This is a genomic window from Kribbella sp. NPDC026611, assembly GCF_040638345.1.
Lineage (GTDB): Bacteria > Actinomycetota > Actinomycetes > Propionibacteriales > Kribbellaceae > Kribbella.
Genome location: NZ_JBEZYC010000001.1, coordinates 948,900 through 1,005,522, shown reverse-complemented (window position 1 = coordinate 1,005,522; position 56,623 = coordinate 948,900). Strand labels below are relative to the sequence as shown.

The 56,623-nt window shown below is 68.9% G+C and carries 54 protein-coding genes; 22 read left to right on the top strand and 32 right to left on the bottom strand.

Going from position 1 to position 56,623, the window contains the following annotated elements:
* The first annotated feature begins 69 nt into the window (after positions 1-69).
* Positions 70-792 carry a hypothetical protein gene (locus AB0E69_RS05030; RefSeq protein ID WP_360139680.1) on the top strand — a complete coding sequence of 241 codons (723 nt, stop codon included), beginning with the start codon at positions 70-72 and terminating at the stop codon, positions 790-792.
* On the opposite strand, the gene AB0E69_RS05025 is transcribed toward AB0E69_RS05030, so the two are convergent.
* The 4 genes from AB0E69_RS05025 to AB0E69_RS05010 form a co-directional block, all read right to left on the bottom strand.
* On the bottom strand, positions 789-1,403 hold the full coding sequence (locus AB0E69_RS05025) for a CGNR zinc finger domain-containing protein (protein ID WP_360139677.1): 615 nt from the start codon (positions 1,401-1,403) through the stop codon (positions 789-791). The genes AB0E69_RS05030 and AB0E69_RS05025 overlap by 4 nt on opposite strands.
* Positions 1,404-1,407: 4 nt before the next feature.
* Entirely contained in the window at positions 1,408-2,379 is a 972-nt protein-coding gene (locus AB0E69_RS05020) for an SPFH domain-containing protein (protein WP_360139674.1), read from the bottom strand.
* Entirely contained in the window at positions 2,379-2,672 is a 294-nt protein-coding gene (locus AB0E69_RS05015; protein WP_360139671.1) for a hypothetical protein, read from the bottom strand. The genes AB0E69_RS05020 and AB0E69_RS05015 overlap by 1 nt, the downstream gene beginning before the upstream one ends.
* Before the next feature lie 1,186 nt (positions 2,673-3,858).
* On the bottom strand, positions 3,859-4,572 hold the full coding sequence (locus tag AB0E69_RS05010; RefSeq protein WP_360139668.1) for a TetR/AcrR family transcriptional regulator: 714 nt from the start codon (positions 4,570-4,572) through the stop codon (positions 3,859-3,861).
* A gap of 108 nt (positions 4,573-4,680) precedes the next feature.
* On the opposite strand from AB0E69_RS05010, the gene AB0E69_RS05005 reads away from it, so the two are divergent.
* Positions 4,681-6,855 carry an MMPL family transporter gene (locus AB0E69_RS05005; RefSeq protein ID WP_360139665.1) on the top strand — a complete coding sequence of 725 codons (2,175 nt, stop codon included), beginning with the start codon at positions 4,681-4,683 and terminating at the stop codon, positions 6,853-6,855.
* Here the strand turns inward: AB0E69_RS05005 and pdxH are convergent.
* The 3 genes from pdxH to AB0E69_RS04990 are packed head-to-tail and all read right to left on the bottom strand — an operon-like array spanning position 6,801 to position 9,958.
* Positions 6,801-7,445 (bottom strand): pyridoxamine 5'-phosphate oxidase, encoded by a 645-nt coding sequence (gene pdxH, locus AB0E69_RS05000; RefSeq protein WP_360139662.1) that lies wholly within the window; start codon positions 7,443-7,445, stop codon positions 6,801-6,803. The genes AB0E69_RS05005 and pdxH overlap by 55 nt on opposite strands.
* Before the next feature lie 10 nt (positions 7,446-7,455).
* Complete coding sequence (locus tag AB0E69_RS04995; protein ID WP_360139659.1) at positions 7,456-9,327, bottom strand: hypothetical protein; 1,872 nt, start codon at positions 9,325-9,327, stop codon at positions 7,456-7,458.
* A 31-nt stretch (positions 9,328-9,358) separates the two neighbouring features.
* Entirely contained in the window at positions 9,359-9,958 is a 600-nt protein-coding gene (locus AB0E69_RS04990; protein WP_360139656.1) for a hypothetical protein, read from the bottom strand.
* Positions 9,959-10,085: 127 nt separating this feature from the next.
* Here AB0E69_RS04990 and AB0E69_RS04985 point away from each other — a divergent pair, with 127 nt between their 5' ends.
* On the top strand, positions 10,086-11,198 hold the full coding sequence (locus AB0E69_RS04985; protein ID WP_360139653.1) for a citrate synthase 2: 1,113 nt from the start codon (positions 10,086-10,088) through the stop codon (positions 11,196-11,198).
* A 4-nt stretch (positions 11,199-11,202) separates the two neighbouring features.
* Here the strand turns inward: AB0E69_RS04985 and AB0E69_RS04980 are convergent, their stop codons facing one another.
* A complete protein-coding gene (locus AB0E69_RS04980; protein WP_360139650.1) occupies positions 11,203-11,943 on the bottom strand; it encodes an AraC family transcriptional regulator in 741 nt (246 codons plus the stop codon).
* Positions 11,944-12,060: 117 nt separating this feature from the next.
* On the opposite strand from AB0E69_RS04980, the gene AB0E69_RS04975 reads away from it, so the two are divergent.
* Both AB0E69_RS04975 and serC read left to right on the top strand, forming a co-directional pair.
* Positions 12,061-12,894, top strand: a complete 834-nt coding sequence (locus AB0E69_RS04975) for a phytanoyl-CoA dioxygenase family protein (RefSeq protein ID WP_360139647.1) — start codon at positions 12,061-12,063, stop codon at positions 12,892-12,894.
* An 87-nt stretch (positions 12,895-12,981) separates the two neighbouring features.
* Positions 12,982-14,109 carry a phosphoserine transaminase gene (serC, locus tag AB0E69_RS04970; RefSeq protein WP_360139644.1) on the top strand — a complete coding sequence of 376 codons (1,128 nt, stop codon included), beginning with the start codon at positions 12,982-12,984 and terminating at the stop codon, positions 14,107-14,109.
* Between the two features lie 53 nt (positions 14,110-14,162).
* Here serC and AB0E69_RS04965 read toward each other — a convergent pair whose 3' ends face one another.
* The gene (locus tag AB0E69_RS04965; RefSeq protein WP_360139641.1) at positions 14,163-15,257 is read right to left on the bottom strand and encodes a hypothetical protein; all 1,095 of its coding nucleotides are present in this window, start codon (positions 15,255-15,257) and stop codon (positions 14,163-14,165) included.
* On the bottom strand, positions 15,254-16,492 hold the full coding sequence (locus AB0E69_RS04960) for an SAM-dependent methyltransferase (RefSeq protein WP_360139639.1): 1,239 nt from the start codon (positions 16,490-16,492) through the stop codon (positions 15,254-15,256). Before AB0E69_RS04960 ends, AB0E69_RS04965 begins: the two co-directional genes overlap by 4 nt.
* Positions 16,493-16,634: 142 nt before the next feature.
* Between AB0E69_RS04960 and AB0E69_RS04955 the strand changes: the two genes are divergently transcribed.
* Positions 16,635-17,171: a GNAT family N-acetyltransferase gene (locus tag AB0E69_RS04955; protein ID WP_360139636.1), complete on the top strand. Its 537-nt coding sequence runs from the start codon at positions 16,635-16,637 to the stop codon at positions 17,169-17,171.
* 37 nt (positions 17,172-17,208) lie between these two features.
* Here AB0E69_RS04955 and AB0E69_RS04950 read toward each other — a convergent pair whose 3' ends face one another.
* Positions 17,209-17,622, bottom strand: coding sequence for a MerR family transcriptional regulator (locus AB0E69_RS04950; RefSeq protein WP_360139633.1), 414 nt, complete (start codon positions 17,620-17,622; stop codon positions 17,209-17,211).
* Between the two features lie 106 nt (positions 17,623-17,728).
* On the opposite strand from AB0E69_RS04950, the gene AB0E69_RS04945 reads away from it, so the two are divergent.
* Positions 17,729-18,922 carry an MFS transporter gene (locus AB0E69_RS04945; protein ID WP_360139630.1) on the top strand — a complete coding sequence of 398 codons (1,194 nt, stop codon included), beginning with the start codon at positions 17,729-17,731 and terminating at the stop codon, positions 18,920-18,922.
* 69 nt (positions 18,923-18,991) lie between these two features.
* Here AB0E69_RS04945 and AB0E69_RS04940 read toward each other — a convergent pair whose 3' ends face one another.
* The 3 genes from AB0E69_RS04940 to AB0E69_RS04930 all read right to left on the bottom strand — a co-directional run bounded on the left by AB0E69_RS04940 (position 18,992) and on the right by AB0E69_RS04930 (position 22,679).
* Positions 18,992-20,461, bottom strand: a complete 1,470-nt coding sequence (locus AB0E69_RS04940) for a serine hydrolase (RefSeq protein WP_360139627.1) — start codon at positions 20,459-20,461, stop codon at positions 18,992-18,994.
* Between the two features lie 297 nt (positions 20,462-20,758).
* Positions 20,759-21,493, bottom strand: coding sequence for a type IV toxin-antitoxin system AbiEi family antitoxin domain-containing protein (locus tag AB0E69_RS04935; protein ID WP_360140411.1), 735 nt, complete (start codon positions 21,491-21,493; stop codon positions 20,759-20,761).
* A gap of 820 nt (positions 21,494-22,313) precedes the next feature.
* Entirely contained in the window at positions 22,314-22,679 is a 366-nt protein-coding gene (locus AB0E69_RS04930) for a hypothetical protein (protein WP_360139624.1), read from the bottom strand.
* Positions 22,680-22,878: 199 nt separating this feature from the next.
* Here AB0E69_RS04930 and AB0E69_RS04925 point away from each other — a divergent pair, with 199 nt between their 5' ends.
* Together AB0E69_RS04925 and AB0E69_RS04920 are read left to right on the top strand one after the other, a co-directional pair.
* On the top strand, positions 22,879-23,547 hold the full coding sequence (locus tag AB0E69_RS04925; RefSeq protein WP_360139621.1) for a helix-turn-helix domain-containing protein: 669 nt from the start codon (positions 22,879-22,881) through the stop codon (positions 23,545-23,547).
* 24 nt (positions 23,548-23,571) lie between these two features.
* Complete coding sequence (locus AB0E69_RS04920; RefSeq protein WP_360139618.1) at positions 23,572-24,855, top strand: MFS transporter; 1,284 nt, start codon at positions 23,572-23,574, stop codon at positions 24,853-24,855.
* Here the strand turns inward: AB0E69_RS04920 and AB0E69_RS04915 are convergent.
* The 3 genes from AB0E69_RS04915 to AB0E69_RS04905 form a co-directional block, all read right to left on the bottom strand.
* Positions 24,785-25,882, bottom strand: a complete 1,098-nt coding sequence (locus tag AB0E69_RS04915; RefSeq protein ID WP_360139615.1) for a hypothetical protein — start codon at positions 25,880-25,882, stop codon at positions 24,785-24,787. The genes AB0E69_RS04920 and AB0E69_RS04915 overlap by 71 nt on opposite strands.
* An 85-nt stretch (positions 25,883-25,967) precedes the next feature.
* On the bottom strand, positions 25,968-26,267 hold the full coding sequence (locus AB0E69_RS04910) for a hypothetical protein (RefSeq protein ID WP_360139612.1): 300 nt from the start codon (positions 26,265-26,267) through the stop codon (positions 25,968-25,970).
* Positions 26,268-26,473: 206 nt separating this feature from the next.
* Positions 26,474-28,102, bottom strand: coding sequence for an acyltransferase (locus tag AB0E69_RS04905; protein WP_360139609.1), 1,629 nt, complete (start codon positions 28,100-28,102; stop codon positions 26,474-26,476).
* A gap of 107 nt (positions 28,103-28,209) precedes the next feature.
* Between AB0E69_RS04905 and AB0E69_RS04900 the strand changes: the two genes are divergently transcribed.
* From AB0E69_RS04900 to AB0E69_RS04885, 4 genes are all read left to right on the top strand, one after another.
* Complete coding sequence (locus AB0E69_RS04900) at positions 28,210-29,292, top strand: LacI family DNA-binding transcriptional regulator (protein ID WP_360139606.1); 1,083 nt, start codon at positions 28,210-28,212, stop codon at positions 29,290-29,292.
* A gap of 203 nt (positions 29,293-29,495) precedes the next feature.
* Positions 29,496-30,815 carry a sugar ABC transporter substrate-binding protein gene (locus tag AB0E69_RS04895; protein WP_360139603.1) on the top strand — a complete coding sequence of 440 codons (1,320 nt, stop codon included), beginning with the start codon at positions 29,496-29,498 and terminating at the stop codon, positions 30,813-30,815.
* 91 nt (positions 30,816-30,906) lie between these two features.
* Positions 30,907-31,887, top strand: coding sequence for a sugar ABC transporter permease (locus tag AB0E69_RS04890; protein ID WP_360139600.1), 981 nt, complete (start codon positions 30,907-30,909; stop codon positions 31,885-31,887).
* On the top strand, positions 31,880-32,719 hold the full coding sequence (locus AB0E69_RS04885) for a carbohydrate ABC transporter permease (RefSeq protein ID WP_360139597.1): 840 nt from the start codon (positions 31,880-31,882) through the stop codon (positions 32,717-32,719). The genes AB0E69_RS04890 and AB0E69_RS04885 overlap by 8 nt, the downstream gene beginning before the upstream one ends.
* 1 nt (position 32,720) lies before the next feature.
* Here the strand turns inward: AB0E69_RS04885 and AB0E69_RS04880 are convergent, their stop codons facing one another.
* From AB0E69_RS04880 to thpR, 6 genes are all read right to left on the bottom strand, one after another.
* Complete coding sequence (locus AB0E69_RS04880; RefSeq protein WP_360139595.1) at positions 32,721-33,161, bottom strand: hypothetical protein; 441 nt, start codon at positions 33,159-33,161, stop codon at positions 32,721-32,723.
* Positions 33,162-33,460: 299 nt separating this feature from the next.
* Positions 33,461-34,183 (bottom strand): hypothetical protein, encoded by a 723-nt coding sequence (locus tag AB0E69_RS04875; protein WP_360139592.1) that lies wholly within the window; start codon positions 34,181-34,183, stop codon positions 33,461-33,463.
* 25 nt (positions 34,184-34,208) lie between these two features.
* Positions 34,209-35,459, bottom strand: a complete 1,251-nt coding sequence (gene efeB, locus AB0E69_RS04870) for an iron uptake transporter deferrochelatase/peroxidase subunit (protein WP_360139589.1) — start codon at positions 35,457-35,459, stop codon at positions 34,209-34,211.
* A complete protein-coding gene (gene efeO, locus AB0E69_RS04865) occupies positions 35,456-36,616 on the bottom strand; it encodes an iron uptake system protein EfeO (RefSeq protein WP_360139586.1) in 1,161 nt (386 codons plus the stop codon). The genes efeB and efeO overlap by 4 nt, the downstream gene beginning before the upstream one ends.
* Before the next feature lie 32 nt (positions 36,617-36,648).
* Entirely contained in the window at positions 36,649-37,500 is an 852-nt protein-coding gene (gene efeU / locus AB0E69_RS04860) for an iron uptake transporter permease EfeU (RefSeq protein WP_360139583.1), read from the bottom strand.
* A 46-nt stretch (positions 37,501-37,546) separates the two neighbouring features.
* On the bottom strand, positions 37,547-38,110 hold the full coding sequence (thpR, locus tag AB0E69_RS04855) for an RNA 2',3'-cyclic phosphodiesterase (RefSeq protein ID WP_360139580.1): 564 nt from the start codon (positions 38,108-38,110) through the stop codon (positions 37,547-37,549).
* A gap of 205 nt (positions 38,111-38,315) precedes the next feature.
* On the opposite strand from thpR, the gene AB0E69_RS04850 reads away from it, so the two are divergent.
* Positions 38,316-39,500: an MFS transporter gene (locus tag AB0E69_RS04850; RefSeq protein ID WP_360139577.1), complete on the top strand. Its 1,185-nt coding sequence runs from the start codon at positions 38,316-38,318 to the stop codon at positions 39,498-39,500.
* A gap of 20 nt (positions 39,501-39,520) precedes the next feature.
* Positions 39,521-40,963 carry an LLM class flavin-dependent oxidoreductase gene (locus AB0E69_RS04845; RefSeq protein WP_360139574.1) on the top strand — a complete coding sequence of 481 codons (1,443 nt, stop codon included), beginning with the start codon at positions 39,521-39,523 and terminating at the stop codon, positions 40,961-40,963.
* Here the strand turns inward: AB0E69_RS04845 and AB0E69_RS04840 are convergent.
* Entirely contained in the window at positions 40,946-42,349 is a 1,404-nt protein-coding gene (locus AB0E69_RS04840) for a mycothione reductase (RefSeq protein ID WP_360139571.1), read from the bottom strand. The genes AB0E69_RS04845 and AB0E69_RS04840 overlap by 18 nt on opposite strands.
* 55 nt (positions 42,350-42,404) lie before the next feature.
* Here AB0E69_RS04840 and AB0E69_RS04835 point away from each other — a divergent pair, with 55 nt between their 5' ends.
* Together AB0E69_RS04835 and AB0E69_RS04830 are read left to right on the top strand one after the other, a co-directional pair.
* Entirely contained in the window at positions 42,405-43,154 is a 750-nt protein-coding gene (locus tag AB0E69_RS04835) for a DUF4429 domain-containing protein (protein ID WP_360139568.1), read from the top strand.
* 2 nt (positions 43,155-43,156) lie between these two features.
* Positions 43,157-43,837: a DUF4429 domain-containing protein gene (locus AB0E69_RS04830; RefSeq protein WP_360140408.1), complete on the top strand. Its 681-nt coding sequence runs from the start codon at positions 43,157-43,159 to the stop codon at positions 43,835-43,837.
* On the opposite strand, the gene AB0E69_RS04825 is transcribed toward AB0E69_RS04830, so the two are convergent.
* Positions 43,834-45,159, bottom strand: a complete 1,326-nt coding sequence (locus AB0E69_RS04825) for an MFS transporter (protein WP_360139565.1) — start codon at positions 45,157-45,159, stop codon at positions 43,834-43,836. The two genes, AB0E69_RS04830 and AB0E69_RS04825, sit on opposite strands and share 4 nt — an antisense overlap.
* A complete protein-coding gene (locus AB0E69_RS04820) occupies positions 45,156-45,608 on the bottom strand; it encodes a MarR family transcriptional regulator (RefSeq protein ID WP_360139562.1) in 453 nt (150 codons plus the stop codon). The genes AB0E69_RS04825 and AB0E69_RS04820 overlap by 4 nt, the downstream gene beginning before the upstream one ends.
* An 81-nt stretch (positions 45,609-45,689) precedes the next feature.
* Between AB0E69_RS04820 and AB0E69_RS04815 the strand changes: the two genes are divergently transcribed.
* Together AB0E69_RS04815 and AB0E69_RS04810 are read left to right on the top strand one after the other, a co-directional pair.
* Positions 45,690-45,980 (top strand): hypothetical protein, encoded by a 291-nt coding sequence (locus AB0E69_RS04815; protein ID WP_360139559.1) that lies wholly within the window; start codon positions 45,690-45,692, stop codon positions 45,978-45,980.
* 57 nt (positions 45,981-46,037) lie between these two features.
* A complete protein-coding gene (locus tag AB0E69_RS04810) occupies positions 46,038-46,388 on the top strand; it encodes a hypothetical protein (RefSeq protein ID WP_360139556.1) in 351 nt (116 codons plus the stop codon).
* A gap of 42 nt (positions 46,389-46,430) precedes the next feature.
* Here AB0E69_RS04810 and AB0E69_RS04805 read toward each other — a convergent pair whose 3' ends face one another.
* A complete protein-coding gene (locus AB0E69_RS04805) occupies positions 46,431-47,903 on the bottom strand; it encodes an NCS2 family permease (RefSeq protein ID WP_360139553.1) in 1,473 nt (490 codons plus the stop codon).
* Between the two features lie 69 nt (positions 47,904-47,972).
* Here AB0E69_RS04805 and AB0E69_RS04800 point away from each other — a divergent pair, with 69 nt between their 5' ends.
* Positions 47,973-48,278 (top strand): DUF2530 domain-containing protein, encoded by a 306-nt coding sequence (locus AB0E69_RS04800; protein WP_360139550.1) that lies wholly within the window; start codon positions 47,973-47,975, stop codon positions 48,276-48,278.
* Here AB0E69_RS04800 and AB0E69_RS04795 read toward each other — a convergent pair.
* Positions 48,275-48,856, bottom strand: coding sequence for a putative glycolipid-binding domain-containing protein (locus AB0E69_RS04795; protein WP_360139547.1), 582 nt, complete (start codon positions 48,854-48,856; stop codon positions 48,275-48,277). The two genes, AB0E69_RS04800 and AB0E69_RS04795, sit on opposite strands and share 4 nt — an antisense overlap.
* Positions 48,857-48,872: 16 nt before the next feature.
* Positions 48,873-49,706 carry a DUF3027 domain-containing protein gene (locus AB0E69_RS04790; RefSeq protein WP_360139544.1) on the bottom strand — a complete coding sequence of 278 codons (834 nt, stop codon included), beginning with the start codon at positions 49,704-49,706 and terminating at the stop codon, positions 48,873-48,875.
* Between the two features lie 117 nt (positions 49,707-49,823).
* Between AB0E69_RS04790 and AB0E69_RS04785 the strand changes: the two genes are divergently transcribed.
* Positions 49,824-51,614 (top strand): MFS transporter, encoded by a 1,791-nt coding sequence (locus tag AB0E69_RS04785; RefSeq protein WP_360139541.1) that lies wholly within the window; start codon positions 49,824-49,826, stop codon positions 51,612-51,614.
* A 499-nt stretch (positions 51,615-52,113) separates the two neighbouring features.
* Here the strand turns inward: AB0E69_RS04785 and AB0E69_RS04780 are convergent, their stop codons facing one another.
* On the bottom strand, positions 52,114-53,640 hold the full coding sequence (locus tag AB0E69_RS04780) for an MFS transporter (RefSeq protein ID WP_360139539.1): 1,527 nt from the start codon (positions 53,638-53,640) through the stop codon (positions 52,114-52,116).
* 102 nt (positions 53,641-53,742) lie between these two features.
* Between AB0E69_RS04780 and AB0E69_RS04775 the strand changes: the two genes are divergently transcribed.
* Entirely contained in the window at positions 53,743-54,471 is a 729-nt protein-coding gene (locus AB0E69_RS04775; RefSeq protein ID WP_360139536.1) for a TetR/AcrR family transcriptional regulator, read from the top strand.
* Between the two features lie 4 nt (positions 54,472-54,475).
* Here AB0E69_RS04775 and AB0E69_RS04770 read toward each other — a convergent pair whose 3' ends face one another.
* Together AB0E69_RS04770 and larE are read right to left on the bottom strand one after the other, a co-directional pair.
* Entirely contained in the window at positions 54,476-54,859 is a 384-nt protein-coding gene (locus tag AB0E69_RS04770; RefSeq protein ID WP_134107541.1) for a cold-shock protein, read from the bottom strand.
* Between the two features lie 143 nt (positions 54,860-55,002).
* A complete protein-coding gene (larE, locus tag AB0E69_RS04765; RefSeq protein WP_360139533.1) occupies positions 55,003-56,478 on the bottom strand; it encodes an ATP-dependent sacrificial sulfur transferase LarE in 1,476 nt (491 codons plus the stop codon).
* Positions 56,479-56,623 lie beyond the last annotated feature (145 nt).

Below are 56,623 nucleotides of genomic sequence, written 5' to 3'. Positions count from 1 at the left end.
GGGCCCTCAACCTCGTCACTTTCCGTGTCCAAACAACTGTTTAGGGTGACTGCATTAGGCTCAGGCGCCATGAGTTTCGTGCAGGTGGCACGCCGGTTCCAGGGTCCGGACCGGTCCGGTAACGGTGGGTACGTCGCAGGGCTCGTCGGCACCGCGCTGGCAGCACAGCTGCCGGACGCACAGGTCCCGAAAGTGACCTTGCGGGTGCCGCCGCCGATGGACCGGGACCTGTCGCTGACTGCCGAGGCCGCCGGCGCTCGCCTCACAGACGGTGACGCGCTGGTCGCGGACGGCGTACCGGTCGACGGCGGCTTCCTGGCCGACGCGACGATCGACCCGGTGTCAGCGGAGGAGGCGCGAGCGGCGGAGGCGGCGTACCGCGGGCTGCGGAACCACCCGTTCCCGAACTGCTTCGTCTGCGGACCGTCCAACGCCGGTGGGCTGCAGCTCCGGCCGGGACCGATAGACGAGGGCCGTACGGCGTGCACGTGGACGCCGGGCGCCGACCTCGCCACCGAGGGCCTGGTCGACGAGCTCTTCCTCTGGGCCGCGCTCGACTGCCCCGGCGGCTGGACGATCGACCTGGACGGCCGTCCGTCCGTGCTCGGCCAGCTGACCGCATGCATCGACGCCCGCCCACAGGTCGGCGAGGAGTGCGTCGCGCTCGGCCGCTACCTCGGCGAGGACGGCCGAAAGACGTTCACCGCAAGCACGCTGTACGACGCCGACGGCCGCGTCCTCGCCCGCGCCAAGCACACCTGGATCCTCGTGGACCCCGCGCTCTTTAACTAACGGCCGCGGGCTGCGTGGGCTCGGACCTTCGCGCGGTTGCCGCAGGTGGCCATCGAGCACCAGCGACGGCGGCCGCGGGGGTCGAGGAACAGCCAGCCGCAGGACGGGCAGATCCGCACGTGCTCGCGGGATGGACTGGTCAGCAGCTCCCCCGCGAGCGACGCCAGGTTGTCGAGCGGGAGCGCCAGGTCCTCTGGCAGCTCCCACTCGGCGGCTGAACCTTGCGGGCCGGCCGGCACCAGGCGGCGCCGGCCGGACGCCTTCTCGATCACCCGCGCGACTGCCTCGAACGACCCATCGGTCGCCGCGCCGGTCAGCACGTCGTACAGGTCGACCCGGAAGTCCAGGGTCGCGTTCAGCCGCCGCGTCGCCTCGGTCGGTTTGCTGCCCGCCTGCTCGATCAACCGGAACACCGTGGCCGGCGGCAGCAGACCGGCGTACGAGTTCCAGATCAGGAACGCCTCGTACGACGTCAGCCACTCGGTCCGGGGCGGTCCGCCAGTGGTCCACTCGGACCGGGTGTCGACGAAGTCGAGCACGGGGTGCGCGCCGACCGGTTTGGGCAGCACGACCCCCTGCACGAGCTCGAGGTGCGACGGCAGACCGTTCATCAGGTCAGCGTGACGGTTGCTGGGCCGGAGTCTGCTGGGTGGTGGTCGGCACCGGGATGCTGACGTTGCCGTTCTGCGGGATGACCATGAACTGGATCTTGCCCGACTCGATCGCAGACTTCAGCAGGTAACCCTGCGCCCCGAGCAGCTTGACCTGCTGCTGGACCGACTGCAGCTCGACGTTGACCTGCTGGTTCTTCTGCTCCTGCGTGGCCTTCGCCAGCTCGGCGCGCTGCTTCGCCTCCAGCCCGTCGATGATGCCCTTGTCCAGCGGCATCGGCTTCTGGATCGTGAACGACAGCTCGCCGCAGTCGTTGTTGCCGTTGTAGCCCGGCCCGCAGAAGTAGTCGCCGCCGACGGCAGCCGGCAGCAGCCGGGTGAACTCCTTGGCCGCCGCGGTCTGGAAGGCCGACTTCTTCGACTCGTTGTTGTACAGCTCGGCCCAGTTGTAGTCGGTCGCGACCGCGGACAACGCCCGGTCGATCTGCGGCCGGAAGTAGCTCTTCAGCATCTCGTCCCAGCCGGAGTCGGTGTAGGCCTCGGTCTTCAGCCCGATCCGCTCGTGGAACGATTTCAGCACGTCCTTGTCGCGGTTCAGCGTGAAGTACACCTGCACCCGGACCCCGAGCCGGACGTTGTCCTTGCTGACCACGGTGACCTCGTCGGCCGCGTCCGTGTCGGCACCGTCGCCGCCGATGATGTACGAGCGCTGGTCGATCGGGTACGTGTACAGGGTGTCGCCCGGGCCGATCATCTTGTTCGTCGAGCCCGGCGGGATGATCGACTTGAACTTCTTCGCCTCGACGATGCCGCCGCCGTAGTGCAGCCCGATCCGGTTCGTGTCGGTACTCGCGAAGTTGAAGATGTTGAACAGGATGATGATCACGATCACCGCCGCGATCAGCCCGCCGACCACCTTCGCCTTGGTGCCGCCCCGTGGCTTGATCGCCGCCGTGGCGTTCCCCAGTTTCACCATCAGTTGTCGAGCTCCTTGCTGTTCTCCACCAGTCGCCGGACGTCGGCGAGGGTCAGGTCGGCCGTCACCGCGACATCCCGCGGCACCGACGGATGCGAGCTGAGCGTACGCAGCCCCTGCTCCGCCGCCGCGACCGCCCGCTCGAGCGCCCGCACCTCGTTCATCAACGCCCGATGCTCAGCGTTGACTGCGGCCAACGCCTGCTCCGCCTGAACGGCCCGCCGGTACGACGCCCACGCAAACCACCCGGTTCCAACAATCAACAACAGCGGGATGAGCCCAAATCGGATCATGCCCCGATTCTCGTCCATCCCAGGCGAGCCGACCCCGAACGCCGTGCGCCACGGCCGGATGACCTTCGCCGCAGGTGGTCACTCCCAGCCCGCCAGCGGCGGGATGCCCTGGCGGGCTGTGAGCACGACGGCAACTACTTCCGGCTGCCGCCCGTGACTACAGGCGGCACCGCCGCCCGGGCACCGCCGGCCGTTGGCAGGACCTGCAGGCCAGACATCCCACCGCTGGACACGGCCCCCGGCCCGTCCGGTAGCCCAGTGGCGAAACGTCCTGGAGCTGCGTCCCTTACCGCCCCGCTCGTAGCCCGCCTAGGACATCAACGCGACGAACTCGGCGGCACGTGCGGATTCCCCCGGCATGTGGTGCGCGGCTTTCCCCGACATGTGCGCGTGGCTTTCCCCGGGCAGGTGGAGACAGCTGGATAGGGCAGTGGCGGCGTGGCGCTAAGCCCGCTGTCACACGCGGGCGCCAGCCCGCAACACCGGCGCCAAGCCGGGCGCGGGGATCCCCGAGCAGGTGGAGACGGTTCGGTAAGGCGGTGGCGTGTCGCGCTAAGCCCGCTGTCACACGCGGGCGGCAGCCCGCCACTCCGGCGCTAAGCCGGGGGTGGGTGGGAGCCCCACGGAGCACCCGCGGTGAGGAGCGCAGCGACGAACGTAGCGGGTGCGCAGCGGGCGTGGGGCTTTCCCGGGCCGGTGGGGACCGGTCGGTAGTGCGGTGGCGCGGCAGCGCTAAGCCCGCTGTCACACGCGGGCGCCAGCCCGCAACTCCGGCGCCAAGCCGGGGGCGGGTGGGAGCCCACGGAGCACCCGCGGTGAAGAGCGCAGCGACGAACGTAGCGGGTGCGTAGGGGGCGTGGGCGTACTTCCGTTCTCCCTCGGCGAAAACTGGTTGAACGGGGGTCGGGGCGGAGATAGGTTCGCAGTACACGCGAAGGGAGGTGGTCCAAAGCATGTATAGCTATCGGACTCGTGAGGTGGCGGCGGGCTGACCGCCAACCACTAACAGTGGGCATGTGGTCGGCTAGTTCAACGCCGCCACCGGGCCCGCGGGCAGTCAGGGTAGTCCGCCTGACCCTGAGCGTCGACCACCCGGTCGTGTCTCTGGAAGCGCCCGCGGGCTTCTTTCTGTCTCCCCCGACCGGCTACTCAGGAGCAGGGTCCGCGGCCGGCTACTCAGGGCCGGCTACTCAGGGGCAGGGCAGTCCAGCCCGAGCGCCAGCCCGATCTCGTACAGCTGGGCCTCGAAGTACGCCGTTGCGTCGGGCAGGACCCAGTGCAGCTGGCCGAAGACCTCCATGCAGATCAGGCCGTACAGCCTGGTCCAGAAGGTGAGCGACAGGTAGATCGCCCCCGCCGGCATCCCGCCGAAGTGCTCCGACTCCTGCGTCAGGTGCTCGACGAGCTCCACCCCTAGCTGCTCGTCCGGTGGGTACGGGAACGGCTGCCAGTGCCAGATCTGCGCCACCAGCTCCTTGAACAGACTCCCGAAGCGCATCGCGGCCTGGTGCCCGACCGTCTCCTCGTGGTCCGGCGCGTCCGGGCTCGGCACCGCCGTCCCGAACAGCAGCGCGAACTCGGCCGGGTTCGCCAGCCCCCAGTCCCGCAAGCCGTTCGCGAGCAGGTAAAGCCGAGCGCCGAGGTCGGCCGCCTCGTCCGTGTTCTGCAGGTCCATCAGCGCTGCCGTCAGCTCGTCGTACAGGTCGGCGATCAGCGCACCGACCAGTGCCTCGTGGCTCGGGTAGTACCGGTACAACGCCGGCGGGGTCAGCCCGAGCTCGCGCGCGACCGCGCGGAGACCGATCGCGGCCGTGCCACCGCTGATCAGCAGCCGTCGGGCGGCCGCCTTGATCTCGGCGACCGTCGCCGCCCGCCGCTGCTCGCGTCCGGACTCAGCCAATGTACGAACACTCCTTGACATGACCTCTAGGGACCCGTTTACAGTGTTAACTGTTAACGCTGTTCACTCTACTTCCGCTGCTCCAATCTAACGCCCTGGGAGAGTTTCGTGTTCGAGACGCTCGGCCACTTCGCCTACCGGCGCCGCCGGCTCGTCCTCGCACTGACCGGCGTCTTCGTCGCCCTCGGCCTGGCCTGGGGCACCGGCGTGTTCGGCTCGCTGGCCAACGGCGGCTTCGACGCGCCGAACACCGAGGCCGCGCGTTCGGTCAAGACCATCGAGCAGAACGTCGGCCGCACCGGCACCGACGTGATCGTGCTCTACCACAGCGACTCCCGGACGGTCGCCGATCCCGCCTTCCGGCAGTCGGTCGAGCAGCACCTCTCCGGGCTCCCGTCCACCGCCGTCCTCGGCACCACGACGTACTGGAGCAGCAAGTCGCCGGTCTTCGTCTCGAAGGACCAGCACAGCACGTACGCCGTACTCACACTGGCCGGCGCGACGCCCGAGGACCGGCTGGACACGTTCCACGACATCGCGGACCAGGTCCGCACCGCTCCCCCGGGACTCGACGCCAAGGTCGGCGGCGAGGTCGCGGTCTTCGACGAGGTGAACACCCAGACCGAGCACGACATCGTGAAGGCCGAGTCGATCTCGACGCCGATCGTGCTGATCCTGCTGGTGATCGTCTTCGGCGGCCTGGTGGCCGCGTCGTTGCCGCTGTTCGTCGGCGCGCTGGCGATCCTCGGCTCGTTCGTCCTGCTCCGCGGCCTGTCGGCGGTCACCGACGTGTCGATCTTCTCGATCAACATCGTCACGATGATCGGGCTCGGGCTGGCCATCGACTACGCGCTGTTCATCGTCACCCGCTTCCGCGAAGAACTTGCCCGCAGCAACGATGTGGAGACCGCGCTGACCGCGACGATGGCGACGGCCGGGCGGACGGTCGCGTTCTCCGGCGTGACCGTCGGCGTGGCGATCAGCAGCCTGGTGCTGTTCCCGGTGATGTTCCTGAAGTCGATGGCGTACGGCGGAGTCGCGGCCGTCGCGGTGGCGATGATCGCGGCCCTGACCGCGCTGCCGGCGCTGCTCGCCGTCCTCGGGCACCGGGTGAACAAGCTCCGGATCTTCAAGCCGCGCAAGGCCCGCGCCGAGCACGGCGCCTGGTACCGCCTCGCCCACAGCGTGATGCGCCGCCCGATCCGGTACGTCGTGGTCCTCGTGCCGATCCTGCTCGTGCTGGGGATCCCGTTCCTCAGCGCACAACTAGGCGGTGTCGACCACCGCTCGCTGCCGGCCGGCGCAACCTCGCGAACCGTCACCGAGACCCTGCAGCGCGACTTCCCCGGCGCGGGCGGGTCGGACATCTACGCGGCCGTCCAGCTCAGGGGCGATCCGACCACGACGCTGGCGCCGTACGTCGCTCGCCTCCAGCAGATCCCGGACGTCGAGAACGTCCGGATCGCGGGGTACAAGAACGGGGTCGCGTCGGTCGTCGTGCACACGCACTTCACCGGTCAGGAGCTGGCCGCGCGGGACGTCGTACACGCGGTCCGAGCAGTGTCTCCGCCCAGCGGGACCGAGGTCGAGGTCGGCGGTGACACAGCCGCGACGATCGACCTGTTGCACGTCCTCAAACAGCGCGCGCCGTACATGGCCGGCTTCATCGTCATCGTCACCTTCGTGTTGCTGTTCCTCGCGTTCGGATCGTTCGTGCTACCGGCCAAGGCGCTGGTGATGAACGTGCTGTCGCTGTCGGCGGCGTTCGGGGCGATGGTGTGGATCTTCCAGGACGGACACCTGTCCGGGCTGCTCGACTTCACGCCGGCAGGGTTCCTCGATGCGACCAACCCGGTGCTGCTCTTCGCGGTGCTGTTCGGGCTGTCGATGGACTACGAGGTCTTCCTGCTCAGCCGGATCCGGGAGGAGTACGACCGCAGCGGCGACAACACCCTGTCCGTGGCGCTCGGGCTGCAGCGGACCGGCGGGATCATCACCAGCGCGGCGCTGCTGCTGATCATCGTGGTGGCGGCGTTCTCCACCTCGGGCATCGTGTTCGTGAAGATGATCGGGGTCGGGCTGGTGATCGCGATCGCGCTGGACGCGACCATCGTCCGGGCGTTGCTGGTGCCGGCGACGATGCGGTTGCTCGGCCGCGCGAACTGGTGGGCTCCACAAGCACTCGTCCGCTGGTGGAAGCGCTACGGCATCCGCGAGTCCGGGGAACCTCAGGGCTGGAGCCTGACCAACTCCCAGGACTCGGACGAGCTGGTCCGGCGATAGGCCAGGCGGTCGTGCAGACGGCCGGTGCGGCCCTGCCAGAACTCGAACGCCCGCGGCTCGACCAGGTAGCCGCCCCAGAAGTACGGCGTCGAGATCTCGGTGCCCTCCGGCCACTGCCGCTCGTACGACGCGTACTGCAGGTCGAGCTCCTCACGGGAGGCGACCGGCTGACTCTGCTGGGACGCCCACGCGCCGAGCTGGGAGCCCCGCGGTCGACTGGCGAAGTACTCGTCGACCTCCTCGGTCGGGAGCTTGCTCACGGTGCCTTCGACGCGGACCTGACGCTCCATGGCGTGCCACGGGAAGACCAGCGCGCACTGCGGGTTGGCAGCCAGGTCCTCGGCCTTGCGTGACTGCTGGTTGGTGTAGAACACCAGCCCACGCTCGTCGACCCGCTTCAGCAACACGGTCCGCGCGGACGGACGGCCGTCAGCGTCTGCGGTCGCAACCACCATCGCGTTGGGTTCGGCCAGTCCAGCCTCTCGCGCCTGCTCCAGCCAGACCTGGAACTGGACGACCGGGTCCCGGTCCACCTGGCTCTCGAGCAGCTCACCTAGGCCGTACGTCTCCCGCATCTCCGCAAGGTCCACGGGATCGAGCCTACTTACGTCCGAACCGGCTCCGGCGGTAGGCCTTCCACAGGCTGGTCCGGGCCAGCCGCCGAACCAGCGGGCTACGCGGTCGACCCGGTGCTGCCGGCGTCGCACTGGGCGCCTTTGGTCGTTGTACGACGGGCGCGTCGGCCACGTGGTGGTTCACCTCGACCAGGTGCTCGTCGAACGCGGCCCGCCACAGCGCCTGGCGGAGAGTCGCTTCGGCTGCCGCCGAGCTCGCCCCGGCTACAGAAGCGGCCCAGAGCGTGCGCAAGGCCGGTCCGTCGAAGCCGTCGACGTTGGTGACCAGCTGCTCGATCAGCTCCCGATCAGCCGCGTCCGCCAGGCGGCGTACCAGCGGCTGGGTACGGCGGGTGCTCACGGACGGGTCGGGCTTGAAGAACGGGACGTCGGCCCACTCGGGGACGAGCCGCCGGACCAGGTCGCGGTGGAGCGCGTTCTCGACGCGCTGGGCCGGGTCTAGGGCGAACGCGGCCCGGACGAAGGACGGGACGAGCAGCGGCGAGAGCACGCCGCTGCGTTCGCCGGTGGTGCCCCAGCGGCGGAGGCGTTCGACGACGTAGAAGTAGTCGAGCATGGTGGCGTTCTCGATGCCGCCGTGCACCGCGGTCCGCAGGACGTGGTCGATCTGGTCGGCCAGCGCGGTCCGCGAGGTCTGCGCCGGGCCGGCGGCCGGCGCCAGGCGGCGTTGCAGATGGTTGCTGAAGGCATTCAGTTTGCGGTTCAGCGGCAAGGTGTCGAGCTGGAGGACGTCGGCCGGGTAGAAGTGGCCGTGGGCAACTTCTCCACCAGCACCGCCGATCGCGAGATGGGTGACCGCGCCCTTCGGTGGAGCGTGGAACAGGTAGCTGGCCGGGCGCAGCCCTTCGGCGTACCGATGCCATCTACGGGCGCGATCGACCAGCTCGATCGGCTGCGGCAGCACGACCTTGCCAGGTGCTTTGCGCGTCACCACGTGCTCGACCGGTGCCTTCACCAGCTGGACCAGGGACTCGGCCACCGCCAGCTCGCCCGGCACCGCGTCGTAGCTGTTGAGCTTCAGATCCACGCCGGCCTTGAGGAAGGCTGCCGCGACGACGCGGGAGTCCCGCCCGCCGCTGAGGTCCACGGTCGGTCGGCCGGGCCACAACCTGCCAACGGACCGCGCGACATCCTGCAGCGCGTCGGCCGTCTCCTCGACCGTTTCCGGGTTGTCGGTCGACCAGACACTCGCGGACTCGATCTGGGTCACGGTTCGTTGTTGACGGGGGCCGTCGGCAACGATATGCGTGGAGCCGGCGACCGCGAGGACACCGTCGTACGGCGTGCTGTCGTCCATGAACCAGCCGCAGGCGGCGGCGAAGCTCCACCCTCGGGCGGCGGCCTTCGCGGGGAGGCCGGCGAACAGGAGCGCCGCGACCGGGCGGTTGCTCCACACCCAGCCGTCGGGAAGGCGGATCTGGAAGAGCCGGCCGACACCGATCGAATCGGTGAACAGCTCGAGACGCTCCGCGTCGGCGTCCAGGACGGCCATCGTGAACGGCGGCGCGAGCTCGAGGAACGCGGCCGGAGTACGCCGTACTGCTTGGGCCAGCCGCACCGGAGCGTCGTACGGCGGGACGTCGCCGATGATGCGCTGGTAGCCGAGCGGCGTGTACACGCTGGCCACCCGGAGCTCGGCGGAGTCGTGCCACGAGGGCCAGAAGCAACTTCCGTCCTGGCGATCCCAGCTGTGCAGCCCGACCGTCTGGCCGTCGTACCCCTGGTGCTTTGCCTCGTGCTCCCACAGGTCGCCGTAGTACGCCTCGACGCGGGCCCGCCCCGCGGCCGCCCGCGCCGCGCCACCGTGCGCGTATGTGTAGGCGATCACCGTTTCCATGCAGAGCCAGATGCGGGCCCCGCTCGGAAAGTTATCGCGGCGGCTGCTGGCCCGGCTGGTACGGCGGCGGCTGTTGACCCGGCTGACCCGGCTGGTACGGCGGCTGCTGTGGCTGGTACGGCGCCTGTTGCTGCTGGCCCGGGTAACCGCCCCACTGCTGCTGACCAGGCAACGCCGGCTGCCCGCCGCCGAGCTGTGCGCGGGTGGTCTTGGCGTCCGAGACCCAGCGCCCGATCCCCGCGATGAGGAAGGCCGCACCCATGAACATGACCGAGCCGTCCAGCAGCAGGTACGGCAGGAAGTTGCTGCCAGGCACCTGGAAGAGCTTGCTGAAGTCAGCGGCCTGGCGCAGCGGCAGCACCTGCACGAGCAGGCCGACGACGGCCATGAAGAGGCCGGTGCCGACCATTGCCCCCGCTCCGATCCGTCGTGGCGCCATCACCAATCCGGTAACGAGAGCGAGAACGAGAAGCAGCAGCAACCACTGCAGACCGTGTCCGACGGCGCTCTCGAACCTGACCTGGCGGACGACAGCCAGCCGGTAGGCGGCGTACGACGCACCGACCACGTCGACGTAGCCGAGCACGAGCCCGAGCACGAGGCCCAGGGCGGGAATGGGTTTGGCGGGCATGACCCGAGCGTAGACCGGTCGACGGTCCAGGGCGGCGACGTGCCGAGCTGGTCACACATCTGTTGGTGCGCCGTTACCGCGGCGTAGGCTGCCTGAGCCGCCTGAATGACGACGTCGAGGGAGTCGCATGTCTGATCCGAAGACCGAGGTGCAGCACGGGCTGGAGGGCGTTGTTGCGTTCGACACCCAGATCGCCGAACCGGACAAAGAGGGTTCGGCGCTGCGCTACCGGGGCGTGGACATCGAGGATCTGGTCGGCCGGGTGCCGTTCGAGAACGTCTGGGGCCTGCTGGTCGACGGTTCGTTCACGCCGGGTCTCCCGCCGGCCGAGCCGTTCCCGCTGCCGGTGCACACCGGCGACGTCCGGGTCGACGTACAGTCCGCGCTGGCGATGCTCGCACCCGCCTGGGGTCTGCGGCCGCTCTACGACATCGACGACGTACAGGCCCGGGACGACCTCTCCCGCGCGGCCGTGATGGCGCTGTCGTACGTCGCCCAGGCGGCCCGCGGCGTCGGCCACCCGATGGTGCCGCAACGCGAGGTGGACAAGGCGAACACGATCACCGAGCGGTTCATGATCCGCTGGCGCGGCGAGCCGGATCCCAAGCATGTACAGGCGGTCGACGCGTACTGGACGTCCGCGGCCGAGCACGGGATGAACGCCTCGACCTTCACCGCACGAGTGATCGCGTCGACCGGAGCGGACGTTGCTGCTGCCCTGTCCGGTGCGGTGGGTGCGATGTCCGGTCCGCTGCACGGTGGTGCGCCGGCGCGGGTGCTGACCATGATCGAGGGTGTCGAGCGCAACGGTGACGCCCGGACGTACGTGAAGGGTCTGCTGGACGCCGGCGAGCGGCTGATGGGCTTCGGTCACCGGGTGTACCGCGCGGAAGACCCGCGGGCGCGGGTACTTCGCCGTACCGCGCGTGAGCTGTCCGCACCGCGGTACGAGGTGGCAGAGGCGCTGGAGCAGGCGGCGCTGACAGAGCTGCGCGAGCGGCGACCGGACCGGGTGCTGGAGACAAACGTCGAGTTCTGGGCCGCCATCGTGCTGGACTTCGCGGAGGTACCGCCGCCGATGTTCACGTCGATGTTCACCTGTGCGCGGACCGCCGGCTGGAGCGCGCACGTGCTGGAGCAGAAACGGACCGGACGGCTGATCCGCCCGTCCGCGATCTACTCGGGTCCGGCGCCGCGTCCGGCGACGTCGATCGAGGGCTGGGACCCGTCCTGGGCCTAACGGTCTAACGGTCCTGGCTGGGTGAGCGGCCGGTGCGTTGCTTGTACTGGCGGCTGAAGTACGGGACATCGGTGTAGCCGAGGGCGGCGGCGGTCTCGGTGACGGTCATGCCGGACTCGGTCAGGAGCTGGTGGGCGCGGTCTATGCGCGCCTGGATCAGGTACTGCGCGGGCGACATGCCCAGCTGGGCGACGAAGCGGCGGGTGAACTGCGCGCGGGACAGCGCCGCACCGCGAGCCATCTCGGCGACCGTCCAGCTGCGGCTGGGGTCCTCGCGGAGCTGCCTGGCGACGTCGTCGATCGCGATGTCCGTCACCGCCGGACCTGGGTCGGCATCCCGGATCAGGGTGATCAGTTGCTCGAGGCACAGTTCTGCTTGGCGCGTGCGCCGGCCGCGATAGGCGACGTCGCTGGTGCGGGCCAGGATCTTGAGGAACTCGCGGTCGTGGACTTCGGCCCAGCGCGGATCCGGGGCGACGGCCTGGGCGGCCTGCGCGGCCTGCGCGGCCTGCGCGGTCTCGAAATGCATGCCGAAGACCAGCAGCCGGCGGTGCGGGTCGTGGGTCGCTCGGGGCGCATCGCCAGGCTGGAAGACCGCGCAGACGCCGGGGTGCAACTCCTGGGTCGCGTTGCCGAGCTGAAGAGTGCCGCGGCCGTCGAGGACGCACCAGAGAAGGTGGTCCTGCAGCGGCCTCGAGGTCCAGGACCAGCTCGGTTCGCAGCGCCAGAAGGTCGGGGCCGACATCCACTCGATCGTGAGTCGATGCTCCAAAAGTTCAACTCCTCGCGTGGATCGTCCGTGGTCTTTCCGGTTCTTTTTCGGAGAATTGAAGGGTAGCTTCCTCCGAGCTGGGAGTAGTAGATGAGCGTTTCGGACAAGGACGAGTTCGAGCGGAACGGGTACACGCTGGTGCGTGGGCTGTTCTCGGTGGACGAGGCCGAACGGCTGCGGGAGCACTACATGGAGGCGCGGCAGCGCGGGCCACAGGCCCATGACTTCGCCGGGCTCGACTCGACGGACCGGGATCCGCTGAAGCGGTACCCGCGGATGGCGCAGATGCATCGGTGGGACGAGACGTCGCTGCGGTGGTTGATCGACCCGCGGATCGACCAGGTGATGACCGAACTGCTCGGCAGGTCGCCGTACGCCGTCCAGACGATGCTCTACTACAAGCCGCCGGGCTCCAGAGGGCAGGCACTGCACCAGGACAACTTCTACCTGAAGGCCGATCCGGGGACGTGCATCGCGGCGTGGATGGCGCTGGACCGCGTCGACGAGGCGAATGGGTGCCTCGAGGTCGTGCCGGGTTCGCACCGGTGGCCGATCCTGTGCACGGAGAAGGCGGACACCACGGTCAGCTTCACCGACGTCACGGTTCCGGTGCCGTCGTCGCTGGACGCCGTACCGGTGGAGATGGAACCGGGGGACGTGCTGTTCTTCCACGGCGCGCTGGTGCACGGCAGCAACCCGAACGTGACGACCGACCGGTTCCGGCGGGCGCTGATCGGCCACTACATCGAGGGCGAGGCCGAGCGGGTGGCGCAGTACTACCACCCGGTCCTGCGGATGGACGGGACGGAGCTGGTGCTGGAGGTCGCCGAGGGCGGCGGCGCGTGCGGTGAATGGACCGAGACGGCGGACGGGCCGGTCGCCGTACTCACGGGCACCCAGACGATCACGCGCAAGCACGAGTGAGACCCCGCCGTGGGGCTTCCGGCGGATGTGGGAGGATGAGAGCGCTGACAGCGTCGTCGGCTATCTAGTTGCAGACGACGAAGGGGAATGTTGGTGACCGACATTCAGATTCCTGCAGAGCTGAAGCCCGCGGACGGCCGGTTCGGGTCCGGGCCGTCGAAGGTGCGGCCGGAGGCCGTGGCCGCGCTGGCGACCGAGGGCGCCAAGCTGCTCGGTACGTCGCACCGCCAGGCGCCGGTGAAGAACCTGGTGAAGCGCGTCCAGGACGGCGTGGCCGAGCTGTTCCAGCTGCCGGACGGGTACCAGGTCGTGCTCGGTAACGGCGGCTCGACCGCCTTCTGGGACGCCGCGACGTTCGGGCTGATCCGGGAGAAGAGCCAGCACCTGAGCTTCGGCGAGTTCTCCTCCAAGTTCGCCAAGGCCGCGCAGCTGGCGCCGCACCTGGGCGACCCGTCGATCGTGAAGTCGGAGCCGGGCACGCGTCCGGTCGCGGTCGCCGAGGCCGGCGTCGACCTGTATGCCTGGCCGCACAACGAGACCTCCACCGGCGTGATGGCGCCGGTCAAGCGCGTCGACGGCGCCGACGAGGGCGCGCTGGTCGCGATCGACGCCACGTCGGGCGCGGCCGGCCTGCCGGTCGACGTCAACGAGGTCGACGTGTACTACTTCGCCCCGCAGAAGGGCTTCGCGTCCGACGGCGGCCTGTGGATCGCGCTGATGAGCCCCGCGGCGCTCGCCCGGGTCGAGGAGATCGCGGCGTCCGGGCGGTGGATCCCGGCGTTCCTGGACCTCGCCACCGCGGTCGACAACTCGAGCAAGAACCAGACGTACAACACGCCGTCGCTGGCCACGCTTTTCCTGATGGCCGAGCAGACCGACTGGATCAACGGCCAGGGCGGTCTGGAGTGGTCGGTCGGACGTACGACGGACTCCAGCAACCGGCTGTACACCTGGGCGGAGAAGTCGGACTACGCAACGCCGTACGTCGCCGACGCCGACGCCCGCTCGCTGGTCGTCGGCACGATCGACCTGGACGACTCGATCGACGCCACCGCGGTCGCGAAGACGCTGCGCGCGAACGGGATCGTGGACACGGAGCCGTACCGGAAGCTCGGGCGGAACCAGCTCCGAGTGGCGATGTTCCCGGCGGTCGACCCGGCGGACGTCGAGAAGCTGACGCAGGCGATCGACTACGTGGTCGAGCACCTGCAGTAGATCTTTTCTGAACGGCCGCTGCCTCCTGGTCTGGGAGGTAGCGGCCGTTTCCGTCAGTGCCGGCTGCGGGAGCTCCGCGCGCGCGAACCGCCGGTAGTGGACTGGGGCGACTGGCCGGTGAGGCGGGCGTTCTCGGCCATCCGGTCCTGGCGCTCGCGGCGGCCGGGCGGGAAGGTCACCACGGTGATGATCAGGGCGAAGACCGCCGCGCCGGCGATCACCCAGGTCAGGTTGTGGGACTTACCGGAGCTGTCGCTGCCGGCCGCGTCGGCGTTCGTGTTCGGCTTGGGGGTCGCGCTGGTCTTGGGCGGCGGGGACGCGGTGACCGGCCTCGCGGGCGCCGCGAGCTGGTAGATCGCGCCGGCGCTCGAGGTGACGACCGAGCTCTCGGTCGGGCCGACGGCGATCGAGTCGCCCGATCCCGGTGCTGCGGCGCGGGCGATCGCATTCGGATTGTCGCCCCAGGCAACCGTGGCGACGTCGGCGGAGGTGCGCAGTACCGCTCGCTGGCCGTCGGGCAGGAACGTGCCGTCGGTGATCGCGCCGGTCGGCGCCGCCGCGAGCTTGGACAGCTCGTTGGACCCCTGCCGCGACGGCGACGACGGGGCCGCGTAGATCGCGCCGCCCTTTGCGGACTTCGTCACGAAGTACAGCTGGCTGGTCGACGGGTCGATCAGCAGCGTCTCGGCGTCGTGCGCGCCGTCGGGGTAGGTGAAGTCGTACTGGTGGAACCGGACGCCGTCCTGGTCGCCCAGCTGCTCGGGCTCCGGGATCGTGTAGATCTCGATCTCGTCCCGGCTCGCGGTGTTGTCGCCGATGTCCGCGACGTAGATGAACCCGTTCCGGTCCACGCCGAGGGCCTCGACGTCCTTGACCTTCGCGTTGAACCGGAGGACCGCCTCGACCTTCCCGCTGGAGTTGATCCCGAACACCCGCGCGGTCTCGCCGGAGTTCGTCACCGCCCAGTAGGTGCCGGGGTGCTTCACACTCTTCGCCAGGCCGGTCGGGTGGGTGATCCGCTCGTCCTTGAGGGAGTAGAGCTTCTTCGGGGGGGTCGCAGTCGGGTTTGCCGCGTGGGCGCTCGTCGGGACGGCCGCGCCGGCGACGGTGAAGAAGAGCGCCGCAATGAGCGCAACGATCCGGCTCACGGTTTGACCTCGGCGCTCGGCAGGAGGAGCTGGGCCAGGCGCGGTGTGACATTCCACTCACTGGTCAGGGCGTCGTACTCGGCCTGGAGGTCGGCGGTGGGCTGGGCACCGGTCCGCGCGGCCCGGAGCAACAGATTGCGCGGCGTGTGCTGACTGTCCACGAACTGCACGACCTCCACCCGGTAACCGACCTGTCGGAGCACCGCTGCCCGCAGGGAGTCCGTCAGGACGTCGGCGAACCGCTCACGAACGATGCCATATCTCGTCATCAGCGCGTAAGGCGCCGGTGGTGTGACGCGCTTGAGCTGCTTTTGGATGTCGTGATGACAGCACGGAGCTGCCAGGACGAGTGATGCATCCCACCCGACGGCCCGCGCGAGCGCGTCGTCAGTGGCGGTGTCGCACGCGTGCAGCGCCAGTACGACGTCCGGCCGGACGTCCAGCTCCGCGTCCTGGATCGTCGCATCCACGAACTCGAGATGCTCCTGCCAGCCCAGCGCCTCGACGACGCGGGTGTTCCGCTTCCGCGCTGCCGGATTGTGGTCCACCCCGGTCATCCGCACGTCGTACCCCGCCGCCGTCAGCAGGTGGTACGCCGCCAACGTGAGGTAGGCGTTGCCGCAGCCAAGATCGACGACCTGGAGCGGGTGGGAGGTGGTGATTCGGCCGGCGGCGATGGCCTCTTCGACGGCGGGGGCGAGCAGCTTGCAGAACTCCTCGATCTGCTTGTACTTCGCCTGCCGCGACGGCTTCACGCGCCCCTGGTGGTCGCTGATCCCGAGCTCGACCAGGAACGGCGCCGCCGGATCCAGCACCCGCTGTTTCACCCGGTCATGGCTGGTCAGCTGCTCCCGCTCGGCGTCCTGCCGGTGCAGCAGCTCCTTGCCCTTCTTGGTGTACCGGAGCCGGAGCGTCTCGCTCGTCGTTTCGACGTGCCAGGTCCCGTACGGCAGGTCCAGGAGCTCGTCGACCGCTTTGGGTACGTCCGTGCTGGCGACGTTCCGGGTGTGCGCCTGGCGCTCGTCGAACTCGGTGATCTGCAGGTGCCGCTCGCCCTTCAGATCGACGTACCGCACCTCGACCCGCAGGTACGGCGGCGCCTCGGCCCCGCGCCTCCGCCCGGACGCCAGCGCCCGCACCAGCGCGCCCTGATTCAGCAGCGCGGAACGGACCACCTCCAGCGCGCCGGACTCGTCCAGCTGCGCCGGCTCGCCCGACCACGCCTCTACCTGCATCGCGCCATTGTCCCCGACCCCACCTCCCGATCACAAAAGGGTCTCGCCCGGACGGTCCGAACGCACGATGTGGTGCTCGGTCCCCGGATGCCCGCCGGCATCGTGGCGGCTCTGCCAGGCCGGGCTCGGTTAGGTTGTTCGAGTGGCGACGTACACGGACCTGCCGGCAGAGCTGACCACCGAACGACTGCAGCTGCGGCGGTGGCGCCCCGCAGATGCGGAGAACTTCCGTGGCCTGTGGCTCGAGCGGGACCACCGTGCGTTCCGGCAGATCGACGCCGAGGGCCGACCGACCGTCGAGGACATCCGCGGCTGGCTCACCGAGAACCCGCTGTCCGCGGCCCCCGGGCTCGGCCTGCTGCCGATCGAGCGCAAGGACACCGGCGAATTCATCGGGTACTGCGGTCTGACCGTCGGCCAGGCGACGTTCGACGAGCCCGAGCTCGCCTACGAACTGGCCCAACGCTTCCACGGCCACGGCTACGCCACCGAAGCCGCCCGCGCAGTCCTAGAAGCCGCAACCCAAACCGGCCGCCACCGCCTCTGGGCCACCGTCCGCGAGTGGAACACCCCCTCCTTCCGAGTCCTGGAGAAACTCGGCTTCCACCGCACCGACCGCGTCGACGAAGACCCACACCGCGGCAACTCCATCTGGATGACCCGCGCCCTCAACGCCTAAGCGGAACGCGTCATCAACGGCGCCCGCGGGGAGTCGCTCAAGTATTCGTCGCAAAGGCGAGCTCGACTTGAGCTTGAATCCGCTCGCCGATCACGGGGCATTCCAGTGGGTTGTCTCTGGGGCATTGCAGGAGATGTTCGAGGGCCTGCCGGGCCTCGTCCAGACGGGCAGCGATCTGGGCGATGTCGTCCAGGCGCTGGGAAACCAGTGTCCGCCACTGATCACGAGTAGGGCCGGCCATCACCTCGGCGGTGTCCTCCAAGCTCATCATGCCGTCGTCGTGCCACAGCCGGACGAAGGCCAAGCGGCGCAGCGCGGCCTCGTCGTAGTACCGGACCCGTGCTCGTCGCTGCGTCGACGGGACGAGACCGAGCTCGTCGTAGTACCGCAGGGCGGAGACGGTCGTGTCGAACGCGCCGGCGACCTCGCTGATTGAACGAAGCGTCGCCACTGTGCTCTCTCCTCAGCGTCGGGTTGCGCTCAAGTTGACTTGAGCGTCAAGCATATGCCCACTCAGGCGGCGCCGAGAACGCTTGCGAGACCGGAAGGACGTGGGCATGCAGACTCCAGGTGACGGAGCCGTCGTACCCGAGACGCGAGCGACCGGTGTGCGCGGCGGGCCGCTGCTGGTGATCGTCTTCGTTGTCGTGTGCCTGAATCTGCGGGTCGCGTTCAGCGGCGTCGGTCCGCTGATCCCTGCGATGGGCTTGGATCGAGTGACCGCCACCCTGCTGACGACCATCCCGCCGCTGTGTATGGGACTGTTCGCTCCGCTCGGGGCGTGGGCTCGGGGCAGGATCGGCGAGGAACGTGGGCTGTTCGTCGCCATGATCGCCCTGACGGCCGGCCTGCTGATTCGCTCCACGAACCCGGTCGGACTCTTCGCGGGCACAGTTGTTGCGTCCGGTGCGATAGCGGTGCTGAACGTGCTCACCCCGGTGCTGGTCCGGAAGCGTTTCGCGCCCCACCGGATCGGCGTGATGATGGGTCTCTACGCGACGCTGATGGGGGCCAGTGCCGCGTTGACCGCGGAGGTGACTGTGCCCTTGTACCGGGCGACCGGCTCCTGGCAGCTCACACTCGGGATCGCGATCCTTCCCGCCGTCCTCGGACTCGCAGCCTTGCCCACCCAGCTCCGGGTCCCACACCTCCAGCGCCCGACCGGGACCGCGGCGTGGGGCGGGCTGTTGCGCCAACCCACGGCATGGGCGGTGACCGGGTTCTTCAGCATCCAGACCTTGCTCTTCTACACGATGGTCGCCTGGCTTCCCGCGATCCTCGTCGCCGCAGGTACAGATGCCTCCGCGGTCGGCACGGTGTTCGCGCTGTGCTTCATCGGCGTTGCCATCGGCGGCTTCCTCGGCCCTGCCTGGGCCGGCCGACGCGACGATCACCGGAGTCCGATCCTCGCCACGATCGCCTTCTGCCTCGCCGGCATCGGCGGACTGCTGATCGCACCCGCATCCACCGCCGCCGCCTGGTCCATCCTCCTGGGCATCGGCCTCGGAGCCGGGCAGGGACTCCCCGGCATCCTGTACGTACACCGCTCCGCAGACCATCACCAAACCGCACAGCTCTCCGGCATGGCCCAGACCATCGGCTACCTCATCGCAGCCGCAGGCCCTTCCCTCACCTCGGCACTCCACAGCGCCGGCGGAAGCTGGACGACACCCCTCATCGCGATGCTGATGCTGTCACTCATCAACGCCACCCTCACCTCCCAAGCCGGCCGAGGCACCCTCCCAACCTGACGCCGCAGCGACCGCGTCGACGGACCCCGAACCCGGCAACTCCATCTGGATGACCCGCACCCTCGACGACTAGGCAACATCGGGGCGGGTCATCAGCGGCGTCCGCAGATGCAGCTCCAGGTCGGGGGTCGTCAGCGGTACGACGTTCCACGTCGCCGTCGCCGCGTCTGCGTTGACCTCGAGCCGCACTCGATGCGGGCTGGTGATCACGAAGAGGTCCGCCACGAACCTGTCGCCCTGCCACGCCCCGCTCGCGACGGCCGGCCGGCCGAGCGGCGAACTCTCCCGCCACTCGCCGTACCCGACCTCGACCTCGACCGACTCCCCCAGCCGCACCCGCCAACCTCCTGATACCGGCTCGACACCCACCACGGTCCCGTCAGCGAGCGCCGAACCTTCCGCCGAACCGTCAACTCTGGCCACAACGGAACCAGGATCGGCCGTGCCCGATCGACCAGGCGCAGCCGCGCCGGCTCCGGCAGGTGCTGCCGAGCCCGCGGCCGGCGCGAAGGACAACTGGCGTAGCCGCCCGGCGAGGATTTCCTCGTCCTCGGCGTTCCCTGGTTCGTCCAGACCAGGCAACAGGCATTCCCAGAGCAGGCCGGGCAGCGCCCCTTCCTGCTGGATGGCCCCCGTCACGACGACCACCAGATCGTGCTTCGGGACAACCACGCAGTACTGCCCGTAGGAGCCGTGCCCGTGGTATCCGTGCCGCGAGATCCAGAATTGGTAGCCGTAGCCACCGAGAAAATCAGGGTTCTGCGACCACCCGGGCAACGGCAACGTCTCGACATGCGGCCGCGTCGCGAGCTCCACCCACTCACGCGGCACCAATTGCCGGTCGCCCCACCGCCCGCCCCGCAACAGCAGCTCACCGAACGCCGCGATCGCCTCGGTCGTCAGATGCAGCCCGTGAAACCCGAACGCAGCCCCACTCGCGACCCGGTCCCACTCGGCCCCCTCGATCCCCATCGGACCGAACACCCGCTCCTGGAGGAATTCCGGCAGCCCAACCCCGGTGACCCGCTCCACCATCCGAGCCAGGACAAAGGTCGTTGAGTTGTCATAGACATGCCGAGTCCCCTCGTCCTCGACGAACGGCCCCCGCAAGAACCCCTTCGCCAAGTCGCCCGGCTCCGCTTGCCAGGCCCCGTCCAAACTGTCCACCCCATGCCCCGTGGTCATGGTCAACAGGTGATGAACATTCAGCCGTCGCCCCTGCTCCGAGATCCCCTCCGGCACAGACTCAGGCAGCACGTCCACCACCCGGTCCTCCAACGACAACAGGCCGTCCCCCACCGCAATCCCGACAGCCGCTGAGGTAAACGACTTGGTCAACGAATACAGCAGATGCCCCCGCTCCGCCGAGTAAGGCGCCCACCACCCCTCGACAACAACCCGCCCACCTCGCACCACCATCACCGAATGACACTCAACGCCCCGCCCCTCGAGGCCATCCAACAGCCGAAGAACTCCCCGAGCCGACACCCCCGCCGCACCCGGCGCACACCGCGGCAACAACCCACTCAAACCAGACACCCCCGCAACATAACAACCCCAGCAACCCACTTACCTCTGCGCATGCAAGCCTCATCACGCCTGTCGCCCGGCGACGGACCTGCGACGATCACCAGCGGACCAGGCAGGCGGTGGTTGACGACCTGGGCACCCTGCCCGTGCCGGTGACCCGACCGGCACCACCCGCTCCTTGCTCTTTCTTGCCGAAGAGGTTCGTTGGCCAGCTTGCTTCCGAGCGATCGTCTGAGGCGGTTCGCCTCCAGCTGTGTCAGTGGTTGTGCCACCGTCGGCCTTCCTGTTCTGCCGACGGGCGGCGTCTCAGCGCCATTGGCGGAGCTGCTCCGCAACGGCTTGGTTGATGAGCTCTTGGAGTTTTGGAGCCAGTGCCTGAAGCAGCTGGTCCTGCAGCTGGGGAGCTACCAACTGCAGAAGTCGGGTATCAGGTTGGTAGCCGGTTGCCTTGAGCGCGTCGGCGAGCAGCGTGCTTCCGTCAGCGGATCTGAACCGACCCGCCGCCGGTTCGAGTGCCTCGACGAGCGCGTCGGAAGCAACATTGGTCGTGGTGACGGCATCCCGGACCGCGACGGCGAGGTGATCGAAGTCAGTCCCGCCAACGGCCAGCTCCTGAACGGTCCGGGCGACCGTTGTAACCGGTAGCCCGTCGACCCAGGTGATGTCTGCATCCCGCAGCTCACGCTTCCGGAAGCGGGTATCCGGTTGCGTTGTCTGCCGACGGACGGCGGTCGTGAACTCGTACTTGGACGGCAGCAGATCGCCCAGCCCATGCACAGCTGCCGCAGACTCACCCGACACCACCGCGAGCGGCTGATTACCGGTCGGCCGACTCCCCGTAGCCAACCAAGCCGCACGCAGCCCTTGCAACGGCCCGGTATCAGCGGACGGCAACGCATACACCCCGTGCCGCAGCCGCTGCACAGTCCCACGCTCAGCAAGCCGAGACAGCTGCATCTTGGACACACCCGCCTCCTGCGCCTGCGAGGAAGTAACCAACCCCCACTGCCCAGCCCCAAGAACCTCCAGCGACTCCAACACATCCACCGCCAACACAACAATCACCTCCAGAGGCTTTCATAGTAACTACCAAATGTTACTATCCAAGCTTCTGATTCGCCTTCGGTTGTTACCTACCAAGGATCCATTGCGTGGGTGGGGCGCCGCCGCAGGTAGAGCGGCGCACCGCGCGGCGACGGGTCCACCACCAGAGCACCTCACCACGAGTTCGCCCCGGTAGGTGGGCGACCCGGGGGTCGTCGCCGCGAGCACAGCGAGCAGAATCCCGGCGCCAGCCGGGAACACCGGGGCGCCAGCCCCGAACAACAGGGTGGGTGGGGCGGCGCGTAGCTCGGCGACGAAGGAGCCGTGCGCAGCACCGCGATGGGTCAACCACCTGCACCACTCACCAGCAGTACGACGGGGTAGCGCGCCGGCCCGAGGTAGTCACCCGCGGCGCCAGCCGCGAAACAGCGAGCGGCAGCTCGCAACTCGCGAGCGCAGCGAGCAACTCCCGGCGCCAGCCGGATGCACCGGGGCGCCAGGCCCCGAACAGACGGGTGGGTGGGGCGGCGCGAAGCACGGCGACGAAGGAGCCGTGCGTAGCACCGCGATGGGTTAACCACCTGCACCACTCACCAGCAGTACGACGAGTAGTGCGCCGGCCCGGGCAATCGCCCGCGGGCGGCAGCCCGCAACAAGCCAGCGGCAGCTGGCAGGACGGCGGCGCTAAGCCGACAGCACGCCAGCGGCAGCTGGCAGGAGGCCGGCGTTAAGCCGGAGGGTGCGTGGGAGCTCGCGGAGTGGGCGCGTCGGAGGAGCGGAGCGACGACAGAGCGGCCGCGTAGCGGGCGTGGGGTGGTTAGTCGAGTTTTTGGTCTTCGGTGAGGAGGCCTAGGGTGCGGAGGCGGGTGATGATGCCGCCTTCCTGGCGGCCTAGGGCTGCTACCAGGGCTTCCTTGGTGGTGCCGTTGTTGAACATTTCGACGAGGGTGGCTTCGTCTTCGGGGGTCCACTGGCGGAAGGCGTTGGGGTGGGTGCGGCGGGCGGCTTTGATGCGGTGGGTCATCGAGCGGGTGTCGACCAGCTCCACGGAGCTGATGCGGGCCTGGCGTTGGCGGCCTACTTCTTCGCCGTCGCGCCAGAAGACGACGGCGCCTGAGTCGAAGGTCATCAGGTCGGCCGGGAGGTCGCAGTAGTCGGCGTCCTCGAGCATCACTCGCAACATGGTGGTTCTCTCCGTGTGAGGGGTGCGGATCGGATGCTCCGATCCGCGAGGTCGACAGAGAAGATGCCGCGATCCACCCCCTCCCCGACCGACCAATTTCCAGCTGTGGACAACCTGTCCCGACCCACCCACGCGTCGATCGCAGAATCTCTTTGCAAAAACTCTTTGCAAAGAGTCTTTGCAGTCCTATGCTCGTGCTATGAGCGACGACAGCACCCCCGAAGCCGCCGGCAAGCGGGTGGAGCCGGCCAAGACAGTGGAGCCGGTCGAGCCGGCAAAGGTGGAACCCGCGACGACGGTGGAGCCGGCGAAGACGGTTCGGTTGGATCAGCATCTGGTTCGGGCCTTGGCGCATCCGATGCGGCTCCGGATCGTTGGGCTGCTGCGGGTCTACGGCCCGCAGACGGCGACCACGCTTGCCGAGCGCCTCGGGGTCAACACCGGTGCCACGAGCTACCACCTGCGACAGCTGGCCGAGTCCGGCCTCGTCCAGGAGGACAACACCCGTGGCAACGCCCGCGACCGGTGGTGGAAGGCGGCGCACCAGGGGACGGAGTACGACGCCGCCGAGTTGCTGGACCAGGAGCCGGAGCTGGCGCTCGGCTTCCTCAACGGCATCGGCCAGACGTACGCCGAGAACATCTTCAGCTACATCAACTCCATGCAGACGCTCCCCCCGGACTGGAAGGAGGCGAGCGTCCTCTCGGACTACCTGCTCCATCTGAGGGCCGACCAGCTCGACGCGATGATGCGCGAGATCTTCGCGGTGCTCGACAAGTACAAGACCGACGACCTGACCGCCCCGCTGCCCGAGGGCGCCGAGCAGGTCACCGTGCAGATCCAGGCCTTTCCCCGCGAGACGCGGTAACGAGGAAACGAGGGGTTGAGGACAGTGAAGAGCAACCGCGCGCCGCTGCTGGCGTTCCTGATCGCGAACGTGGTGTCGATCTGCGGCACCAAGGTGAGCGCGATCGCCGTACCGTGGTTCGTCCTGATCACCACAGGTTCGCCGGTGAAGATGGGCATCGTCGCACTGGCCGAGATGGCTCCGCTGGTACTCGTGAAGGCCATCGGCGGCCCCATGATCGACCGGGTCGGCCCACGCCGCGTCAGCGTCGTCGCAGACACCGCGAGCACCGCAGTAGTCGGGCTCGTACCCCTGCTGCACGCGCTCGGCCTACTACACTTCCCGATCCTGCTGGTCCTGGTCGCGATAGCAGGAGCCCTCCGCGGCCCCGGTGACGCAGCCAAGGCCACGCTGATCCCAGACATCGCCGAGGCGGCCAACGTCCCGCTGGAGCGAGTGACAGGTCTGGAGAGTACGACGGACCGCCTCGCCGGCTTCTTTGCGTACGCACTGGCCGCCGGACTGATCACCATGGTCGGAGCCGTCAACGCCCTGTGGATCGACGCGGTCTCCTTCGGCCTCTGCGCGGTTCTGATCGCCCGCTGGATCCCCAGGCGGAAGCAGACGCACCACGAGGCAGCCCCCACAGAAGACGGCAGCTACAGCCAACGACTGCTCGAGGGCTGGCGGTTCCTACGCACCGACAAGCTGATGCTCCCGCTGGTGACGATGATCGCGGTGACCAACCTCCTCGACGCCGCGACAGGCGCCGTACTGCTGCCCGTCTGGATCAAGGACCACGGCTACGGCCCCGGTCACACCAGTCTGATCCTCGCGTCGTTCGGAGTGACCGCCACTGTGTTCGCACTGGTCGCGGCTGCGGTCGGCCGGCGGCTGCCACGCAAGGTGGTCTTCACTGTCGCGTTCCTGATCGCCGGGGCACCACGGTTCATAGCCATGGCGCTGGGCGCACCGGTCGAGGTCCTGATGGTCGTGTACGCCGTGGGCGGTATCGGAGCCGGCTTCATCAACCCGGTGCTCGGGGCCCTGTTCATCGAGCGCATCCCCCGGCACCTGCTCGGCCGGGTCCACGCCCTGTCGGACGCCGTCTGCTGGACCGGCGTACCCCTGGGCGGTGTCATCGCCGGTGCGGCCGTCGTCGGGATCGGTCTGGTGCCCGCGCTCCTGGCTGGAGGTGTTGCCTACTTCATTGCCACCATGTCACCGGTCCTGATCGGCAGGCACGAGAACTGGCGAGCTACACCGGGTCCGACGGATCCTCCGGAAACGGCGGCAGAGCCGGATCGGGTGGCAGTCGCGGTGTCCTGACCTTCCGCGCCTCCTCCAGCTCGTGCCGCAACCGGTCACGCTCGGCCCGCAGCAGGCCGAGCATGGCCAGGTCCAGCAACATCCCGAACGCCGCAGCGAACTGCGCGGTGGCGAACTGGAACACCTGGGTCATCAGCAAGGACACGAGCACCGCCAGCTCGAACAGCCGGACGGCCCGGACCCGGTTGTCGCGCCGCAGCGCCAGCGCGCCCCGCACGGTGAACATGGCCGACAGCAAGCTGCCGACCGTCACACCCTGCACCGGCAGGTGGTCCAGGCCGTCCCCCGCCACCGCCGCGATGATCAGCTCCCCCAGCGCCTGTACTGCGAGCACGACAACGGCCACCTGCGGTGCCTTCGGGTGGGTGGCCAGCCGCACCAGCGACCGCTGCAGGAACTGCCAGCCGGCGTCTACGGGTGCGGCCAGCTCGACCTCGTCGGGCGGGCAGGCGTCCAGCAGCTCGGATGTCTCCCGCCGGCCTTGCACCTGTGGGCCAACGGTCCGCAGCAGCACGGCGGCCTGCTCCCGCCTGCGCCGTGACAGGCCGCCCGCCACTCCCTCGACCGTGTAGTCGATGACGTTGGCCAGCTCCTCACGCTGGTCGATCGGCCGGCGGGTGAACAGGAAGCGGGTGCCCAGCACGAACAGTACGAAGACGACGTACACGATCGCGGCCGTCGGCTTGTAGAAGTAGTTGTTGTCCGACGTGACGAACTTGCCGACCTCGTCGATGAACAGCCCGAACCCGATCCCACCGATCGTCGCCGCGGCCGGCCGGACCACCGGACCGACGTACCCGAGCAGCAGTGAGATCGCGACGAGCATCAGCAGGCCACCCGGCAGCACGTGGGCGATGTGCAGCCCCTTGCCGCCGATCTGCGGGTAGCCGCTCAGGCTGAGCAGGAGGCGGGTGACCAGCACGGTCGCCACCCCCGACACCACGAACGTGGTCAGGTGCTCCCCCGACCGCACGTTCCGGACCAGGCCAGCCCGCATCAGGTACGACGACCGCGTAGGGGTGCTCATGCGCCAGACGTTAGCTCGCGACCGCAATCGGTCAGCGCGGGACCTCGGCGGAGGTACCTCAGTGGAGGATCTCGGCGGAGCGACCTCAGTGGACCAGTGCGGCAACCACCACGATGGCGACCAGCGCCACGAGGACGAGCGAGGTCACCAGCCGGCGCGTGCGGGGATTCACCTCGTCAGGGTATGGGGAAGTTCCCCACCACCGTGCCGAGGGGTCGACCCGCTGCTTGATCTCCCCCAGCCGAGCGAGGTCCGGCAGCCGCGCCACTGCGTGCGGTCGGGAGAACCACGAGAAGCCGCCGTTCGTGCAGAAGCCGACCACGGACACGTTGGCGGACGAGCCGGGCAGTCCGGTCAGCCCAGTGCCGTCCAGTGCGGCCTGCAACGTCCCCCAGCGGACACCCCGCCCCCACTTGCGCGATACGTGCCCCTCCCCCGGGTTGTTCACAGACCGCGGTAGGCGCCGGCGGTCACCGCAGTACAGATCTCCGTTGTCATAGCCACCACGGTGACCCGATCGGGCAGGCTCCGCCATCCCATGGCGCGGGGGGATCCCCGGCCCCAGATTTCTGGGATGCCCCAAGCAGCCGTTCAGCGGAGGGTGAGCAGGGGCTCGGGGCGATGGACGCCGCGGGGGCGGTAGCTGAGGGCGTCCGACAGGTCGAGGTAGTCGGACAGCAGCCAGATGATCGCCAGCCACATCTCTGTCCCTTGCAGGCCGGGGATCGCGCGGTCTTCGGTACCGTCGGGCGCGAAGGCGAAGCCGGCGCCGTCCACCCAGCGGTCCAGGATCGCGCGCAGCTGCTGCTCGGCCCACGCACGGCCCTCGGCAACGCCGTACGACGTCTGCTTCCGCGCCAGCCACAGCGGGTGGATCACGTCGAGCACGTTGCACGCGTTGTAGTTGTCGCCCGTGAACATCCGTCGATCGTTGCTATGGGCAAGAACTGTCGCCGCAGCCTGCTCCGGGTAGGGCAACGGCAGGCCGAACTGCGCGTAGGTGCCGCGAGTCAGGCGATAGAAACCGTTCACGACCTGCAGCCATCCGTCGTCCGGATGCGCCGTACCCCACGCGCCGCTCGACGGATCTACACGTGTAACCAGCCACCCCATCAGCGCCTCGAGCGGCCCGGAATCGCCATGATCCAGGCGGTTTCGGGCGATCGCCGTACCCAGATGATCGATCCCGGCCCCCGCCGACCACGCCTTCCTTGCCCACGGCAACGCATCGAGCTCGGCAAACCCGAACGTCGTGTCGATCGGGTGCTCGAAGCTGCTCCCGAGCAACTGCAGCGCATACCCAACACAAAGCACGTGATACCCCGCCGGACCCTCCAGCACCGACAACTCACCGTCGAACGGCACGTCGAGCCCGGCGTCGGACAGGTCTCCTGGTGCGACCAGTCCGGTCTTCGGGTCCTGCCGGTGACGCAGCCGGCGCACCAGGTCGTCCCGGGTGTGGCCGGCCGGAGTACGCCGTACCAGCAGGTCGGCGATCTCGATCGCGTCGCACCAAGGGCGGACCGCGGGCTCAGCATCCAGCTCAGGACGGTCGACGAACCGCGAGCCGTCCCAGCAGCGCAGCAGCACCTCGTCCACCTGCGAGCGCGCCTTGGCAGCGAAATCGGTCAGCCTGGAACGCAGATCGCCGGACCCGGAGCCCCCGGTCCGGGAGCGGAGCACGCGGGCGGGATTCCCGGCGGCGACCGAATTCGCCGGGATGTCCTTGGTCACCACGGCGCCGGCGCCGATGATGGTGTGAGGGCCAACGGTGACGCCGTCGAGGATCGTGACGTTGGAGCCGATCCAGACGTCGTCGCCGATCGTGATGCCGAGGGCGGTGTGAGGTTGCTGGAAGATCGGTCGGCCGGGCGCGGTGCCGTGGTTGAAGGCCAGGATCGACGTGTGCGCGCCGATCCGGACCCCGTCGCCGATCGAGATCAGGCCGCGGACGGCCGAGAACGGGTTGATCGTCGAGTCGGACCCGAGCGTGACGTCGCCGGTGATGTAGGCGTGCGCGGCGATGTACGACCGCTCCCCCATCGTCAGCTGGTCGCAGTACACGGCGGCCGACTCCGCGACGTACACGTCCGGGCCCAGCGAGACCGACCCGCCGAGCCCCTGCTGCCGCTCGGCCTGGCGCTCACGCTCCGCGTCGGTCGCCGTCCGGGCGTACTCCCAGGGCAGGAAATCAAAGCGCAACGGCTCGTTCGGCAGCATGGGAAAACGCTATCCAATACCTCGGCGACCCGCCACCCCCTGCTACCCTCCCGTTCAGTGCGGGGCGACGGGCGACTACCCTCCGAGGCTGTGCGGGGAGCCAGACGATGACGACGAGCGGATCCGTGGCGGACGGTGAAGCGAGCCCGGACGGCCCGACGGGCAGCACCCGCCGCAGTCAACGGGTCACGATCAGCGACCTGGCCCGCCGGTTGCACATCTCCAAGGCCTCCGTCTCGTACGCCCTGAACGGCCGCGCCGGCGTCAGCGAGGAGACCCGCCAACGGGTCCTCGACCTCGCCGAGGAGCTCGGCTTCCACCCCAACTCGGCCGCGGTCGCGCTGTCCGCGAGCCGGACCCGGACGATCGGGATCGTGGTCGCCCGCGACCCCGAGCTGATCTCGACCGAGGCGTTCTACATGCGCACACTGGTCGGCATCGAGCAGTACCTCAACGAGGTCGACTCGTCGCTGCTGCTCCGGCTCACCGGGGAGCACGGCGAAGATGTCGACGTACTGCGGCGGTGGTCGCGGCAAGGCCGCGTGGACGGGTTCATCCTGTTCGACGAGCACGACGACGATCCGCGGATCCCGGTCCTCCAGGAGCTCGGCGTACCGTGCGTCGTGGTCAGCTCGAACGCGCCGGACGACACCGTCGGGCGGTTGATCAGCTCGCCGGCCGAGACGGTATCGCTGCTGCTGGATCACCTCGCCGAGCTCGGCCACCGCGACATCGCCCACATCAGCGGGCCGTTCACGTTCGTGCACGAGCAGCTCCGGGTGCAGATCCTCCAGGAGCAGGCCGCGCGGCGCGGCATCGCCGTACGGCAGATCGAGGGCACCTACCGGTACGACGACGGCGCCGAGCTGACCCGTCAGCTGCTGAGCGGCCCGAACCCGCCGACCGCGATCGTCCTCGGCAACGACCTGATGGCGGTCGCCGCCCTCCGGGTCGCGATGGATCTCGGGACGGCGGTCCCGGACGAGGTCTCGATCCTCGCGTGGGACGACTCGCCGCTCTGCCAGCTGGCCCGCCCGGGTATCACCGCCGTCGACCAGAAGACGATGGAACGCGGCCGTGCCGCGGCCGACCTGCTGCTCCGGATCGTCACCGGCGAGACCGAACTGCACGAAGAGGCCCCCGGCGGCGAACTGCGTCCCCGGGAATCCTCCGGTCCCGCGCGCCCCTGAGCCGATTTCACGACTCTGTGAAATCAGGTGTTTCCGGAGGGTGTCGGATTGCGGTTTCCGCCCGCAGCGGTTAGTCACGAGGTAGTAACGAAGCACGGCCAACTGAACCGGTTAGGGTTTCGAAACTTAACCGGTTAGGCCACTATAGGCCCGAGTCGCCTCCGCACGCCGCGGGGGCTTGAAAAGAGGACGGAGAGTCCGACGTGAGACTGCGTTCGCTTGTAGCCGCGGTGGCGGCGACAGCCATGGGAATCAGCCTCGCTGCCTGTGGTGGTGGCGACAAGAACGACTCCTCCGGAGGCGGTTCGGGCGGTGACCAGACGCTGACCTACTGGGCCAGCAACCAGGGCACCAGCCTGGACAACGACAAGGAGGTGCTGACCCCGGTCCTGCAGAAGTTCACCCAGGACACCGGGATCAAGGTCAACCTCGAGGTGATCGGCTGGAACGACCTGCAGACCCGGATCCAGACCGCGACCACCTCCGGGCAGGGCCCGGACGTCGTCAACATCGGCAACACCTGGGCCGCGTCCCTGCAGGCCACCAACGCGTTCCTGCCGTTCGACGGCGACGCGATGACCGCCATCGGCGGCAAGGACAAGTTCGTGCCGACGGCCCTGGCGACCGGCGGCAAGGAGGGCACCGACCCGACCTCGGTCCCGCTCTACGGTCTGGCCTATGGCCTGTACTACAACAAGGCGATGTTCGCCGCCGCCGGGCTGCAGCCGCCGAAGACCTGGGAAGAGATGGTCACCGACGCGCAGAAGCTGACCGTCCCCGCGAAGAAGCAGTGGGGGATGGCGCTGGCGGCCGGCAGCTACACCGAGAACGTGCACTTCGCGTTCATCAACGCCGCGCAGAACAAGGCCGACTGGTTCGACAAGGACGGCAAGCCGACGTTCACCGGTGACGGCAACGTGCAGGGCGTGCTGCGGTACCTCGACCTGATGCAGAAGGACAAGGTCGCGAACCCGTCGAACGCGCAGTACGACAACGGCACCAAGTCGGTGAACGACTTCGCGACCAAGAAGGTCGCGATGGTGATCAACCAGAACAACGCCGACTCCTCGATCGTTGCCAACGGCATGAAGGCCGGCGAGTACGGCGTGGTGCCGTTCCCGGCTCCGGCCGGTGCCGAGCAGGTCGCCAGCCACGTGGCCGGGATCAACCTGTCGATCTTCAAGAACACCAAGCACAAGGACGCGGCGCTCAAGTTCGTCAAGTACATGACGGACGCGACCACCCAGACCACGCTGGGCAAGCCGTTCGCCTCGCTGCCGGTGCTCAAGGACGCCAAGCCGGCGTTCACCAGCGACGCGACCGAGGCCGCGACCTTCGCCGACGTCTACAACACCAAGTCCAAGCCGCTGCCGCTGGTGCCGGCCGAGGACCAGTTCGAGAGCACGGTCGGTAAGGCGATGAACAGCATGTTCGCCAAGATCGCCACCGGTGGGACCGTGACCGCCGACGACGTGAAGGCGGCGCTCAAGTCCGCCCAGGACCAGGTGTCCGCGGGCAACTGATCCCGCCCGGCAGTGGCCCGGACCCCAGCGTCCGGGCCACTGTCCGAGTCCGACCGTCTGCACCCCCGAGAGACAGGAGGCGACCCGGAGGATGTCCGTCGCCACAGAGCAAGCGACCCGGGCCGACGCCAGGCCGGCGAAGCCCAAGACCAAGCGGGGCCCCGAGCACCGGCCGGGACTGAACCGGTGGCTGCCCTACCTGTTGCTGGCTCCGGCAGTCCTGCTGGAGCTGTTCATCCACATCATCCCGATGCTGGTCGGGATCTGGATGAGCTTCATCAAGCTGACCAAGTTCTTCATCGCGAACTGGTCCGCGGCACCGGCCGCCGGGCTCGGCAACTACAAGGTCGCGCTCGACTTCAACAACTCCGTCGGCGAAGGGCTCCTGAAGTCCTTCGGCGTCACGGTCGCCTTCTCGCTGATCACGGTCGCGCTGTCCTGGGTACTCGGGATGGCCGCGGCCGTCGCGCTGCAGCAGCCGTTCCGCTGTCGCGGGATCCTCCGGACGTTCTTCCTGGTCCCGTACGCGCTACCGGCGTACGCCGGGATCCTGACCTGGAACTTCATGCTCCAGCGCGACACCGGCGCGGTGAACCATGTGCTCGAGCAGCTGCACCTCGGCGACGGCCGGGCGTTCTGGCTGATCGGCGGCAACGCGCTGGTCTCGCTGATCACGGTCGCGACCTGGAAGCTGTGGACGTTCGCGTTCCTCACCCTGATGGCCGGCCTGCAGAGCATCCCGGGCGATCTCTACGAGGCCGCGTCGGTGGACGGGGCCGGCAACCTCCGGCAATGGCGCAACATCACGCTGCCCTCGCTGCGGCCGGTCAACCTGGTGCTGGTGCTCGTCCTGTTCCTGTGGACGTTCAGCGACTTCAACACGCCGTACGTGCTGTTCGGTACGGCGCAGCCGCCGGCCGGGGACCTGATCACGTTCCACATCTACAACGCGTCGTTCCTGACCTGGAACTTCGGCACCGGTGCGGCGATGTCCGTGCTGCTGCTGATCTTCCTGATGATCGTCACCGGCGCCTACCTGCTGGTCACCGGAAGGAGGTCCCGCCGTGCGTGAGACCCAGGGCTTCAAGATCTACCGCGGCGTCGTGCTGGTGGTGCTCGGGCTGTTCGTCGCGGTCCCGCTGTACGTGATGATCACGTCGTCGCTGAAGCCGCTGAAGGACGTGCAGGGCGCATTCAGCTGGTGGCCGTCGAACCTGACGCTGGCGCCGTTCGTGGACATGTGGAAGACGGTGCCGCTGGCGCGGTACTTCGTGAACTCGACGATCGTGTCGGTCGCGGCGACGGTGTTCTCGGTGGCGATCGCGATCTTGGCCGCGTTCGCGGTGTCGCGGTTCCGGTTCCGCGGCCGGTCGGTGTTCACCACGACCGTGCTGTCGACGCAGATGTTCCCGGGGGTGCTGTTCCTGCTGCCGTTGTTCCTGATCTTCGTGAACATCAACAACTCGTTCGGCCTGCAGCTGGTCGGGACGCGGCTCGGGCTGATCATCACCTACCTGACCTTCAGCCTCCCGTTCTCGATCTGGATGCTGGCCGGGTACTTCGACAGCATCCCGCGCGAGCTGGACGAGGCGTCGATGGTCGACGGCTGCGGCCCGATGGGCGCGCTCTGGCGGGTCGTCCTCCCGGCCGCTCGGCCTGGCGTGATCGCAGTCGCGATCTACTCGTTCATGACCGCGTGGGGTGAAGTCCTCTTCGCCTCGGTGATGACCACCGAGGCCAACCGGACGTTGTCGGTCGGCCTGCGCCAGTACTCGACGCAGACCAACATCTACTGGAACCAGATCATGGCGGCCGCCCTGGTCGTCAGCGTCCCGGTGGTCATCGGATTCCTGCTGGCCCAACGTCACTTCGTCGCCGGTGTGACGGCGGGTGCGGTCAAGTAGGTCAGTACTCGGAGACTCCGCGGATGGAGACCGAGGTTGAGTAGAAGGTCGCATACCGGCCGTTCTTGCCCACGGTTGCGCCGCTGTAGCCCTGGGTGGACAGCCGGTAGCCGCCGACCTTGGCGTCCCGGGTCGAGCTCGGCCCGGAGGCGGGGAGGCCGGCTCCTTGCATGGCGAAGGTGACGATCTGCTGCCGCACCGACGCGTCCTTGACGAACACGGCCAGCGCGCCGGGCAGGCCTTGCTTGAGCGACGCGACTGCGCCCTTGATGCACTGCGGGCAGTTCTGCACCTTGGCGCTGCTGCCGCCACTCACGTCGATGTACTCGGCGTACATCTTCTTTGTGTAGTCAGGGCTGATGTAGACGTCGACGGTGCCCCGGCTGCATTCCCATCGGCGGTCGAGCGCGCAGACGTAGCCCTTGGACCTGAAGGCCTTCACGAGCGAGTTGACCGTGACGCCCGGGAGGCAGCCGTCGCAGCCGGCAACCGGCTTCCTCGGCTGTGAGCTCGGCTCCGGCTCCGTGCTCGGCTCGGTGCAGGGCCGCGTCGGCCACGCCGGCCACCACGACCCCGGCCTTGCTTCGCCGCGGCGGAGGCGGGGGCGGCGGATAGCCGCCGTACTGCGGACCGTACTGCGGCGGCCCGTACGACGGCTGGCCCGGCTGCTGCGGGTACTGCGGCTGGCCGGGGTAGCCGCTCTGCTGGTTGCTCACCGCCACAATGTAGTCAGCGGCGGGCTCAGCGGAGGCGCCGGCGTTCGATGCGGGCGACGTTGTCCCAGCTGGTCATCGGGACCTTGTCGGTGACGGTGATCGCGGTTGGCTCCTCGCAGCTGAGGTAGTAGCCGGCGACCGGGACCGGGTGGCGGCCCGGGCACTTGCCGAGGTTCTGCGCGAACCACGCGGTGACCTGCGCGCGCTGGTTCGGGTCCGGGAACATCAGTGGGATGCCGAGTTTCAGGTACAGGTTGGCACTCGCCACCACCTTCTTCGGCCCCTGGGGCATGCCGTTGGGTCCGCGGCCACTGAAGGTCTGGACCTGGAAGTCCGAGACGAGCGTGCGGTCCGTGTAGTCGTAGGAGACGGTGACGTAGTTGAGCGGCTTCGCGCACTCCCACTCGAAGCCGTTGTCCTTGCACTTGAAACCGGCCGCCTGCACCGCGGCGAGCACCGTTTGCACCTTGACCCCAGAGGGGGATGCCGCCGACGGGGTGGCCGAGGTGGCCGGCGGATTCCACTCCGTCGCCACCGGGGCGGCCGGGTTGCTCTTGCCGTCCTGCCTCTCCACGACGAACCCGATGACCGCGAGCCCACCGGCCACCAGCACAAGCACACCGACCACACTGAGCACCACAATCAGCCCGGTCCGCGACTTCCGCGGCGGTGGCGGTGGATAGCCGCCGTACTGCGGCGGATAGCCACCGTACTGCGGCTGCTGCCACCCACTCCGTTGGTTGCTCACCGCCACAATTTAGTCACCGACTGGCTCAGGTGAAGAGTTTTTCGCCCCAGTAGGTGCCGGGGGTTACGCCGGGTGGGCAGGCGAAGATGGCTGAGCCTACGTGGTGGATGTACTCGTTCATCTTGTCGTTGCGGGCCAGTTGGGTCTGGATCGGGATGAACTGTTTGCGCGGGTCTCGCTGGTAGGCCAGGAAGAAGAGGCCGGCTTCGAGGCGGCCCAGGCCGTCCGAGCCGTCGACGAAGTTGTAGCCGCGGCGGAGCAGTTCGGCGCCCTTGTTGAAGTTGGGGTGGGCGAGACGGACGTGCGAGTCGGTCGGGATCTTGGGCTGGCCGTCGGCGTTCTTGGCGTTGAAGTCGATCGCATCGAACTCGTCCGACTTGCCGAGCGGCGCACCCGTGCCCTTGCCGCGGCCGATGATGCCTTCCTGCTCGCCGAGCGACGTACGGTCCCAGATCTCGATGTTCATCCGGATCCGGCGGGAGACCAGGTACGAGCCACCGGTCATCCAGTCGGAGCCGTCCTCGGGCTGGACCCACACGTGCTGCTCGAGCTTGTCCGGGTCCTCGAGCTTGAGGTTGCTCGTCCCGTCCTTGAAGCCGAACAGGTTCCGCGGCGTCGCCTGCGCGCGCGACGTCGACGACGTACGCCCGAAGCCGAGCTGCGAATACCGTACGGCGACCCGCCCGAAGCCGATCCGGGCGAGGTTGCGGATCGCGTGCACTGCCACCTGCGGATCGTCCGAGCAGGCCTGTACTGCGATGTCGCCGTACGAGCGCGCTTCTTCGAGATCGTCGCCGATGAAGTGCGGCAGGTCCACCAACGCCGCGGGCCGCTTCGCCGCGAGTCCGAACCGCTTGTCGAAGAGCGACGGGCCGAAGCCGATCGTCAGCGTCAACCGCGCCGGCGGCAGACCGACGGCCTCACCGGTGTCCTCCGGCGGCGCCTCGTCCGGTCCGTTCACGGCGCCGTACTGACCGATGTCGCGACCCGCGGTCAGCAGCGCGGCCGCGGCGGTCCACTCCTTCAGCAAGGCGATCAGTTCGGCGCGGCTCGTCGTGGTCACGTCGAACGCGGCGAAGTGCAGCCGATCCTGGACCGGCGTCGTGATCCCAGCCTGGTGCGGACCGTGGAACTCCACCGGTCCGTTGTTGTCCGCCGCCTGCGAGGTTTCACCGGCCAGGGCGGAGTGGGCGGCGTACCCCGCGACGCCGGTGGCGACGGCGGCACCCGCGGCGCCGAAGAGCCCGCGGCGCGATATCCCTTTGCGTTCAGTCATTTCTTGGCGATCACTCCGGCGACCTGGCTGACCGGTTCGGCCAGTCCGTCGACCACCGCGCCCAGGGCCTTCTTCTCGGGCTCGGTCGCGGTGTACGGCTTGAAGCCGTCGCCGACGCGGTACTTGTCGAGCGCGCCGAGGACTGCCTTGAACTGCGTGTCCAGCTGGGTGACGAGCGCCGCGTCCCGCGCCTGCAGGGCCGGGCGGAGCGCCTGGATCGCGGCCTGCGAGCCCTCGACGTTCGCCTCGAAGTCCCAGAGGTCGGTGTGCGAGTAGCGGTCCTCCTCGCCGGTGACCTTGCCGGTCGCGACCTCGTCGAGCAACTCCTTCGCGCCGTTGGCGAGCTGCAGCGGGGTGAGCTTCACGACCTTGGCCTTCGCGACGACCGTCTTCACGTCGGTCAGCAGCTGGTCGGCGTACTTCTCCATGCCCTTGGTGGTGTTCGAGACCCAGAGCGCCTGCTCGATCCGATGGTATCCAGTCCACTCGGTGCCCGGCTCGACGTCGTTGACGCGGGCGTCGATCTTCGGGTCGAGGTCGCCGAACGACTCCGCCACCGGCTCGATCCGCTCCCAGTACGTGCGCGACACCGGGAAGAGCGCCTTCGCCTTCGCCACGTCGCCGGCCTTGACCGCGGTGACGAACTCGGTGGTCTTCTGCTCCAGCGCGAGCGCCTGCGAGTTCACGTACCGCTGGTAGCTCTCGGTGGCCTGCTTGAGCAGCGTGTCCTCGTCCACCTGCGCCGCCGCATCACCGGTGACGGTCAGGTCGCCGCGGATGCCGTCGCCGACCATGCCCGGCTTGCAGACCGCCTGGTACTTGCCGGTCGGCAGCTCGACGATCAGGTCGCGCTTGAGGCCCGGCCCGATGTTCTCGACCTCGCCCATCACCCGATCGCCCTCGGCGTACACGTAGAACTCGGTGACCTTGCTGCCGCTGTTCGCCACCGAGAACGTGCTGGTGCCGGACTTCACGTCGCGGCGGCTCAGGTCACAGCCCGAGTCGGACGCCTTGACCGACACCGGGCCGGTCCCGTCGTCCTTCGCGGCCGGCTGGTCCTTCGCGCACGCGGAGAGCGCGGCAAGGCCGACGACGAGGAGGGTACCGAGGACGGAAGCCCGACGGGCGGTGCCAACCAAGGGCGCGGACGTGGACATGTTTCTCCTGTGACGGGGGTGGTGGAGGGGACTCAGGCCGCTTCGCCGGCGGTCTTGCCGGCCGGTACCGCGGAAGATGCCGGGACCTTGACCGGGCGGAAGTAGAGGACCAGCACCGGGACCAGGTAGGCCAGCCAGGCGGTCGCTTCGAGCACGGTCGGCGCGGGGTTGAAGTTGAAGATGCCCTTGAGCAGCACGCCGTACCAGCTGTCCGGCGGGATCACGTGCGAGATGTCGAAGGCGATCGAGCCGATCCCGGGCAGGATGCCGGCCTCCTGCAGGTCGTGGAAGCCGTAGGCGAAGATGCCGGCCGCGACCAGGACCAGCACCGCGCCGGTCCACTTGAAGAACACGGCCAGGTTGATCTTCACCGCCCCCTTGTAGATCGCGATCCCCAGGACGACGGATGTCGCGAGCCCGAGCAGGACGCCGACGAACGGTACGGCGCTGGTCGCGGCCGCGGCCGACGCGTAGACGATGAACGCGGTCTCGATGCTCTCCCGGAACACCGCCAGGAAGGCCAGGATGACGACCGCGCGGGAGCCGACCTGGAGGGCCTGGCCCATCCGCTCGCGCAGCTCCCGCGCGATACTGCGGGACGCCTTGCGCATCCAGAAGATCATCCAGGTGACGAAGCCGACCGCGAGGATCGACATCACCCCGCCGACGGTCTCCTGGGTGGTGAACGACTTCGCGGTCAGCGCGGTGACGAACTGGAGCAGGCCCCAGGCGGCGGCCGCCACGGCGAGTGCCGTGGCGACACCGATCCAGACCAGTTTGAGTCGATCCCGATGCCCGGACTTGACCAGAAAGGTGGCGAGGATGCTGACGACCAGCGAGGCCTCGAGTCCTTCACGGAGTCCGATCAGGTAGTTCGCGAGCATGGCGGGAACTCTTTCATCGCATTAGGTACGGCTAACCTTCCTGAGGTTAACCTAAGAAGTCCCATTCGCCTACTGTGGTGTACGCCGCACTGTGGCCCGGACCCTCGCCGAGCCGGGACTCGATCAAACGCACGCTTTGGGCGGTCCAGACCGGACTCCGGTAGGTGTCGAACACCCTGACCCACCTGGTCACGTCGATCGGACGGCGCAACCGCGCCAGCGTAACGTGCGGGGTGAACTTGCGGCCCTCGACCTGTACGCCGGCCCGGCTCGCCGCGGACCGGGTGGTCAGCGCCAGGTGCCTGAGCGACTCGGTGTCGTCGCGTACGCCGGCGTACAGCACGCGAGCGTCCGGCACGCCCGGGAAGGCACCCGCTCCGGCCAACTGCAACTCGAACGGCTTCTGCCGCTTCGCCGCCGCTTCCAGCCGCTCCTCCAGCTCCTCGGTCTTCCACTCCGGCACCTCGCCGAGAAACGCCAACGTCAGGTGCCAGTGTTCGTCCGCGGCCCACCGGATGTCCTCATCCGGATGCTCCCGCCGCGGTTCCACGAACCCGCTCAGATCCTCCACAACTTCGATGGGTGGCACCACAGCCACGAACAATCGCATCCCCCGAGATTAGAGGCTCCCGGGTGCCCGCCGCGTGCTAATTTGGGCCCGATCGACTGGACGTGGCTAGGGTTCCGCCGCCCGCGGGCGGGCTGGTCCGAGCGCCACGACCCACCGCGGTCGGTGGGCATCTGAAGGGGCAAAAGCCTGGTAGGGCGACGTCGGCGCACTTGACCGTGCCGTCGAACGCCCGAGGTGATGCCCGATGTTCCGCTCGCGCCTGCTCGCCGCGACTGCCTTCCGTACCGTCCTCGCCCTCCCGCATGTCCGCTCGCTCGCGGTCAGCTCGCTGATCGCGCGGCTGCCGAAGGGCATGATGCCGCTGGCCGTGGTCCTGCTGGTGAGCCGGCAGACCGGTTCCTACGCGATCGCCGGCACGGTGACCGCGCTCTTCGCGATGGGTGACGCGCTCACCGCTCCCTGGCAGGGCCGTCTGGTCGACCGATTCGGATACGTGCGGGTGCTGATCCCGATCGCCGTCGTGCACGTGACAGCCACGATCGGCCTGACCATCGCCCGCTCCCCCGCCGCACTCTGCGCGCTGGCCGCCGTGGCCGGACTCGGCGTGCCGCCGATCTCGGGAGCGGTCAAGGCCCGGCTGGCCGAACTGGTCGCGGACGACCAGGTACCAACCGTCTTCGCGATGGAATCCTTGCTGCAGCAGAGCTTCTTCCTGCTCGGCCCGCTGCTCGCGACCGGCCTCGTCGCGCTCGCCGGGCCGGCGGTCGATGCCGTCGTCGCAGCCGTGATGGTTGCTGCAGGCACCTTTGGCTTCGTTGCTGCGGCCGGGCCTGGCCGGTCGTCGGGCCGGGACCGTGGTCGCCGCCGCGGTGCGTTGCGGATCCCCGCCGTACGCCTGCTGTCTGCCTGCACCTTGCTACAGAGCCTGACGTACGGCGTGCTGCCGATCGCACTGGTGGCGGCGGCAACGCACGCCGGCGCACCGGCCGCGGCAGGCGTCGTACAGGCGACCTTGACGCTCGGCGGTGTCATCGGCAGCACCGGCGATGGGTCGCGGGACTACGTGCGCTTGATGGCCAGGTTCGCCTGCTGCCTGGTCCCGCTGACGGTGTTCGCGATGATCGAATCGCCGGTGGGGCTTGCCGGACTGGCGACGACGTTGCTGGGGACCGGTCTGCTGGCGACGCCGCTGGCCACGTCCGGCTACCTGTTGATTCGCCGGGCAACGCCGGTCGAGTGCCGCATCGAGGCGTTCGCGTGGCAGTCCACCGGACTGGCCGTCGGTACGGCGCTCGGTGCCGCGATCGGTGGCGCCTTGGTCGACCGCGGCGGTCCGGCGCTGGCCTTCGCCGTACCTCCGCTCGCGGTCGGGCTTGCCGCCGCCCTTGCGGGCGTGATCCGGTGGCGGGTGCCTTCCGTGTTCGGGTGATCCCGGGTCAGACTGCGGTCATGGAGCTCAAGCTGCCCTCGCCTTGTCTGGTCATTCTGGTGGGTCCAGGGGCGTCCGGAAAGTCCACTTGGGCGGCGGAGCGGTTCGCGCCTGAGCTGGTTGTTTCCAGTGATCGGTTGCGGGCGATGGTGGGTGCGGGCGAGGACGATATCGCGGCCAGTGCTGATGCGTTTGCGTTGCTGGACGTGGTGGTGAAGCAACGAATCGGGCGGGGGCTGACGACTGTCGTCGACACGCTGGGGCTGGACAAAGAGCGGCGGTTGGCGTGGCTGGGTTTGGCGCGTGCTGCGGGGATGGCTTGTGTTGCTGTGGGGTTCGATACGCCGGCTGAGGAGTGCCGGCGGCGGAATCGGGAGCGGGCGGCGAAGCGGATCCCGGCGGACGTGCTGACGTCGCAGCTGCGGACATGGCGGGTGGTCCGGGAGGAGCTGGCTGTCGAGGGGTACGACGAGGTACTCCGGCCGACTGCTGTTCGGGTCGTGCCGAATGCGTTCGTCGAGTCGGCTGCGGCGCACACCCGGCAATCAGAAACCCCGGTGGGGCTCAGGTTCGGGCTGCAGATCAGCAGCTATCCAGGGGGTCGGGCCGGGTTGGCGAAATGGGTGCGGGAGGTTGCTGAGCGGGCCGAGGGAGTCGGGTTCGACGCGATCTATGTGATGGATCACTTCCGGCAGATTCCGCAGGTCGGGCGGGCCTGGGACGACTTTCTCGAGAGCTGGACCACGCTCGGATACCTCGCCGCCTGCACCAACCGCGTGAAGCTCGGCACGTTGGTCAGCGGGATCACCTATCGAAATGTCGCTCACCTCGGCAAGATCGCTGCAACCCTCGACGTACTCAGTTCCGGCCGGGCGGTGTGTGGCGTCGGGCTCGCGTGGTTCGAGGCGGAGCACAAGGCGTACGGCTGGTCGTTTCCGTCGGTGGGCGAACGCTACGCGTTGCTCGAGGACGCGTTGCAGCTGTTGCCGGTGCTGTGGGGTCCGGGCAACAAACCCTTTCACGGCAAGGTTCTCGACGTACCGGACACCACGTGCTACCCGCGGCCGTTGCAGGAGCATCTGCCGGTGCTGGTCGGGGGCAGCGGACCGCGGACGGTGCGGTTGGCCGCGCGGTACGCCGACGCCGTGAACGTGTTCGGCGATGCCGCGCAGGTGCGCAAGCTGGCGGGACTGCTGGGACCGAGGCCCGTCGAGCTCACCCATTTCTCGACGACCTTGGTCGGGAAGGATCAGCAGCAGACCGACCAACTGGTCCAGACGCTGCGACCGCGGAACGTGAACCCGGCGAAGTACGCCGCGGCCGTCAACGCCGGCACGGTCGACGATCAGATCGGGCGCTTCCGCGAGCTGTCCGAGGCGGGCGTGGCCGAGGTGATGCTCAGCCTGCCCGACCTCGAGACCCTCGACACGGTCGGCGAGGTGATCTCAGCTTTCCGGATGTAGCTCCAGCTTGAGCAAGGCGTTCTCGATCAGCTCCGGCATGGCCGGGTGGATCCAGTACTGCTGGCGCGCCATCGCGTAGGCGTCCAGGCCGAAGCTCATCGCCTGGATCACCGGCTGGATGACGGTCGGCGCCTGCGGGCCGATGATGTGCGCGCCGATCAGCTGACCGGTCTTCGGGTCGGCGAGGAGCTTCGCGAAGCCGGTGGTGTCCTCCATCGCCCAGCCGTACGCGATATCGGCGTACCGCTCCACGCTCACGACGTACTCGATGCCGCGTTCGCGGGCCTCCGCCTCGGTCAGGCCGACGGCCGCGATCTGCGGCGAGCTGAAGACCGCGTGCGGGACGAAGCGATGGTCGGCCTTGATCCGGTCGTCGGGGTTGAGCAGGTTGTGCTTCACCACCCGCGCCTCGTGGTTTGCGACGTGCTTGAGCTGGTGCGGCGTGGTCACGTCCCCGAGCGCGTAGATGCCCTCGACGGTCGTCTCCTGGTACTCGTCGACGACGACTCGGCCCTCGGGGTCGACCTCGACACCGGTCGCCGCCAGGTTCATCAGGTCCGAGTTCGGCACCCGACCGACCGCGACCAGGATCTCGTCCACGGTCAGCTCGGCGAGGCCCTCGGGGTGCAGCATCTTGAGCTGGATCGACCCGTTGGGGTTCCGCGCGACGCTGATCGTCTCGTGGTTCAGGCGTACGTCGTACTTGTGCTGCGCGATCTGCGTGTACCGCTCGGAGATGTCGGCATCCTCCTGCCGGAGCAGCCGGCTGGACCGGGCGACCATCGTCACCTCGACCCCGAACGACGCGAACACGTGCGCGAACTCGGCCGCGACGAACCCGCCGCCGATGATCGCCATCCGGCGCGGCAGCTGCTCGAGCCGCATGATCGTGTTCGAGGTGTGGTACCCGGTCTCCTCGAGCCCGGGGATCGGCGGGATCACCGGGCGGCTGCCGGCCGCGAGGACGAACCGGTCGGCGCTGAACACGCTGGTCGAGCCGTCCTTGTTGTCGACGGTCAGCTCCTTGACCCCGGTGAACCGGCCGGTGCCGTCGTACACCGTGATGTTGGCGCTGTCCGGGCTGTGGTGCCGGTACTCCGAACCACCCTCGGCGATCGGGTCGATCCGGTCGAAGATCCGGTCCCGGACCTCCGGCCAGCGGACGCCGAGCAGCTGCTCGTCGACGCCGTACCGCGAGCTCACCGAGGGGGTGGCGGCCAGGTCGGCGGTGTGCACGAACATCTTGGTCGGGATGCAGCCGACGTTCAGGCAGGTACCGCCGAAGGTGCCACGCTCGACGATCGCGACCTTCAGGTCCGCGAACCGCTTGTTCACGATCGTGTTGCCGGAACCTGTCCCAATAATCACTACGTCGTAATGGGTCACACCTCATTGTGTCCCTGACACCAAGCTGACCCTGGGGTGGGACCAAAATATCCGGGTGGCGGAGGTTAGTGGTGACGAACTGCGGGGGCGGAACGCTGTCCTGGTCTGGGACGGGCTGGGGACGATCCAGCTCCGGTACGAGGGCGCCTGGATCAAGCAGAAGAGCACCCTCACCCACCTCGTCCTGAAGAAGCTCGGCGAGCGGACCGTCCCGATCGAGGCGGTCCGCGACGTGGAGCTGGTCATGCCCGGCGGCCACGAGGACCCCACCATCCGCCTGGTCCTCCGCGACCACGCCGACCCGCTCCTTTCGGTCGCCGGCGGCGCGCTCAACGAGCTGATCGACCCGTACCGGTTCGACTTCGACAACGCCCAGTGGCTGCTCGCCGACTACTACGCCCAGGAGATCCGTACGTCGATCGCGCTGCACCAGCTCGGCTCCGCGCCGGCCGACCGCTGGCTGGTCGAGGCCCCGCCGGCGCCGACCGGTCTGAAGGGGCAGCAGGGCATGAAGCTCGCGCTGGAGGGCGACGAACTGGTCTTCGACTACGGCTTCGCCACCCCCAAGGAGAAGAAGGCGTACGGCGACCCGTGGCGGCTGCCGGTAGCCGAGGTCGTCGCCGTGGAGTGGCAGCCGATCACGAACAAGTGGGGCAGCAACGGCTACCTGCGGATCACCAGCGCGCGCACCCCCACCGACCGCCCGGAGCCGGCGAAGGACCCGGAGACGCTGGTCACGCAACCACTGGCCGAGACCGACGCGCTGTTCTTCGGCGCGAAGCTGCTGTCGATGGTGGACTGTTGACCATGCGGTTGCTCGGGGATCACGGAACGCTGGACTGGGACGAGACCGGAATCCTCCGGATGCGGTACGACGGCACCGGCTTCGACGAGCTGACCAGCACGCTCTGCACCCGCCTGGGCGAACGCGCGATCCCGGTCGAGGCGCTGCAGTCGATCGAACTGGACGCGGACGTACTGCGGCTGGTCCTGCGCGAGGGCGCTGATCCGCTGCAGTCGGTCACCGGTGCGCCGTTCGACATCCTCGGCACGTTCAAGGTCGACGACCCGGTCGCTGCCGAGCGGGTCCGGCGGGACATCCGCAGGACGATGGCGCGCCGCGACGTACCGTCGACGCCGGCGACGCGCTGGCTGGTCGCACCGCCCGTGGCGCCGGACCGGATCGAGGGGCGGGACGCAACGTTGTCGGTCGCCGGCGGCCGGCTCACCTTCGCCTACCAGCGCGGTGCGCGGCGGAAGAAGAAGGCGCTCGGCGATCCGTGGGCGGTCCCGCTGGACGAGATCGTCGACGTCGAGTGGTCTGCGGGTGAGCGCCGCAGGAAGGGTTTCCTCCGGGTCAGCACGGCGCGGACGCCGGCCGAGCGACCGAAGCCGAGCCACGACCCGGCGGCGATGGTCAGCGCCCGCGGTACGGATGCCGACGTGCTGTTCTTCGCCGCGCGGCTGTTGACGCGGATCCGGCCCTAGGCGACCTGCGGGCCGATCTCTTTCTCGGTGTCGGGGGCCGCGTCGACGACGGCCTTCTCGCCGAGGAGCTCGGTCTGGGGCAGGACCTCGAGGTGCGGGCGGGGCAGCAGCCGCGGCCGGATCGCCAGGCCGCGCCGGCGGGAGAAGTACAGCACCGAGGCGACCGTGCCGATCACCGTCAGCCCGCCGCCGACGATCAGTGACCAGCGCGCGCCGAACGCCTGACCAACCCAGCCGATCAGCGGGGACCCGATCGGCGTACCGCCCATCAGGACGGTCATGTAGAGCGCCATCACCCGGCCACGCATGGTGGGCTCGATGCTGAGCTGCATGGTGGCGTTGGCCGAGGTCAGCAGGGTCAGCGAGGTGAGCCCGACCAGCGGCAGGACCAGCGCGAAGGTGAGGTACGTCGGCATCAGCGCGCTGACGATCTCCAGCACACCGAACGCCACGGCCGCGCCGATCACCAGCCGGGCGCGGATCCGGACCCGGCGCGCCGCGAGCAGTGCACCGGACAGCGAACCGATCGCGAGCACCGATCCGAGGATGCCGTACTCCCCCGCGCCCTTGTCGAAGACCTGGGTCGCCATCAGCGCAGACGTGAGCTGGAAGTTCAGCCCGAAGGTGCCCGCGAAGAACACCGCCACCAGGACCATCATCAGATCGGGCCGGCGCCACAGGTACCGCATTCCGTCGCGGATCATGCCCTTCTCGCGGCCGGCCGGCTTCGGGGTGTGCAGCTCGCCGACCCGCATCAGCCGCAGCGAGATGATCACCGCCGCGTAGGTGAACCCGTTGATCGCGATCACCGGGCCGGTGCCGATCCAGTTGATCAACAGGCCGGCCAGGGCCGGGCCGAGCAGCCGGGCGGCGTTGAAGGACGCCGAGTTGAGGCCGACGGCGTTGGACAGCTCGTCGCGGCCGACCATCTCGACGACGAAGGCCTGCCGGGTCGGGGCATCGAAGGCGGTGCCCACCCCGAACAGCAGCGCCAGCAGGTACACGTGCCAGGGCTGGACCACGCCGGCGATGGTGAGTCCGCCCAGGATCAGGGCGAAGGTGCCCATCGCGACCTGGGTCAGCGTCAGCACCTGCCGCTTCGGGAAGCGGTCGGCGACGAGACCGGCGTACGGGCCGAGCAGGAGGGCGGGCAGGAACTGCAGTCCGGTCACGATGCCCAGCGCCGTACCGGAGTGGGTCAGCTCCAGGACCAGCCAGTCCTGGGCGACGCGCTGCATCCAAGTGCCGACGTTGGAGATGATCGCGCCGGAGGCGTAGAGCCGGAAGTTGCGGACTTTGAACGCGCGGAAGGTGGGACTCATGACGTCGCCGCCAGGCGTTCCAGGACAGGGGCTGCCTTGCGCAGGATGTCGCGCTCCTCGGGGGTCAGTTGTTTCAGCTTCTTCTGCAGCCACTCGTCGCGGCGCCGGCGGTTGGCGAGGATCAGCTCGTCCGCCCGCGCGGTCAGCTCGACCACGATCTGGCGCTTGTCGGTCGGGTGCGGGCGGCGTAGCACCAGCCCCGCCTCCTCCATGGTGGTCACGATCCGCGTCATCGACGGCGGCTTGACCTGCTCGTGGGCGGCCAGCTCGCCGATCGTCATCGCCTCGTGCTTGGCCAGCGCGCCGAGCACGCTGAGCTGGTTGGCGGTGAGGTCGTGACCGGGCTCACGCTGCCGGCGGATCTGCCGGGAGAGCCGCAAGGTCGACGACCGCAGCGCACTGGCCAGCCCGACGTCACTCTTCACCTGCTGCGCTACGACTTCGGGCATGTCGTTACCTTAACTCATTACCTTTGCTAACTAAAACCCGATCGCGGCGACAGGTATTCCCCGACCGCTGGAGTGCCGGTCATGAGTGCGGAGCTCGACCGGTACGAGCGGCGGTTCCGGCGGGCGGCCCTGCCGCCGTTCATCGAGGACTTCTCGCCGACGCACGACATCTACACCCGGGCGACGCCGCCGCTCATCCGGCAACTCGAGACCGAGCCGGCGAACTCGGTGACCAGCCTGGTCGTCCGGCAGTGGATGCAGGTGCTGGTGGTGAGCGCCGGCGTCGGCCTGCCGCCCTGGTCAAGGTCGCTGTGGAGCTGCGCCGCAGCCTGTCATGAAGTTGCCGTTGGCAAGAAGTTACACGCAGCGTGACCACTTCGCTGGTTACCGTGAGGTGCAGAGCACCGAACGACCAGAGGAGAGATCATCTTGAAGCCGGCCAGAACCGTCCTGTCCGCGGCCGTCGTCACCGCCGGAGTGGTTGCCTTGGGCACCGTGCCGGCCCAGGCGGGGACCGACACCGTGCAGTCGTGGGCCTGCAACCCCGGCAAGGTGTGCCTGTACATCGACCAGGAGGCCGAGCAGCGGTGGGAGGTGCCGCAGTGTGGCTGGTGGGACGTCCCGGAGATCGGCGACCGGACGTCCGCGGTGAAGACCGCGGCGAACGCCGTCGACCTCTGGTACGGCAACGAGTTCCTGGTGCAGGTACCGCCGTACACCCAGCGGGTGCTGATCGGCTACACCGACAACAAGACCACCCGCGTCTTCGTGCACTGCTGACGGCTGGTGCCGGCCCGGTACGCGCCGGGCCGGCACCGTGCCTCAGGTCAGCCAGTCGCCGAGGGGACCGATGGCGAAGTAGATGACGAAGAGGGCGGCAACGACGTACATCAGCGGGTGCACCTGGCGGGCCTTGCCGCGGACGAGTTTGAGGATGACGAAGGCGACGAAGCCGGCGCCGATGCCGGCCGAGATCGAGTACGTGAACGGCATCAGGACGATGGTCAGGAAGGCCGGGAACGCGACCTCGAGGTCGTCGAAGTCGATCCCCTTGACCTGCGTCATCATCAGGAAGCCGACCAGGATCAGCGCCGGCGTCGCTGCCTCGTACGGGACCAGGGTGACCAGCGGCGCGACCACCATCGAGATCAGGAAGCAGATCCCGGTCACGACGCTCGCGAGCCCGGTCCGCGCGCCCTCACCGACACCGGACGCCGACTCGATGTACGACGTGTTGCTCGAGACGGACGCGGCGCCACCGGCGGCGGCCGCGACGCTGTCGACGATCAGGATGCGCTGCGAGTTCGGCGGGATGCCGTCCTTGTCGAGCAGGCCCGCCTCGGCGCCGATCGCGGTCATCGTGCCCATCGTGTCGAAGAAGTCGGCCAGCATCAGCGTGAAGATCAGCAGCAGCGCCGACACCACCCCGACCTTGCCGAACGAGCCGAACAGGTTGAATTCGCCGATCGTGTCGAGGTTCGGTTTGGTGAACCACTGGTCCGGCAGCTTCGGCACGCTCAGGCCCCAGCCACCGGGGTTGTCTGCCGTCCGGGGACCGACCTTGGCGATCGCCTCGACGATGATCGCCAGCACGGTCGCGGCCAGGATCCCGATCAGGATCGCGCCCTTCACCTTGCGCGCGTAGAGCGTGACGATCAGGATCAGGCCGACCACGAACACCAGCACCGGCCAGCCGCGAAGGTTGCCGCCGACACCGAGCTCGACGGGCGGACCGCCCGGCGCGGAAGGCCGCCGGACGAAGCCCGCGTCGATGACGCCGATGAACGCGATGAACAGGCCGATACCGACGCTGATCGCGACCTTGAGCTGGAGCGGTACCGCCTCGAAGACGGCTTTCCGGAAGCCGGTGAGGACGAGGACCAGGATGATCAGGCCCTCGAGCACCACCAGGCCCATCGCGTCGGCCCAGGTCATCTTGGTCGCGACCGAGAACGCGATGAAGGCGTTCAGGCCGAGACCGGTGGCGAGCGCGAGCGGGAAGTTCGCGACCACGCCCATCAGGATGGTCACCACGCCGGCGACCAGCGCGGTCGCGACGGCGACCTTGGCGATCGCGGCGGCCGGGTCGGTGCCGCCACCGACGAACTGGCCGGTGCCGTCCTTGACGGTGCCGATGATGAGTGGGTTCAGCACGACGATGTAGGCCATCGTGAAGAACGTGACCAGCCCACCGCGGATCTCCCGGCTGACCGTGGACCCACGTTCACTGATCTTGAAAAACGCATCGAACGGACTGGATCCGGAGCGGACCTGCGCGGCCTGGGGCGAGCTCATAGACGGCATCGTGCCAGGCCGGACGACCGGTTAGCGAGTACCTTCACCAATTGGCCGTAAGGTAGACCTGTGACGGAGGAGCAGCCTGCGCCCAAGAAGCGCACCGACCCGACCAGTCAGCTGGCCCGCGGCGAACTGGTCCACGCCGAGGTCAAGCCGCTGGACCTGTCCGGCATCCCCAGCGTCATCACCGGCATCGTGCTGTGGGCGGTCTCGTTCGTCGTCCTGCTCTTCTTCCGCGGTCGGCTCGCGGACGACGACCTCGACTGGTGGCTCTGGGTCCCGGTCGCCGGCTTCGCCCTCGGCCTGATCGGCCTCTGGTACTGCAAGCGCCGCTGGAGCAAGATCCAGGCCGGCCACCCCGTCGAAGACTAGTAGTCCCGTACCGCGATCCCCGGGTAGGTCCGCACCAGCCCTGAGGGGTCGAACCGCAGCTCGCACTCGAAGTCGAACGTCGGCGACTCGTAGTGAAACACCGGGCCGTCGTCGTCCATCTTCAGCAGCGTGTACCGCTGCTCCAGCCGCTCGACGCTGAGATCGTCGGCCCGCACGAACGCCGCCGAAGCCGCGACGGTCTCGCCGACGGTGAACGGCAGCCGATGCACCGGCAGCGTGTTCGTCACCGCCGACGACTCGAAGTCCACATCTGCGCACCCGTCGAGCTCCGGCCGTGGCACCCCATCGACCGTCCACCGCCCGCGCGGGTCCCGCTCCAGCACGACCTCGCCGTTCCCAGCTGCCGTCGCGTTGACAGCCCGCACGCGCCGCGTCTGCCACCGAGCATCGACCTCGACCTCGAACCCGACGTACCAACTCGCGTCGCCTTCGCGAGCCGCAGTACTCCCTCGCAGCCGGACGCCATCGCCGACACGGTCGACGAAGAGCACTTCGTACCCCGTCCGCACCCCCACGTGCCGCCAGGATGCGTCCGCGGGCAGATCACCCAGGTCCATGCCTCAGACCTTAGGCTCAGCTCTCGGTAAGGTCGTCGTCCGACTCTGGCTCGGCGGTGGCTTCTACCTCGGACTGGACGGCGTCGGCCAACTCCATCGCGTCGTAGCCGGTGGTGTCGAAGGCGTGTTCGGTGGTGGGGTGATCAGGGGCGTCGACCGTGACATCGGAGTGGGCGCCGCAGCCGTAGTCGTACGCGACCACGCGGCCCTCGCCGGGGGCCATCTCGTTGGCGCAGACGCCGAAGGCCTGGCCGAGGCTGTCCGCGAGGCGGATCCAGTAGCCGCAGCTGTGGCACTTGTGCGCGACCGCCTGGGCGATCGGGGACGTCGGGCCGAAGTCTCCGCCGTACCAGCGCTCGGCCGCGTCCTCCCGGCCGATCGGTGAGAGCACGCGCTCGCGCCCCAGCCCGAGCTCCTGGACGACCGTCAGCACGTCATCGGGGGCGTCGGTGTCGTTGAAGCCCGGCTCGAGCCGCGGGTCGTCCGGAAGCGTCGGGAACAGGTCGCCCGGGCGCAGGTCGCCCGGCTGGACGCGGTCCGACCACGGGACCCACTCGGGAGCGACGATCGCCTCGTCGCCGGGGAGCATGACGACCTCGTTGACCGTGACCGTCTTGGCACGGGAGGCGCGGGTGACCGTGACCGCCCACCGCCAGCCGCGGTACCCGGGGTGCGTGGAGGCGAAGTAGTGCGTGACCAGGCGTTCACCCTCGACCGAGTGGCCGAGGTGCTCACCGACCTGGGCGGCGCCGGCCTCGGCGATCGCCGCCGCGCGCGCCGGTTCGACGGCCGCGACGCTGATCGCGTCGGCCTTGGCGCGGACCGCTTCCGGGGCTTTGACGGGAGTCACAATCGCCCATTCTCGCACGCCCTCCGCAGTACTCCGAACCGCCATCCACAACCCACAATCCACAAGGGATACGCGCGGTGACTGCGGTCTGTCCCCGGTACGAGGCAGGATGGTTTCATGCACCCCTCCGACCCCGCCGACCCGAAGGCGCCCGGCAGCGGACCCACCAGCGGTGCGAAGGCTGCTGGCAAGTCGGCTGGTGAGCGGTTGACGGACGCCCGGGGCCGGGTGGGGAGTGCGAGCAAGAAGGTCGGACACGCGTCCAAGGTCGGCGCCGAGGGGGTCGCGTCCGCCTCCAAGAAGGCAGCGGTCGTCGGCGGCAAGGTCGGGCGTGCGACCGGGCGGCGGATCCGTGGGCTGACCAACGCTCAAGGCGCCGGCGAGTCCGGCCTCGCGCGGCTGATCGAGCTGGGCGCGGTCAACGCCGCCGGTGACACCGCCTTCGCCGTCTCGCTGGCGGGGACTGTCTTCTTCACGGTACCGAGCGACCAGGCGCGGGACCGGGTCGCGCTGTTCCTCCTGCTGACGATGGCCCCGTTCGCGCTGATGGCCCCGCTGATCGGCCCGATCCTGGACCGGTTCCGGCACGGTCGCCGCTGGGCGATCGGCGCGACGCTCGGTGCCCGCGCGTTCCTGGTCTGGAGCCTGGCGTCCTCGATCACCGGCCATGGTTCCGCCTGGCTGTATCCGGCGGCCCTCGGCTGCCTCGTCGCTTCGAAGGCGTACGGCGTGACCCGCGCCTCCGCCGTACCGCGGTTGCTGCCGAAGCAGATCACGCTCGTCACCGCCAACTCCCGCATCTCCCTGGCCGGTGTCGCCGGCGCGACGATCGGCGCCGGGATCGCAGGCGCGTTCGCCGCGATCGGGCCGCAGTGGTCGCTGCGGTGGGCGGCGCTGGTGTACATCATCGGTCTGATCCTCGCGATCCGGCTGCCGAGCGCCGTCGACTCCCCCGCCGACGAGGAGGTCACCGGGACGGCGGGCCGCGACGCGCGCCGGCGGGCGATCACGTCGGCGGTAGCGCGCGGCATCCGGTGCAACCTCGGGCTGCGGTTCGTGTCCGGCTTCCTGACGATGTATCTCGCGTTCCTGCTCCGCGACCAGCCGGTCAGCGGGATCAAGGGCGCGGTCGCGGCCGGCGCGGTGATCGCCGCGGCCGGGATCGGGAACAGCCTCGGCACCCTGCTCGGATCGTTGCTCAAGGCACGTAAGCCGGAAGCGGTCGTGCTGGTGGTGCTGCTCGCGGACGCGATCGTGGCGGTCGCGGTCGCGGTGCTGTACGGGTTCCCGATCCTGATCGCGCTCGGTCTGGTCGCCGGCCTGTGCAGCTCGCTCGGGAAGCTGTCGCTGGACGCGATGATCCAGCGCGACGTGCCGGAGTCCGTGCGGACGTCGGTGTTCGCGCGCTCGGAGACGGTGCTGCAGCTGGCGTGGGTGCTCGGCGGCGGGTGCGGGATCGTGCTGCCGCTGATCCCGCGACTGGGCTTCGGCTTCCTGGCCGGCGTACTGCTGATAGTGGTCTTCCTGGTACTGCGGATGCGCCCGACGACTCGCCCGACCGAGGGACCGCTGAAGCCCGGCGGTCTCGGTGGGCCGCGTCCGTCGTCGCATGCCGATCGGCCGCACGGGCACCCGCGGCGGGACGATCACCCGAGCACCAGTCGCACGATCCTCACCACCAGCGTCGCCGAGCAGCGCGCCAGACGCTCACACTCGGAGAACGAGCCGACCGTCGAGTGGAAGACCGGCGACACCCCACCCGACCAGCCGGCCGGCCGCTGGTGGAGCGGCCAACCCGAAGACGACGACCAAACCCGCGAAGAACCAAAACCGTGGGCCGACGACCCAACCGTCGAACGCAACAAGAACCCCTCCAAACCCAGAAACCCCCGCCGTCCACCCCGCTGACCCCTCCACGACCCCCGGCCTCCCGCTGGCGCTCCGACCCCACCACCCCGCTCGCCCCACCGCCTCCCGGCAACCCCGCTTACCCCTCGCCCCACCGGCCTCCCGGCCACCCGGCCTCCCCGCTTGTCCCCCGGCCCCCGGCGCCACCACCCCCGCTTGTCCCCCGGCCCTCGGCGCCACCACCCCGCTGGGCCCCAGCCCCGGTGGCCGCCAGCGGGCTGGTTCGCATTCGAGGGGATATCCCCTCGGGTTGAGGGTTCTCCCCTGGTATGCGAGGGGTGAAGGCGCAGCACGAGCGGATAACCCCTCGAAGGGGGAAGGCGTGAAGCGGCGGCCGGGTGGGTTCACTCGGCCGCCGCTGGGGTGGGGTCGGGCGGCCGGGTGGGTTCACTCGGCCGCCGCTGGGGTGGGGTCGGGCGTCCGGGTGGGTTCACTCGGCCGCCGCTGGGGTGGGGTTGGGCGGCCGGGTGGGGTGCACACGACCGCCCGGTCTCGGTTGTCAGGCGGCGGGTTCTAGTTCGGACTCCTCGGGGGTTGGGGCGGGGGCGGTGGTGCCGCGGAGGGCGATTACTGAGGTGACGGCGGTGGCCAGTAGGAGGATGGCTCCGACGACGGCTACCACGTTCATGCTGTGGGTGAAGGCGTGGCGGGCGGTGGTGAGGAAGGTTTCGGCCAGCTGGGCGGGGAGGTGGGCGGCGGCCGCGGTGGCGGCCGGGAGGCCTTCGCGGACGGGAGCCGCGACACCGGACGGCAGGTCGGCGCGGTAGGCCGCAGTACCGATCGAGCCGAGGATCGCGATCCCCAGCGCCCCGCCGAACTCCGAGCAGGTTTCCATCACCGCGGAGGCCGATCCGGCCCGCTCCGGAGCGACCGAGCCGACGATCGCCTCGGTGACCAGCGACATCACCATCACCAGACCGGCGGCCAGCAGACCCGCCCCGGTCAGCGGCACCGCGAGCGACGAGCCGACCTGCACCTGAGTCAGTACGCCGTACCCCGACGCCGCGAGCACGAACGCCCCGCCGATCACGTACGCCCGGTCGAACTTCCCGGCCAGCGCAGTCGCCAGCGGAGCAGCCCCACCGACCAGGACCGACGGAGCCAGCGACCACAGAGCCGCCTTCAGCGGAGTCAGGCCGTGCACCAGCTGCAGGTACTGCGTCAGGAACACCGCGTTCCCCACCAGCGCCAGGGTCCCGACGGTGTTGGCGACCAGCGATCCGGAGAACGCCCGGTTCTTGAACATCGACAGATCGACCATCGGGTGCGCCGCAGTCCGCTGCCGCTGTACGAACAGCACCCCGAACACCAGCCCGGCCACGATCGACACCACCGGCAGCACCGACGCACCGTTCGCCGCCAACTCCTTAATCCCCCAGATTGCCGGCAGCACGCCGGCCAGCGACAGCACCGACCCGATCAGGTCGAACCGCCCACCGGTGGGCGCCTTGAACTCCGGCAGCAGCACCGGCGCGAGCACCAGCAGGAGAAGCATCGCCGGGGTGTTGATCAGGAACACCGAACCCCACCAGAAGTGCTCCAGCAGGAACCCGCCGAGCACCGGCCCGAGGGTGATCCCGCCCATCATCACCGCGCTCCAGAACGCGATCGCCTTCGACCGCTGCTTCGCGTCGTGGAACATGTTCCGGATCAGCGCCAGGGTCGACGGCATCAGGGTCGCGCCGCCGATCCCGAGCACGGCGCGAGCCGCGATCAGCTGCTCCGGGTTCTGCGCGTACGCCGCCGCGACCGAGGCGATCCCGAACCCGATCGCGCCGAACAGCAGCAGCTTGCGCCGGCCGATCCGGTCGCCGAGCGAACCCATGGTGATCAGCAGCCCGGCCAGTACGAACCCGTAGATGTCGAAGATCCACAGCTGCTCGGTCGCCGACACGCCGAGGTCCGAGCTGATGAACGGAACCGCGAAGTACAGCACCGACACGTCCATCGAGACCAGCAGCAGTGGCAGCGCGAGCACGCCGAGCGCGATCCACTCCTTGCGTCCCGCGAGTTCCGGCTGACTCATGATGCCCCTCCGAAGATTTATCTGTTTACGCCGCACACTGTGTGCGCCATACACAGACCATACACAAGACTGTCTATGCTGTAAACAGATAGGATGGTGATCATGGACGAGATCGAACTGCCAAGGGTCCTGCAGCAGCTCTGGGGGATCGAAGGGCGCACCCGCCCGGGGCCGAAGCCGGCGTTTCAGGTCGGTGACATCGGCCGCGCCGCGATCAAGCTCGCCGACGCGGGCGGGCTGAGCGCGGTCTCGATGAGCAAGGTGGCGGCCGAGCTCGGCGTCACCACGATGGCGCTCTACCGGTACGTCGAGGCGAAGGACGACCTGTACGTCGTCATGCTCGACGAGGCGTTCGGCCTGCCGCCGGACGTGAGCGACGCCGAGGACTGGCAGCAGCGGATCACCACCTGGGCGGAGGCATTCCGGGCCGCGCTGCAGGAACACCCGTGGATCCTGCAGGTCCCGGTCTTCGAGCCCCCGCTCTCACCGAACCAGCTGGTGTGGATGGAGGCCGGCCTGCGCGCGTTCGAAGACACGCCGCTGACGCCCAGCGACCGGCTGTCCGCGATGCTCCTGGTGAACATCTACGTCCGCGGTACGACGGGCCTGAGCGTGAACATGCTCAACCTGCCGCCCCACGAAGCCGCGGCCGCCGGCGAGCGCTACGCCCGCCGCCTCCGCATGCTCGCCACCCCGGACCGCTTCCCGGCGATCACAGCGACCCTCGAGCAGCCGCAGGAGTTCATCGACAACGACCCCACCGAGTTCTACTTCGGCCTCACCACAGTCCTCGACGGCGTCCAGAGCCTGATCAGCCGCCGCGCGACGTGAGGGGTCAGAAGTCGAGTTTGTCGGCGACGCCGCGGAGTACGGTCGCGACCTGCTTGGCGGACTTGTTGTCCGGCTGGCGGCCGCGGCGGTAGTTCTCGCCGATCCGGTCGAGCAGCTTGATCAGGTCCTCGATGACGACCTGCATCTCCTCCGGCTTCGGCCGCATCGCCTTCGCCACCGACGGCGGCGGGTCGATCAGCCGGACCTGCAGGGCCTGCTCGCCCTTGCGGCCCTCGACGACACCGAACTCGACCTTCTGTCCCGGCTTCAGGTTGGTGACACCCGACGGGAGAGCCTCGGCGCGGACGTAGACGTCCCCGCCCTCCTCCTTGCTGAGGAAACCGAACCCCTTGTCGGAGTCGTACCACTTCACCTTGCCAACGGGCACGGGAACCCCTCTAGTGCAATCGGTACAGAAGTCAATCGTCGGAAGCGACCGGGCGGTCAGGCCCGCTCAGAAACCCCAGCGTACGTGAACCGGAGCGGCGGCGCCTCCGGGAAACTACCTGATCCGGCCGGCTCGCCGCACCCTCACAACCCGCGATATTTCTCCGGCTCCGCGAGCCGTTCGTTCATCGACCCGGACCGGAACCCCCGCGGGTCCACCTGCGCGGTCGCGAACCCTTCGGCCATGACCGCATTCACCAGCACGTGGTGGTCGAAGCGGTCGAGCAGCTCGGCGTCGATCTCGATCGACGCGCTGTCCCCGAGGTCCCGGACCCGCACGTTCGCGACGTCGTACGCCGCCAGCGCGGAGCGGACCGCCTGCTCGGCCCGGTCGACCCGGACGAGCAGGTTCGGCGTGATCCGGATGCCGTACGCGATCCGGCTGGACAGGCAGGCCGCGGCCGGCTTGTCCGACGTCTCCAGCCCCCAGCTCCGCGAGGCCGTCCGGATCTGCGCCTTGGTCAGCCGCGCGTCCTTCAGCGGGGTCAGCGCGCCGCGCTCGAACGCGGCCCGGATCCCCGGCCGGAACCCGGCGATCGCGTCGTCGGCGTTGGTCCCGGTCGCGATCGCGGTGATCCCGAACTCGTCGGCGATCGGCTGCAGCGTCTCGACCAGCTCGGCCTTGCAGAAGTAGCACCGGGCACCGGAGTTGGCCTGGTAGCCCTCGCGCTCCATCTCGTGCGTGTGCGGTGTCACGTGCCGTACGCCGAGACCGTCCGCGAACCGCGCCGCCGGCTCGAGCTCCGCGGCCGGCAGGCTCGGCGACACCGCGGTCGCCGCGACAACATTGGCCGGACCAATGGCCCGGGCCGCGGCCGCCAGCAGGAACGCCGAGTCGGCACCACCGCTGAAGGCAACGAGCATCTTGTCGTACGACGACAGCCGCCGCATCAACGCTTCCAGCCGCTGCTCGAGCACGTACGCGTCCAGCCACGCCGGGAACTCGGTCAGATCGTTCAGCACCACGTCAGCGCCGTACGCCCGCAGCTCGTCGGCCGTGAACGGACCGGTCGCCACCGACACCGCGACCGCGCCGGCCGCGTGCGCGCCGTCGATGTCCGCGGTGTGGTCGCCGACGAAGATCGTCGCCTGGTGCCGGCGCAACGCCGTACCCTTCTCGGCTCCGTGCAGGTCACCGACCGGCTCGTCGATGTCGAGCCCGAGGTGCTCGAGGTGCAGCCGCACCGACGGCTCGTACTTCGCCGAGACGACCATCGACCGGCCACGCAGCGCGCGGATCGCGGCCAGCGACTCCAGCGCGCCCGGCAACGGCAGGCTTCCGGTGATCGCGTGCGCCGGGTAGTGCTCGCGGTACCGCGCAACCATCGCGTCGACCTGGTCGGCCGGGAACCAGTTCGCCATCTCCCAGGTCAGCGGCGGCCCGAGCCGGCTCACCACCAGCTCGCTGTCGATCGGTACGCCGGTCTCCGCGGCCAGCAGGTCCCACACTGCCTGGATCCCCGGCCGGGAGTCGATCAGCGTCATGTCCAGGTCGAACCCGACGACCAGCTCCGGCACATCGGCGGTATCGGCGGTGGGTTCAAGAGCGGCGGTTGACACGTCCCCAACCCTACGTGCTCGGCCCGGAGCCCGGGTCTCGCATCCCGAAACGGCCGTTAACTCTACTAATTCAGTCGGATTATAGGAGATAACCGACCGTGAGGAGTCATCGACGCTCGCGCACCCGACCTCGAAAAGGCTGGAC

Bases quoted from the DNA above. Each gene is read 5' to 3' on its own strand.
- thpR (WP_360139580.1), bottom strand. From the start codon at position 38,110: ATGCGATTGTTCGTGGCTGTGGTGCCACCCATCGAAGTTGTGGAGGAT.
- AB0E69_RS04815 (WP_360139559.1), top strand. From the start codon at position 45,690: ATGAGTGCGGAGCTCGACCGGTACGAGCGGCGGTTCCGGCGGGCGGCC.
- AB0E69_RS04930 (WP_360139624.1), bottom strand. From the start codon at position 22,679: ATGTTGCGAGTGATGCTCGAGGACGCCGACTACTGCGACCTCCCGGCC.
- serC (WP_360139644.1), top strand. From the start codon at position 12,982: ATGTTGGTGACCGACATTCAGATTCCTGCAGAGCTGAAGCCCGCGGAC.
- AB0E69_RS04780 (WP_360139539.1), bottom strand. From the start codon at position 53,640: ATGAGTCAGCCGGAACTCGCGGGACGCAAGGAGTGGATCGCGCTCGGC.
- AB0E69_RS04960 (WP_360139639.1), bottom strand. From the start codon at position 16,492: ATGCAGGTAGAGGCGTGGTCGGGCGAGCCGGCGCAGCTGGACGAGTCC.
- AB0E69_RS04830 (WP_360140408.1), top strand. From the start codon at position 43,157: ATGCGGTTGCTCGGGGATCACGGAACGCTGGACTGGGACGAGACCGGA.
- AB0E69_RS04980 (WP_360139650.1), bottom strand. From the start codon at position 11,943: ATGTCGGCCCCGACCTTCTGGCGCTGCGAACCGAGCTGGTCCTGGACC.
- AB0E69_RS04825 (WP_360139565.1), bottom strand. From the start codon at position 45,159: ATGAGTCCCACCTTCCGCGCGTTCAAAGTCCGCAACTTCCGGCTCTAC.
- AB0E69_RS05030 (WP_360139680.1), top strand. From the start codon at position 70: ATGAGTTTCGTGCAGGTGGCACGCCGGTTCCAGGGTCCGGACCGGTCC.
- AB0E69_RS05015 (WP_360139671.1), bottom strand. From the start codon at position 2,672: ATGATCCGATTTGGGCTCATCCCGCTGTTGTTGATTGTTGGAACCGGG.
- AB0E69_RS04890 (WP_360139600.1), top strand. From the start codon at position 30,907: ATGTCCGTCGCCACAGAGCAAGCGACCCGGGCCGACGCCAGGCCGGCG.
- AB0E69_RS04900 (WP_360139606.1), top strand. From the start codon at position 28,210: ATGACGACGAGCGGATCCGTGGCGGACGGTGAAGCGAGCCCGGACGGC.
- AB0E69_RS04990 (WP_360139656.1), bottom strand. From the start codon at position 9,958: ATGCCCGCCAAACCCATTCCCGCCCTGGGCCTCGTGCTCGGGCTCGTG.
- AB0E69_RS04975 (WP_360139647.1), top strand. From the start codon at position 12,061: ATGAGCGTTTCGGACAAGGACGAGTTCGAGCGGAACGGGTACACGCTG.
- AB0E69_RS04945 (WP_360139630.1), top strand. From the start codon at position 17,729: ATGCAGACTCCAGGTGACGGAGCCGTCGTACCCGAGACGCGAGCGACC.
- AB0E69_RS04805 (WP_360139553.1), bottom strand. From the start codon at position 47,903: ATGAGCTCGCCCCAGGCCGCGCAGGTCCGCTCCGGATCCAGTCCGTTC.
- AB0E69_RS04850 (WP_360139577.1), top strand. From the start codon at position 38,316: ATGTTCCGCTCGCGCCTGCTCGCCGCGACTGCCTTCCGTACCGTCCTC.
- AB0E69_RS04995 (WP_360139659.1), bottom strand. From the start codon at position 9,327: ATGGAAACGGTGATCGCCTACACATACGCGCACGGTGGCGCGGCGCGG.
- AB0E69_RS04795 (WP_360139547.1), bottom strand. From the start codon at position 48,856: ATGGACCTGGGTGATCTGCCCGCGGACGCATCCTGGCGGCACGTGGGG.
- AB0E69_RS04925 (WP_360139621.1), top strand. From the start codon at position 22,879: ATGAGCGACGACAGCACCCCCGAAGCCGCCGGCAAGCGGGTGGAGCCG.
- AB0E69_RS04775 (WP_360139536.1), top strand. From the start codon at position 53,743: ATGGACGAGATCGAACTGCCAAGGGTCCTGCAGCAGCTCTGGGGGATC.
- AB0E69_RS04820 (WP_360139562.1), bottom strand. From the start codon at position 45,608: ATGCCCGAAGTCGTAGCGCAGCAGGTGAAGAGTGACGTCGGGCTGGCC.
- AB0E69_RS04845 (WP_360139574.1), top strand. From the start codon at position 39,521: ATGGAGCTCAAGCTGCCCTCGCCTTGTCTGGTCATTCTGGTGGGTCCA.
- efeU (WP_360139583.1), bottom strand. From the start codon at position 37,500: ATGCTCGCGAACTACCTGATCGGACTCCGTGAAGGACTCGAGGCCTCG.
- AB0E69_RS04915 (WP_360139615.1), bottom strand. From the start codon at position 25,882: ATGAGCACCCCTACGCGGTCGTCGTACCTGATGCGGGCTGGCCTGGTC.
- AB0E69_RS04985 (WP_360139653.1), top strand. From the start codon at position 10,086: ATGTCTGATCCGAAGACCGAGGTGCAGCACGGGCTGGAGGGCGTTGTT.
- efeB (WP_360139589.1), bottom strand. From the start codon at position 35,459: ATGACTGAACGCAAAGGGATATCGCGCCGCGGGCTCTTCGGCGCCGCG.
- AB0E69_RS04905 (WP_360139609.1), bottom strand. From the start codon at position 28,102: ATGCTGCCGAACGAGCCGTTGCGCTTTGATTTCCTGCCCTGGGAGTAC.
- efeO (WP_360139586.1), bottom strand. From the start codon at position 36,616: ATGTCCACGTCCGCGCCCTTGGTTGGCACCGCCCGTCGGGCTTCCGTC.
- AB0E69_RS05020 (WP_360139674.1), bottom strand. From the start codon at position 2,379: ATGGTGAAACTGGGGAACGCCACGGCGGCGATCAAGCCACGGGGCGGC.
- AB0E69_RS04785 (WP_360139541.1), top strand. From the start codon at position 49,824: ATGCACCCCTCCGACCCCGCCGACCCGAAGGCGCCCGGCAGCGGACCC.
- AB0E69_RS05025 (WP_360139677.1), bottom strand. From the start codon at position 1,403: ATGAACGGTCTGCCGTCGCACCTCGAGCTCGTGCAGGGGGTCGTGCTG.